The 57,671-nt window shown below is 65.0% G+C and carries 50 protein-coding genes (2 of these 50 cut by a window edge); 27 read left to right on the top strand and 23 right to left on the bottom strand.

Annotated features, from left to right (window positions below):
- The 3 genes from R3P93_RS10950 to R3P93_RS10940 form a co-directional block, all read left to right on the top strand.
- On the top strand, positions 1-124 hold the end of the coding sequence (locus R3P93_RS10950; RefSeq protein ID WP_317533015.1) for an LLM class F420-dependent oxidoreductase. The gene continues 647 nt to the left of window position 1, outside the view; 124 of the gene's 771 nt are visible here — the last part of the coding sequence; its start codon lies beyond the left edge, outside the window; the stop codon is at positions 122-124.
- Between the two features lie 86 nt (positions 125-210).
- On the top strand, positions 211-2,019 hold the full coding sequence (locus tag R3P93_RS10945) for an ABC transporter substrate-binding protein/permease (RefSeq protein WP_094687327.1): 1,809 nt from the start codon (positions 211-213) through the stop codon (positions 2,017-2,019).
- 1 nt (position 2,020) lies between these two features.
- A complete protein-coding gene (locus R3P93_RS10940; protein ID WP_094638378.1) occupies positions 2,021-2,749 on the top strand; it encodes an amino acid ABC transporter ATP-binding protein in 729 nt (242 codons plus the stop codon).
- Positions 2,750-2,759: 10 nt separating this feature from the next.
- On the opposite strand, the gene R3P93_RS10935 is transcribed toward R3P93_RS10940, so the two are convergent.
- From R3P93_RS10935 to R3P93_RS10920, 4 genes are read right to left on the bottom strand one after another with little or no spacing between them, the layout of a single operon-like run.
- Positions 2,760-4,406 (bottom strand): ABC transporter, encoded by a 1,647-nt coding sequence (locus R3P93_RS10935; protein WP_317533014.1) that lies wholly within the window; start codon positions 4,404-4,406, stop codon positions 2,760-2,762.
- Positions 4,403-5,908: a glycosyltransferase gene (locus tag R3P93_RS10930; RefSeq protein WP_317533013.1), complete on the bottom strand. Its 1,506-nt coding sequence runs from the start codon at positions 5,906-5,908 to the stop codon at positions 4,403-4,405. The genes R3P93_RS10935 and R3P93_RS10930 overlap by 4 nt, the downstream gene beginning before the upstream one ends.
- Positions 5,905-7,431: a hypothetical protein gene (locus R3P93_RS10925; RefSeq protein WP_317533012.1), complete on the bottom strand. Its 1,527-nt coding sequence runs from the start codon at positions 7,429-7,431 to the stop codon at positions 5,905-5,907. Before R3P93_RS10925 ends, R3P93_RS10930 begins: the two co-directional genes overlap by 4 nt.
- Before the next feature lie 10 nt (positions 7,432-7,441).
- A complete protein-coding gene (locus tag R3P93_RS10920; protein WP_317533011.1) occupies positions 7,442-9,424 on the bottom strand; it encodes a hypothetical protein in 1,983 nt (660 codons plus the stop codon).
- A gap of 332 nt (positions 9,425-9,756) precedes the next feature.
- On the opposite strand from R3P93_RS10920, the gene R3P93_RS10915 reads away from it, so the two are divergent.
- Both R3P93_RS10915 and R3P93_RS10910 read left to right on the top strand, forming a co-directional pair.
- Complete coding sequence (locus tag R3P93_RS10915; protein WP_394855288.1) at positions 9,757-10,824, top strand: beta-mannosidase; 1,068 nt, start codon at positions 9,757-9,759, stop codon at positions 10,822-10,824.
- A 72-nt stretch (positions 10,825-10,896) separates the two neighbouring features.
- Positions 10,897-12,954, top strand: coding sequence for a PhoX family protein (locus R3P93_RS10910; protein WP_094638382.1), 2,058 nt, complete (start codon positions 10,897-10,899; stop codon positions 12,952-12,954).
- A 91-nt stretch (positions 12,955-13,045) separates the two neighbouring features.
- Here R3P93_RS10910 and R3P93_RS10905 read toward each other — a convergent pair whose 3' ends face one another.
- Both R3P93_RS10905 and R3P93_RS10900 read right to left on the bottom strand, forming a co-directional pair.
- Positions 13,046-13,768: an alpha/beta hydrolase family protein gene (locus tag R3P93_RS10905; protein ID WP_094687330.1), complete on the bottom strand. Its 723-nt coding sequence runs from the start codon at positions 13,766-13,768 to the stop codon at positions 13,046-13,048.
- 8 nt (positions 13,769-13,776) lie between these two features.
- Positions 13,777-14,373 carry a TetR family transcriptional regulator gene (locus tag R3P93_RS10900; RefSeq protein WP_317533009.1) on the bottom strand — a complete coding sequence of 199 codons (597 nt, stop codon included), beginning with the start codon at positions 14,371-14,373 and terminating at the stop codon, positions 13,777-13,779.
- An 87-nt stretch (positions 14,374-14,460) separates the two neighbouring features.
- Here R3P93_RS10900 and R3P93_RS10895 point away from each other — a divergent pair, with 87 nt between their 5' ends.
- Positions 14,461-15,219 (top strand): SDR family NAD(P)-dependent oxidoreductase, encoded by a 759-nt coding sequence (locus tag R3P93_RS10895; RefSeq protein WP_094687331.1) that lies wholly within the window; start codon positions 14,461-14,463, stop codon positions 15,217-15,219.
- Between the two features lie 31 nt (positions 15,220-15,250).
- On the opposite strand, the gene R3P93_RS10890 is transcribed toward R3P93_RS10895, so the two are convergent.
- Entirely contained in the window at positions 15,251-15,961 is a 711-nt protein-coding gene (locus R3P93_RS10890) for a glycoside hydrolase family 25 protein (RefSeq protein WP_094687332.1), read from the bottom strand.
- 199 nt (positions 15,962-16,160) lie between these two features.
- Here R3P93_RS10890 and R3P93_RS10885 point away from each other — a divergent pair, with 199 nt between their 5' ends.
- Positions 16,161-16,847 (top strand): thioesterase domain-containing protein, encoded by a 687-nt coding sequence (locus tag R3P93_RS10885; RefSeq protein WP_068047600.1) that lies wholly within the window; start codon positions 16,161-16,163, stop codon positions 16,845-16,847.
- A gap of 7 nt (positions 16,848-16,854) precedes the next feature.
- On the opposite strand, the gene ggh is transcribed toward R3P93_RS10885, so the two are convergent.
- Entirely contained in the window at positions 16,855-18,192 is a 1,338-nt protein-coding gene (ggh, locus tag R3P93_RS10880) for a glucosylglycerate hydrolase (protein ID WP_094638385.1), read from the bottom strand.
- A gap of 106 nt (positions 18,193-18,298) precedes the next feature.
- Between ggh and R3P93_RS10875 the strand changes: the two genes are divergently transcribed.
- Both R3P93_RS10875 and R3P93_RS10870 read left to right on the top strand, forming a co-directional pair.
- Positions 18,299-18,814: a DinB family protein gene (locus R3P93_RS10875; RefSeq protein WP_094638386.1), complete on the top strand. Its 516-nt coding sequence runs from the start codon at positions 18,299-18,301 to the stop codon at positions 18,812-18,814.
- A 13-nt stretch (positions 18,815-18,827) separates the two neighbouring features.
- Positions 18,828-19,499, top strand: coding sequence for an SDR family oxidoreductase (locus R3P93_RS10870; protein WP_094669290.1), 672 nt, complete (start codon positions 18,828-18,830; stop codon positions 19,497-19,499).
- Positions 19,500-19,672: 173 nt separating this feature from the next.
- On the opposite strand, the gene R3P93_RS10865 is transcribed toward R3P93_RS10870, so the two are convergent.
- Positions 19,673-20,047, bottom strand: coding sequence for a LuxR C-terminal-related transcriptional regulator (locus tag R3P93_RS10865; RefSeq protein ID WP_094638547.1), 375 nt, complete (start codon positions 20,045-20,047; stop codon positions 19,673-19,675).
- 284 nt (positions 20,048-20,331) lie between these two features.
- Between R3P93_RS10865 and R3P93_RS10860 the strand changes: the two genes are divergently transcribed.
- Together R3P93_RS10860 and R3P93_RS10855 are read left to right on the top strand one after the other, a co-directional pair.
- Positions 20,332-21,519 (top strand): TetR/AcrR family transcriptional regulator, encoded by a 1,188-nt coding sequence (locus R3P93_RS10860; RefSeq protein WP_317533008.1) that lies wholly within the window; start codon positions 20,332-20,334, stop codon positions 21,517-21,519.
- 66 nt (positions 21,520-21,585) lie between these two features.
- Positions 21,586-22,011: a pyridoxamine 5'-phosphate oxidase family protein gene (locus tag R3P93_RS10855; protein ID WP_317533007.1), complete on the top strand. Its 426-nt coding sequence runs from the start codon at positions 21,586-21,588 to the stop codon at positions 22,009-22,011.
- 20 nt (positions 22,012-22,031) lie between these two features.
- Here R3P93_RS10855 and R3P93_RS10850 read toward each other — a convergent pair whose 3' ends face one another.
- Together R3P93_RS10850 and leuS are read right to left on the bottom strand one after the other, a co-directional pair.
- Positions 22,032-23,306, bottom strand: coding sequence for a lipase family protein (locus R3P93_RS10850; protein WP_317533006.1), 1,275 nt, complete (start codon positions 23,304-23,306; stop codon positions 22,032-22,034).
- Positions 23,307-23,386: 80 nt separating this feature from the next.
- Positions 23,387-26,209 carry a leucine--tRNA ligase gene (gene leuS / locus R3P93_RS10845; RefSeq protein ID WP_317533005.1) on the bottom strand — a complete coding sequence of 941 codons (2,823 nt, stop codon included), beginning with the start codon at positions 26,207-26,209 and terminating at the stop codon, positions 23,387-23,389.
- Between the two features lie 68 nt (positions 26,210-26,277).
- Here leuS and R3P93_RS10840 point away from each other — a divergent pair, with 68 nt between their 5' ends.
- From R3P93_RS10840 to R3P93_RS10825, 4 genes are read left to right on the top strand one after another with little or no spacing between them, the layout of a single operon-like run.
- A complete protein-coding gene (locus R3P93_RS10840) occupies positions 26,278-26,682 on the top strand; it encodes an SdpI family protein (protein WP_068047655.1) in 405 nt (134 codons plus the stop codon).
- A 4-nt stretch (positions 26,683-26,686) separates the two neighbouring features.
- The gene (locus R3P93_RS10835) at positions 26,687-27,667 is read left to right on the top strand and encodes a DUF1648 domain-containing protein (protein WP_317533004.1); all 981 of its coding nucleotides are present in this window, start codon (positions 26,687-26,689) and stop codon (positions 27,665-27,667) included.
- A gap of 9 nt (positions 27,668-27,676) precedes the next feature.
- A complete protein-coding gene (locus tag R3P93_RS10830) occupies positions 27,677-28,678 on the top strand; it encodes a bile acid:sodium symporter family protein (protein WP_068047630.1) in 1,002 nt (333 codons plus the stop codon).
- A 36-nt stretch (positions 28,679-28,714) separates the two neighbouring features.
- Positions 28,715-30,076, top strand: a complete 1,362-nt coding sequence (locus R3P93_RS10825) for a glutamate decarboxylase (RefSeq protein ID WP_317533003.1) — start codon at positions 28,715-28,717, stop codon at positions 30,074-30,076.
- Between the two features lie 69 nt (positions 30,077-30,145).
- On the opposite strand, the gene R3P93_RS10820 is transcribed toward R3P93_RS10825, so the two are convergent.
- Positions 30,146-30,763 carry a YqgE/AlgH family protein gene (locus tag R3P93_RS10820; protein ID WP_068047637.1) on the bottom strand — a complete coding sequence of 206 codons (618 nt, stop codon included), beginning with the start codon at positions 30,761-30,763 and terminating at the stop codon, positions 30,146-30,148.
- A gap of 48 nt (positions 30,764-30,811) precedes the next feature.
- Complete coding sequence (locus tag R3P93_RS10815; RefSeq protein WP_317533002.1) at positions 30,812-31,504, bottom strand: TetR/AcrR family transcriptional regulator; 693 nt, start codon at positions 31,502-31,504, stop codon at positions 30,812-30,814.
- Positions 31,505-31,622: 118 nt separating this feature from the next.
- On the opposite strand from R3P93_RS10815, the gene R3P93_RS10810 reads away from it, so the two are divergent.
- The 3 genes from R3P93_RS10810 to R3P93_RS10800 are packed head-to-tail and all read left to right on the top strand — an operon-like array spanning position 31,623 to position 35,425.
- Positions 31,623-32,555 (top strand): NAD-dependent epimerase/dehydratase family protein, encoded by a 933-nt coding sequence (locus tag R3P93_RS10810; protein WP_317533001.1) that lies wholly within the window; start codon positions 31,623-31,625, stop codon positions 32,553-32,555.
- A 24-nt stretch (positions 32,556-32,579) separates the two neighbouring features.
- A complete protein-coding gene (locus R3P93_RS10805; RefSeq protein WP_317533000.1) occupies positions 32,580-33,866 on the top strand; it encodes an MFS transporter in 1,287 nt (428 codons plus the stop codon).
- Between the two features lie 59 nt (positions 33,867-33,925).
- Positions 33,926-35,425 (top strand): DUF4185 domain-containing protein, encoded by a 1,500-nt coding sequence (locus tag R3P93_RS10800; RefSeq protein WP_317532999.1) that lies wholly within the window; start codon positions 33,926-33,928, stop codon positions 35,423-35,425.
- Between the two features lie 53 nt (positions 35,426-35,478).
- Here the strand turns inward: R3P93_RS10800 and R3P93_RS10795 are convergent, their stop codons facing one another.
- Complete coding sequence (locus tag R3P93_RS10795) at positions 35,479-36,945, bottom strand: CCA tRNA nucleotidyltransferase (protein WP_317532998.1); 1,467 nt, start codon at positions 36,943-36,945, stop codon at positions 35,479-35,481.
- A gap of 103 nt (positions 36,946-37,048) precedes the next feature.
- Between R3P93_RS10795 and R3P93_RS10790 the strand changes: the two genes are divergently transcribed.
- The 8 genes from R3P93_RS10790 (at position 37,049) to R3P93_RS10755 (ending at position 48,489) form a co-directional block, all read left to right on the top strand.
- A complete protein-coding gene (locus R3P93_RS10790) occupies positions 37,049-37,609 on the top strand; it encodes an NUDIX hydrolase (RefSeq protein ID WP_068047657.1) in 561 nt (186 codons plus the stop codon).
- Positions 37,606-40,017, top strand: a complete 2,412-nt coding sequence (locus R3P93_RS10785; protein WP_317532997.1) for a glycoprotein — start codon at positions 37,606-37,608, stop codon at positions 40,015-40,017. The genes R3P93_RS10790 and R3P93_RS10785 overlap by 4 nt, the downstream gene beginning before the upstream one ends.
- Positions 40,014-44,207 (top strand): murein biosynthesis integral membrane protein MurJ, encoded by a 4,194-nt coding sequence (locus tag R3P93_RS10780; protein WP_317532996.1) that lies wholly within the window; start codon positions 40,014-40,016, stop codon positions 44,205-44,207. The genes R3P93_RS10785 and R3P93_RS10780 overlap by 4 nt, the downstream gene beginning before the upstream one ends.
- Before the next feature lie 99 nt (positions 44,208-44,306).
- Positions 44,307-44,888 (top strand): RNA polymerase sigma factor SigM, encoded by a 582-nt coding sequence (gene sigM / locus R3P93_RS10775; RefSeq protein ID WP_094687344.1) that lies wholly within the window; start codon positions 44,307-44,309, stop codon positions 44,886-44,888.
- Between the two features lie 59 nt (positions 44,889-44,947).
- Positions 44,948-45,676, top strand: coding sequence for a hypothetical protein (locus R3P93_RS10770; protein ID WP_317532995.1), 729 nt, complete (start codon positions 44,948-44,950; stop codon positions 45,674-45,676).
- 126 nt (positions 45,677-45,802) lie between these two features.
- Positions 45,803-46,792, top strand: coding sequence for a thioredoxin-disulfide reductase (trxB, locus tag R3P93_RS10765; protein WP_094638551.1), 990 nt, complete (start codon positions 45,803-45,805; stop codon positions 46,790-46,792).
- Positions 46,793-46,826: 34 nt separating this feature from the next.
- Complete coding sequence (trxA, locus tag R3P93_RS10760; RefSeq protein ID WP_068047667.1) at positions 46,827-47,159, top strand: thioredoxin; 333 nt, start codon at positions 46,827-46,829, stop codon at positions 47,157-47,159.
- 136 nt (positions 47,160-47,295) lie between these two features.
- A complete protein-coding gene (locus tag R3P93_RS10755; protein WP_068047669.1) occupies positions 47,296-48,489 on the top strand; it encodes an N-acetylmuramoyl-L-alanine amidase in 1,194 nt (397 codons plus the stop codon).
- A gap of 34 nt (positions 48,490-48,523) precedes the next feature.
- On the opposite strand, the gene R3P93_RS10750 is transcribed toward R3P93_RS10755, so the two are convergent.
- The 9 genes from R3P93_RS10750 to rpmH form a co-directional block, all read right to left on the bottom strand.
- Positions 48,524-49,204, bottom strand: coding sequence for a GNAT family N-acetyltransferase (locus tag R3P93_RS10750; protein ID WP_269596181.1), 681 nt, complete (start codon positions 49,202-49,204; stop codon positions 48,524-48,526).
- A gap of 234 nt (positions 49,205-49,438) precedes the next feature.
- Positions 49,439-50,515: a ParB/RepB/Spo0J family partition protein gene (locus tag R3P93_RS10745; protein WP_317532994.1), complete on the bottom strand. Its 1,077-nt coding sequence runs from the start codon at positions 50,513-50,515 to the stop codon at positions 49,439-49,441.
- A 4-nt stretch (positions 50,516-50,519) separates the two neighbouring features.
- Positions 50,520-51,530: a ParA family protein gene (locus R3P93_RS10740; protein WP_094669609.1), complete on the bottom strand. Its 1,011-nt coding sequence runs from the start codon at positions 51,528-51,530 to the stop codon at positions 50,520-50,522.
- A gap of 81 nt (positions 51,531-51,611) precedes the next feature.
- Complete coding sequence (gene rsmG / locus R3P93_RS10735; RefSeq protein ID WP_317532993.1) at positions 51,612-52,289, bottom strand: 16S rRNA (guanine(527)-N(7))-methyltransferase RsmG; 678 nt, start codon at positions 52,287-52,289, stop codon at positions 51,612-51,614.
- Positions 52,290-53,992: 1,703 nt separating this feature from the next.
- Positions 53,993-54,667 carry a Jag family protein gene (locus R3P93_RS10730; RefSeq protein WP_317532992.1) on the bottom strand — a complete coding sequence of 225 codons (675 nt, stop codon included), beginning with the start codon at positions 54,665-54,667 and terminating at the stop codon, positions 53,993-53,995.
- A 25-nt stretch (positions 54,668-54,692) separates the two neighbouring features.
- On the bottom strand, positions 54,693-55,784 hold the full coding sequence (gene yidC / locus R3P93_RS10725; RefSeq protein WP_317532991.1) for a membrane protein insertase YidC: 1,092 nt from the start codon (positions 55,782-55,784) through the stop codon (positions 54,693-54,695).
- Positions 55,785-55,788: 4 nt separating this feature from the next.
- On the bottom strand, positions 55,789-56,118 hold the full coding sequence (gene yidD, locus R3P93_RS10720) for a membrane protein insertion efficiency factor YidD (protein WP_094638404.1): 330 nt from the start codon (positions 56,116-56,118) through the stop codon (positions 55,789-55,791).
- Positions 56,115-56,495, bottom strand: a complete 381-nt coding sequence (rnpA, locus tag R3P93_RS10715; protein ID WP_068047699.1) for a ribonuclease P protein component — start codon at positions 56,493-56,495, stop codon at positions 56,115-56,117. Before rnpA ends, yidD begins: the two co-directional genes overlap by 4 nt.
- Before the next feature lie 30 nt (positions 56,496-56,525).
- Entirely contained in the window at positions 56,526-56,669 is a 144-nt protein-coding gene (rpmH, locus tag R3P93_RS10710) for a 50S ribosomal protein L34 (protein WP_026347786.1), read from the bottom strand.
- A gap of 621 nt (positions 56,670-57,290) precedes the next feature.
- Here rpmH and dnaA point away from each other — a divergent pair.
- Positions 57,291-57,671, top strand: partial view of a chromosomal replication initiator protein DnaA gene (gene dnaA / locus R3P93_RS10705; protein ID WP_068047705.1) — the beginning only. Its footprint extends 1,152 nt past the window's final position; the window shows 381 of its 1,533 coding nt (coding positions 1-381); the start codon lies at positions 57,291-57,293; its stop codon lies off the right edge, out of view.

The raw sequence follows: 57,671 nt of genomic DNA, 5'->3' as shown, positions 1-57,671 counted from the left end.
AGCGGACACCGCCCAGGACTTCGTCGACGCCGGAGCCACCCTGTTCACCGTCGGCGCCAACGGACCCGAGTACGACCTGGCCGAGCTGGGCCAGGCCATCGAGTGGCGGGACGCGCTCGAGTAGTCACACGTCACTCCAGTTCGCTGAGCGAAACCCTTGCGCGTGGCGCGTTTGGGTGAGTGGGCCCTGGTCCGCTTAGGGTTTTGTACATGGTTGCCGTACGCGCCTCACGCGCGCTCGTGGTTCTCGTTCTCGGACTGTTGATGGCCCTCACGCTCGCCGCGTGTGGCACGTCGAATTCCGATGATCAGGCGGCGGCAGGTCCGACCGACCTGTGCGCCCCTCCCGGAGTCGACAGTGCGTCGTCCACCCCGACGAACTTCGACGCTGCCGCAGCGGCCGCGACGGAGGACAGATACACGACGGACAATGTCACGCCCCTGGACCGGATCGACACCGCATCCCTCGGATTGGCGACGCCGGGAGTGCTCACCGTCGGAACCCTGTCCGACGCCCCGCCGAGCATCTGCCTGGACTCGGCCGGCCAGTACACCGGCTACGACAACGAACTGCTGAAGGCCGTCGCCGAGAAGCTCGGTCTGCAGATCAACTTCTCGGGCACCGAGTTCTCGGGTCTGCTCGCGCAGGTTGCGGGCCGCCGCTTCGACGTCGGGTCGTCCTCGATCACGACGACGGACGAGCGACGCAACACCGTCGGGTTCACCAACGGATACGACTTCGGCTACTTCTCCCTCGTGGCCACCACCGGTGGCCCGATCACCAGGTTCGAGGACCTGAACGCGGGCAGCAGGATCGGCGTCGTGCAGGGCACCGTGCAGGACGACTACGTGGTGAACACGCTCGGACTCGATCCGGTGAAGTTCCCGGATTACAACACCGCCTACGCGAACCTGCGGACCGGGCAGATCGACGCCTGGGTGGCCCCGTCCCAGCAGGCGGAGGGCTTGGTCAAGCCGGAAGACGGCACCGCGATCACGCAGAACACGTTCTCGCTGAACAACTTCGTCGGCTGGGCCGTCGCTCGCGACAATCAGCCGCTGATCGACGCGTTGAACTCCGGTCTCGACGCGGTGATCGCCGACGGCACCTGGGCCACGCTGTACTCCGACTGGGTTCCACGCGAATTGCCCGACGGCTTCAAGCCGGGCAGCAAGGCCGCCCCCGAACCCGAGCTACCCGACTTCGCTGCCATCGCAGCACAGAACGATGCGGACGCTCCCGAAGCCGTTGCCGTCCAACCCAAATCCACTCTGGCGCAGCTGGGGGACACGTTCTTCGACTGGTCGCTGTACAAGTCCGCCATCCCCGACCTGTTCAAGGTGGGCCTGCCGAACACGCTCATTCTGGCGTTGGCGTCGGGCATCATCGGTACGGTCCTGGGCATGTTGCTGGCCCTGGCCGGGCTGTCTCGCACCCGATGGCTGCGCTGGCCAGCGCGTGTCTACACCGATATCTTCCGCGGATTGCCCGCCGTGGTCATCATTCTGATCATCGGACTCGGAATCGGACCGGTGGTGCAGGGAGTGACCGGCGGCAATCCGTACTGGCTCGGCGCCGCGGCACTGTCACTACTGGCCGCCGCGTACATCGGTGAAATTTTCCGGTCCGGCATACAGAGCGTCGAGGCCGGTCAGATGGAAGCTGCGCGGGCACTGGGCTTCAGCCGTCGCCGGTCGATGAACTTGGTCGTCGTCCCACAGGGTGTCCGACGCGTCCTGCCGGCGCTGATGAACCAGTTCATCTCACTGATCAAGGACTCGTCGCTGATCTACTTCCTCGGACTGCTCGCCACTCAACGCGAGCTGTTCGCCGTCGGTCGAGATCTCAACGCACAGACCGGAAATCTGTCCCCGCTCGTCGCCGCCGGATTGTTCTACCTGGTGCTGACCGTGCCGCTCACCCATCTCGTGAACTACATCGACAAGCGATTGCGCACCGGCAAGGCCGAGCAGACGCTGGACCCGGTCGAGCAGGCCGTCGTCGTGGAAAGAGGCTGACATGACTTCTGTTTCGCTCGTAGGCAAGGACATTCACCTGTCCTTCGGTACCAACAAGGTGCTGCGCGGGGTGAGCATCGACGTTCCGGCGGGCACGACGACCACGGTCATCGGACCGTCGGGCTCGGGTAAGTCGACGCTGCTGCGTGCTCTCAATCGACTGCACGAGCCCGAGCAGGGAGACATCCTGCTCGACGGCAAGTCGGTGCTGAAGGACAACCCCGACGAGCTGCGTCAGCGCATCGGCATGGTGTTCCAGCAGTTCAACCTGTTTCCGCACAAGACCGTTGCGGACAACATCGCTCTGGGCCCGCGCAAGCTGCTCGGCCTGTCCAAGGAGGCGGCTCGTGCGGCGGCGATCGATCAGCTCGAGCTGGTGGGACTGACCGACAAGGCGGATTCGCGTCCGGGCAACCTCTCCGGTGGCCAGCAGCAGCGCGTCGCCATCGCCCGGGCCCTCGCCATGAAGCCAGAGGTGATGTTCTTCGACGAGGCCACCTCCGCTCTGGACCCCGAGTTGGTGAAAGGTGTGCTGGCGCTGATGGCCGACCTCGCGAAGGGCGGAATGACGATGGTGGTGGTGACCCACGAAATGGGCTTCGCGCGATCGGTGTCCAACAGGGTGCTGTTCATGGACCACGGCAGCGCCGTCGAAACCGGAACGCCGGAGCAGTTGTTCGACGATCCGCACACCGATCGACTGAAAACGTTTCTGTCGCAGGTGCTGTAGCGAGCATCGGTCAACCCGGTACCCGGTACAGACGCCAATCCGGTTGATCTGCACCGTCGTTCGGAACTTCGAGGACGAGTGGATACAGGTCGGCTCCGTTGTCGTAGATCGTCGGATATCGCCGGTTGACCGCATCGGACACTCCGCGGCCCTCGTTGGGCACCGTCAGCAGATACTGCACGCCCGCCGATGCCGGGTCGTTGAGGATCTCGGTGAAGTCCAGGTCGGACGGAACCACGAACCGCTTCGGGTGTTCCGACGCTGCCACGACGGCGAACCCGTAGACGGTGTCGAGGAGGATCGACCCCTCCGGGAGGTTCTGGCCGTCGAGGTACGACGCCAGTCGGCGTTCGGTGGAGAAGGAATCGATGACTCGACGGGCCGCCATCGCCTGGGGATCGTCGGCCCGGGGATTTTCGTCGAGGAGACTGCCGAGGGCGTACTGCTGACTCGACAACCCCGGCTGCACCATCGCCCACCCAGTTACCGGAAGAGCCAGCGCACAGACCGTCATTGCCACCGCCGCGGCGGCAGGACGCAGCGGCGCGAGCACGGGGCGGTGCCGTCGATAGGCCCCTGCGCGCCGGGTCGGCCGATCTCCGGTGGCCGGAAACAGTTGCACCACAACGACTGCCGCCAACGGAACGGCACAGATGAAGAACCGCAGGAAGCCGAACGTCGAGCCGGTGATGTAGCTCGCGGCCTGAAATCCGAGCACCCCACCGAAAAGCAATGGTGCCACCAGGAATTCGAGGTCTCGGCGACGCAGCGCCAGCACCACGGCCAGCGGTAGCGTCACCAGCAACGCCGGTCCCAGCACGACGACGGCACCGAGCGAGAACAGGCCGGTGCCGATCAGGTCACCGCTGGGCCCGCCGGACTGCGTCAGAATCGCGGCGTTTCCATAGCTCGAGGACAGCTGGGCGAGCGCCTCACCGGTGATCAGCCAGCTCGTGCTGATCCACACCAGAAACACTGCCGTGCCGGGCCCTGCAACGAGCACTGCGTCCAGAATTGCTCTGCGGCGCATGCTTTTCCAATACGGCTGGCCCCGACGAAGAGCCGTCACGACCGCCACCAGTACCGCGGCCAGAGCTATCGGAACGACGCCCTCGTAGCGAGCGAGGAAGGCGAGAGCCAATGCGACGCCTGCCAACAGGAGATCGTGAACGTCGTCGGTGTTCATCCATCGAATCAACCGTCGTACAGCCCAGCAGAGGAAGAACAGGAAGCCTGCCTCGCTCATGCCGTTGGCTCCGTAGAAGACGATCATCGGGTTGATCGCGAAGACGACGGTGAGCAGGAGGCTGTATCGGCCGGGCAGTCCGCGGTCTCGGCAGATCCCGTGGATCATCACCACTGCACCGGCCATGAACATCCCCGACACCGCGATGCCCGAGATGTTCCACCGGGTGATCGCCGGCCACCACGATGCGAAGGCGACCATGGGCAACTGTGCGAGGGCCGTCAACGGCGTGAAGATGAAGCCGATGGCCGACACGTGTGGATCGCGGCTGAGCAGCACCGCCTGCGCGGCCGAGGTTCGCGACAATGCGTCGCCGAGGAGATAGCCGAAACGCATGCTCAGAGTCAGCCCCACCGCCAGGTAGCCCGCCAGCGCGCTGCCGAACACGATCCGGGGAGTGCGCCGATTCACGTGTTCTGCTCTTCGCCCGACGGTTCCGCAGCGGGCCCGGACAGGCCGTGGAACGTCTTCTCCCAGTACGACGGATTGCGAACCAGCTGCCAACACCCCTTGATGGCGGCCACGCTCATCATCACCCAGTACAGGGGCATCGTCAGGCTGGGAACGAGCAGGTACGCGTTGTCGCTCTCTCGGCTCGCGATCAGATACATGTACACCGTGGCGATGTTGCCCACCACCAGAGACAGCAACGAGAAATAGTAGATGTACGGCGGAAAGAGCTCGGCCACCAATGCCGGCTGGCCGAGAATCCATGCCGCCGTGGTGAACCAGAAGACCATGTTGATGCACGCGGTGATCGGTGTTCCCGCGAGCAACAACGTGAAGCGGTAGGTGCCGACCGGCCCGAGGGCACGAACCGTCGCGACCGGTCTGCGCATGTGCACCAGCCACGTCTGCAGATAGCCCTTGTACCAACGGGAGCGCTGGCGGACCCAGTTGATCGGATCGCTGTTGGCCTCTTCGAGGGTGGTGGAGTCCAGCACCGCCGTCGAGTAGCCCGAGGCCGCGATGCGCACACCGAGGTCGGCGTCTTCGGTGACGTTGAAGCCGTCCCAGGCCCCCACCTCGTCGATGACATCGCGGCGCAGATGATTGGAGGTTCCGCCGAGGGGAATCGGCGAGGTGCTGGCCATCAGACCCGGCAGCAGGTACCCGAACCACAGGGCGTAGTCCGCGGTGAACCACCCGGTCAGCAGATTCTGAGAACCGTTGTGGAAAGCCAACTTCGCCTGCACGCACGCCACGGTGTCGGGCAGCCGCTCGAAGGCAGCGACGACGCGACGCAGCTGCAGTCTCTCGGGCAGATCCTCGGCATCGAAAATCGTCACGATGGTCCCGGTGGCGAAATGCAATCCGTAGTTGCAGGCTTTCGGCTTGGTGCGAGGGTCGCCTGCGGGCACCAGGACCACGTCCACCGAATCGGTGACGCCGCTGCGCGCGGCCGCCTCGATGGTGACCTCGTCGTCCTCCTCGAGCAGCAACAGAACCTGCAGCTTGTCGGCTGGATAGTCGAGGCCGGTCATCGCCGCGATGAGGTCACCCACCACCTCCGGCTCGTCGTACGCGGGAACCAGAATGGTGTAGTACGGCAACCGATCATCGGGAACTGCCCTGGCCTCCTCATCGGTCACCGTGACGATCGCCGACGCGTCCAGACCACGGGAGAACAGCAGGAGGCGGTCGATCATCGCCAGCAGATACCCGATGGTGCAGAAGACCGTGACCGCGAGCAGCGTCCCGACCGGGGCGAGCACTCCACAGGCGAGGAGCAGCAGCGCAGCCCCGATCGCCGTGTACTTCTGCCAGGGAACGAAGGCAATTGCTGCCGACGCCAACGGATTTCGACCGGCCAACCCGTTGATCGCGTCGTCGAGCGCAGCTGCTCGGAACTCTTCGGTTTCCGTTCCGACGCGCGGTGGAGTCGGTCGTTTCCCCATGGGAGTCGTGGTCATCGCGGCGCACCGTTCGCCAGGGCCCACTGCTGGCGAACGAGCCCGGTGCCGAAGGTCGTCAACAGCTCACGGTCCTTGTATTCCGGATCGTCGTCGATGGCGATGGCGTTGCCCCGCAGTAAGGTGCCGACCGCCGTACCGAGGTTCGATGCCATCGACGGCATCGGTTGCGGGAACTCGGCATCGAGGTCGTGATTGTCGACGCTGATGACGGTCACACGTTGGAACACGTCGCCTCGCTGCCAATGAAACACGAGCTTGGTCCAGGTGAGCAGCAACGCGTCGCTGACCGAGGTGTAGAGCGCACCCGTCACCCCGCGTCCGAGATCGATCGTCAGGGGTTGGCTCGTGCGCGTGTTGGTCAATCGATACAGGGTGCTCTCCGGATAGACGGCCAGACTGGCCCGATTGGTGGTCGACAGTACGTCGACCACCACGGTCCGTGGCCTCGACCGCAGGTCCCAGGCGGAATTGCCCTCGTCGGCGCGCATCGTCTGCCGAGTCAGAGTGGCACGAGTTCCGAAGAACGCACGGACCCAATCGAACTCCTGCAGGTCGATCTCGCTGAAACCGACCGGCGGAGCCAAGGGAACCGATGCCGCACCAGGTGGTCCCGCCACCGACGCCAATTCCGGACGGCTGGGTAGGGGGATGAGGGCGAGGATGACTGCGGCCCCGATCGCGACGATTTTCGAGCTCGGCGACCACTTCGCCGTCGGGACGGCGAGGCGGCGAGGCCGACGCTCGTCGAATCGGCCGCGACGAGCAGCGAGATAGAAGGCGCTTCCGGTGACTGCTGCCGCGCCGACGGTCGGGACGAGCTGCAGCCAGACGATGTCGATCTGTGGCCACACCGTCAACATCGCTGCCGCAACTGCGAATCCGGACAGTGCGGTACACCCGAACCCGAGCCATCCGCGACGCCTGGTTCGGCCGACGGCGATGGCACCGGCGATTCCCGCCAAGAGCACCATCACCGCCGCGTATGCGAGACGGCCTCCGCCCAAACCGATGGCGACCGATCGGTAGCCCAGCGGACTCAACGCGAGCAGCAACAGCCAGACAGACCAGAACCGACCCACCGGCCGCAGTCCGAACAGCAGTATCGCGCCACCGAAGAAGAACGCAAGCGCCGCAAGAACATCCAGGTGCGCCAGCTCGTACTGGTCGGCGTAGCGCGGCAGCCACAGCGCCTTGATGGCGATGGACACCAGCAAGCCGATACCGCCGACGATGTTGTCGGTCTGCCGATCGTGAATGGGCAGCTCGTCGGCCCGACGCCGCGCTACCCCTTGCGCCGCAACGACAGCGAGGAGCGGCAACACGAAAATGTACGCGGTGATGGCACCGTCGGACGCCTCCTGCGCCAGCCGCACCCAGGTGGGAAAGAATGCGAGAACGACACAGGCGAGGAGAACCACCCAGCGCACGACCAGGACGTCGAGCGGACGCCGTGCTCGCCAGCGAGGCGGCGCGGTCGGCGTCGGCTCCGCGCCGGTGTTCGGTGCGGTCTCCACTGTCATGTCGAGTCGCTCATGTCGAGTCGCTGTGCCGGCTCGGCTCGGTCGTCGAGCGGCGCGCTCGAAGCGCGAGCACGAGTGCGCCCACGCCTGCGACTGCCAGTACCGCAAGACCGACTCCAACGACGAGCACCGTCGTTCGGTCGCTTGTGTCCTCGGACGCCGCTACGGTGTCGTCCGCGCCGGACAGTGCCGCGCTCGACAGTGAGATCGGTTCGATGTTCTGCGCGGCGAACACGATGTCGCCGTCGAGCGCGAACCACCGAGCCGGGTCGTCGTCGAGCCAGGACAACATGGCGTCGAATCGGTCCGGTGCCGAGTTCCAGGATCCGACGAGGACGGCGTTGTCCTGCATCGACGTCACCTGCACCGTCGCGAAGGGCTGGTCGGTGTCGACCGTCAGTTCGGTGGCACCGCCGGCGGAATCCGGCTCGGCGATCCGGAATGTCGTCTCGTCGATCGACGACAGCGGAAGCGTCACTGTCTCCGGCAATTCCGAGGTCGGGGCGATCACGAGTGCGGGAGCACTACCGTCGAGCGCCTGCTCCATCGACACGACCTCCGGCACGAGGGGCAGACTCGACAGACGCTGCAGTCCGGTCGCCATCGTGACCGCTCGGACCACTCCCACGAAGGACTCGTCGGCCAGCGCGATCTCGAACTGCGGCATCAGCGCCTGCGGCATCGATCGCAGTCCCAGCGGGGCCGGTGTCGTGGAATCCGACGACCGCACCAGAGTCGAACCGTCCACGGTCACACTCGTATCGGCGGCCGCGGAACAACCACCGCCACCTGCGGTCGACGGATGGTCGACGGAAATATCGAGCGTCTCGACGCGGGACAGTGCCGAATCGGGAATGTCGATCCAGCGATCGAGCCGACCGGTGTCGTCGGCCTCCCACACCGCGAGCGGTGACCCGTTCACCGTGGCCCGCACCGATCCTGCGCCCGGTGTGTAGCTGCCGATCAGGTGCACGGACAGGTTCGATGCAGACCGGCCGAGCCGCGTCTGATCGATCGTGATCGACGCGGTCGCCGTGGCACCGCCCGAACCGGTCACCGTGCCGATGCCGAGGTCATCGAGCGTGATCGATTCGGGCGGAAGTTGCGCTGTTGCCGACGATGGTCCTGCCGAAGCAGCCGTGGAGACTGCGATGTCGGAGAGATCACTGGTGATGAGGCGGGCCTGATCGGTCAGATCCGATCCGGTACCGGTGAGGTACATCCGTGGTGGAGCCTGCTCGACGGGGTAGATCAATTCCACACCGGCGTCGGAGTTCTTCGCCAGGACGACCGACCTCTCGAACGGGCCGTCAGGAGCAGCGCCCTGAAGCTCGCTATCCGGCCGCACGGCCACCCGGACCGGCTGCGCCCCGTAGTGGTGGATCACCGAGGTTGCCACAATCGTTGCGGCGGTGATGGTTTCGCGATCCGCGTCCGATGGGACGAACAGCGTCAGCGTTCTCAGCACCACCGGCAGAAAGTCCGCAATGGTCCCGGGCACCGCCGGTTGACCCTGGTAGTCCACGGTTGCGTCGATCAATCGCACGGCATCGGAGTCAGGTTCGGGGCAGTAGCGATCGTCGGGAATGAGGGACGGGATCAGATCGAGTGCGATCACTCCGTCGACCGTCGGAGCCGCAGCCAGTGGAATGGACACCGGAGTGGTCGGTGCGGCGTTGTCGAGCGTGATGCGGGTGATCGGTCGGCCATCCGATTCGACGTCGACCCAACCCCGGTCGAGCCAGGCAGGCACCGTCAACACAGCATTCAGTGTCGAGGGCACCGAGCCGGCGGGGGACGGCACGGTCAGTCTGGTGGGCTGTCCGGTCGAGTCGACGGTGGTGGACCTACCCAGTCCCAATTCAGCGAAGGTGAAACGGTCCACATAATCCTGTCGCTCTCCGTCGATCGGTTGCGCCGATACGACCGCGGCCGTAAGCAGAAACGTAGTTGCGACGAGAGCTGCCGTCGATGCAACGTATGCGATTCGCATTGGGGGATTTCCAGCTTTCGCATAATGAAACGGAAACCCGAACTGTACTGCGTATTCCCGATCTTCGGTACATCGGAAAGTCGTACATTTACCCATCTGGATCGAAATTCGGCCAGAAACATACTGGGAGACACGAAAGTTCGACTCAATGAGCGGCTCGGCCCGGTGGAATCGAATTCCGACGCAACGGAGCTCGTCGAATTGTACGAATACGGTGATATTGCCGTCCAGGGGCCGTCGAATTCACAATTCGGAAATTCGTGCAGCAGACATCTAGCATTACGCCGATGCGGATCGTTTCGATGTTTTCACGGTGCGCAGTGGGCGCAGCAATGGTGCTGTCCCTCGCGCTGAGCACCGGTGTGCCCGACGCGGCAGCAGCCCCCGAGTCCGGTGCCCGCGTCACGGCAAGCGCCGACGGTCTCGCACTCGACGGAAATCCTTGGTGGCCGACCGGATTCAATGCCTATCAGCTTGCGACCGATTGGTCGGTCAACGCAGGCTGTGGAGCGATGGTGGACCTGAACGGCTACTTCGGTGCCCTGCCTTCACATTCCCTCACGCGGTTCAACGCGTTCCAAGCGCTGACGATCAACCGATTCACCGGCGCACTCGACTTTCGCCCGATGGACGCGGTCTTCGCGGCGGCCGAGGCGCACGGGCAACTGGTCGTCCCGGTTCTCTCGCCACAGGACGGGGCCTGCGAAGGAAACGCCTTCAAGGGCAGACAGTGGTACGTCGACGGATGGACGACGCCCCCTGCCGTCCCCGACGCGAATGCGGTGACGAGTTTCGAGCAGTGGATGCTCACTGCTGTGAACCGGTGGAAGGATTCGCCCGCACTGGCAGCCTGGGAATTGGTCGGTGAGCCGGAAACCAGCTCGTGCACCGACGCGGCGTGCTCGTGGACCACCCGAACCTGCACCGCAGACGCCGCCCAGGTTCTGCGCTCCTTCTTCGACACCGCGGGGCAACAGCTCCGCACTGTCGATCCCCGCACCCTGATCACCGCCGGTCTCACCGGCGGCGGACAGTGCGGTAGCCAGGGTGACGAGTACGAGTACCTCGCCCAGTCGCCCTTCGTCGATGTGCTGCAGTACCACGACTACGGATACGACGGTGTGCCGTTGCCCGGAGATCAGTGGAACGGGCTGCAGCGGCGGATCACCCAGAGCGCTGCGGTGGGCAAACCCCTCCTGGTCGGGGAGATCGGCCAACTCGCCGGTTCCTGTGGCGATATCGGCTCTCGCGCAACGAGTATCGCCACCAGGATCGACGGCCAAAGCGCCGCAGGCACAGCCGGAGCCCTGCTGTGGGCCTTCGTACCCGACCCGCGGCCGGACGAGTGCACCTACGACATCGGACCCGGCGATCCGTTGTGGCAGACGATCGGACGTTAGGGCATCCTCGTTGTCCGCGACTTCACCTGAACGTTCCTTTACTTTCGCTTTTGGGTGACAGCGTGCCGTGACATGAAGCCACTACCCTTGTTCGCGGTTCACGACGGAAGCTCCAAGCGGTCAGCATTGACGTGCAAGTACAAGTGCGGGGATGCGTGTTTCCACGAGGTTCCCAACACGTCGAAGGGTCAGTACTTCGGCGACATCGTCAAGACCGCCATGTCGCGGCGCGGTGTGATCAAGGGCGGTGCCATGGCGGTACTCGCCGTGGGTGCCGGTAGCGCTCTCGCGGCGTGCTCGACCGACGAGCCCGCCACCACCGGAGGCGCAACCTCGAGCACGTCGGGTACCGATACCCCGCCCGTCGACGGCGTGGATTTCGTTGCGGTGGAACCGAACACCGAGGACGCAGTCGTGATACCCGAGGGCCACGAGCAGGCCGTCGTCATTCGCTGGGGCGATCCGGTGCTCGACGGCGCTCCGGCGTTCGACTTCGACAACCAGACCGGTGCGGCGCAGGCCATGCAGTTCGGCTTCAACAACGACTTCGCCGGCCTACTGCCGGTGGAGGGCACGCCCAACGCATTCCTGCTGGTGGTCAATCACGAGTACACCACCGAGCCGGCGATGTTCAAGGGCTACGACGAGGAGAACCCGACGCGTGAGCAGTTCGACGTAGCGCTCGCCGCGCACGGTCTGACGGTGGTTCAGGTTCAGGGCGAGGGCAACTCGGGCAAGCTCACCCCTGCGATGGGCCGGTACAACCGCCGTATCACCGGCACCACGGAGTTCGTCGTCACCGGCCCCGCCGCGGGCAGCGACTTCCTCAAGACGAGCGTCGACCCGACGGGCACCCGCGTGCTCGGTACGTTCAACAACTGTGCAGGCGGCCTGACGCCGTGGGGCACGGTGCTCTCCGGTGAGGAGAACTTCAACCAGTACTTCGGCAACGCGGAGTCGGTCACCGAGACCGTCGCCGCCGAGCGGCTCGCCCGCTACGGCATCGAGGGTGCCGCCAGCGATCGCAAGTGGGAGACCTTCGACAAGCGCTTCGATCTTGCCCAGGAGCCCAACGAGGCCAACCGATTCGGGTACATCGTCGAGGTGAACCCGTGGGATCCGCAGTCGGCTCCGATCAAGCACACCGCGCTGGGACGCTTCAAGCACGAGGCCGCCACCATCTACGTCACCGACGACGGCACCGTCGTCGCCTACAGCGGCGACGACGAGCGCTTCGACTACATGTACAAGTTCGTCTCGAGCCGCAAGATGATGCCCGGCACCGGCGCGGCCGCTATGCGCAACAACCTGACGCTGCTGGACGCGGGCACGCTGTACGTCGCCACGCTCACCGGCGACTCCCCGGACGAGATCGACGGCTCCGGCACCCTTCCCGCCAGCGGTGAATTCAAGGGCACCGGAACGTGGGTGCCGCTGCTGCGCACGAACGAGGACGGCCGCGGCGAATCCCTCGTCGACGGCATGACCGCCGAGGAGGTGGCGGTGTTCACCCGCCTGGCCGGCGACAAGGTGGGCGCGACCAAGATGGACCGCCCGGAGGACTTCGAGCCCAACCCGGTGACCGGCAAGGTCTACGTTGCGTTGACGAACAACGCCAACCGAGGCACCGAGGGCAAAGCCGGGGCAGACGAGGCCAACCCCCGCAACACCAACAAGAACGGCCAGGTGCTCGAGCTCGAGGACGACCACGCGGGCACGTCGTTCACCTGGAACCTGCTGCTGGTGTGCGGTGACCCGAACGAGGCCGACACGTACTTCGGCGGCTTCGACAAGAGTCAGGTCAGCCCCATCTCGTGCCCCGACAACCTCGCGTTCGACTCGAAGGGCAACCTGTGGGTCTCCACCGACGGAAACGCTCTCGACTCCAACGACGGCCTGTTCGCCGTGGTGCTCGACGGCCCACGCCGTGGTGAGACCCGCCAGTTCCTGACGGTTCCCGCGGGCGGCGAGACCTGCGGTCCCATCGTCTCCGACGAGCGGGTCGTGGTGTGCGTGCAGCACCCGGGCGAAAGCGACGATGCCACCGCCGACGCACCGATCTCGCATTGGCCCGACGGCGGCGACACTCAGCCTCGGCCGTCCGTCGTCGCAGTGTGGAAGTCGGCGTAGCCATAGCTGTTTCGCATCGATCGGAACGCGCCCGTGGTCGAAGACAGTCGACTGCGGGCGCTTCGGTTGTGTCAGGCGTCCTCGGGGGCGCTCAGTCGGCAGCCGTATCTGCCATCAGCCGTGCGACGACCCAGGCCATCGCACGGCTGACGGCATCACGCGATTCGCCGGTGTGATCGAGCATGTCGAATCCGTGTTGTCCGTCGGGTACGTCGGGTACGTCGATGATGTCTAGGTTCGTAGCGTGGGCAGCCTCGACGAAAGCGTTCACCCCCGAGACGAATTCGGGGCGATCGCGGCCCACACGTGTGAGCAGAATCGGCAGTGCTCCCGAATCCGATACGGCGAGAGTGGAATCGAATCGCGGCTCGACCCCCCATTCAGGGAGGGTCTGCAGCACCGGGTATGTCGATGCGAGACAGGTCAACCACGCCGGAGGGTGTTTCAACCAGTCGGCAGCGAGCAGCCCGCTCTCGGAAAAGAACCACAGCGCAACTCGATTGGGATCCACTCCGGGGAGTTGTCGAACCTGGTCGACTCCGATGGCGATCTCATCGGCAGCCGCAGCACACTCGGCCAGCGAGGACATGTGATGTTCGAGTACGACACCGACGACACCTGCTGCCGCAGCGATGGATCCGTATCCCACGAAAACCGGTTGATCTCGGGGTCGCCATTCGACGCCCGGCGGACGCGGACCACCGTGGACGAAGACAACAGCGGGCCGAGGAGCGTCTTCGCCGGGTGCCGTGTCGGGTGCCCGATATACGTCGAACGATGGTGCGCTGGAATCGGTCGAGTGCCCAGGCGTCACGCTTCACCTCACGACCCGGGTTGTGCGGCGATTCGCCTCGCTGCCTCCACGACAAAGCGTCGACGTGCCGCCCGTGCCTGCTGGTCGTTGGGTCCAGCACCGGTGATCATTTCGGCGAGCTGCGGGGCGGTCTGCCACCAGGCGGCCAGCGCGATCAGCGTGAACACCAAGTGCGCAGGATCGATCTCCGAATCGATGAGGCCGTGTCGCTGGGCGTCGGCGAAACGCGCCACCTTCTCTCGGTAGTGCGTCGTGCGCACCTCCGCGTGAGCCGGCGGGCCAGGCTGGAGACCCTCCCACTGCAGCAGGCGGCCCAGTTCGGGATGAGATGCGTGATAGTCGAACGTCGCTCCGGCGAATTCGCCGATGTCGTCCAAGTCGACCCCTGTGAGTTCGACGCCGGTCGCAAGGCGCTCCAACTCGGTTGCCAGGACGAGGTCCCAGAGAGCCTTCTTGTCGCCGAAGTAGCTGTAGAGCCTCTCCTTGTTGACGCCTGATCGAGTTGCGATGGATGCGACGGTCGTGCCCTCGAACCCGTGAGCTGCGAATTCCACCAGCGCGGCATCACGGAGTCGACGCCGTGTCCCGTCCGTGTCCCAGGCCATCCGCCGAGATTACCAACTTCTGAGTTGGAATTTCCCCGCGCTCGAGAGGTAGTATTCCAACTACATCGTTGGAGTTGGAGAGTAAACATGAACGTCGTCGACAGTCTTCCCGCAGAAATCCGATCGCCCGCGCCGAACTCGGTGGCTCTGGTGACGGGAGGGAACAGTGGCATCGGTCTCGAGACGGCGCGGCAGCTACTGGCTCTCGGCGTGAACGTATGGATCGGAGCGCGGGATCTCGACAAGGGGCAACGCGCAGCCGCAGAACTGGGCTCGGGCGCGCGCGTCGTGCAGCTCGATGTCACGGACCCGTCTTCGGTCGCCGCAGCCGTGCAGCAGGTCGGCGAACTGGACATACTCGTGAACAACGCCGGGGTGAACCCAGGCAACGACGACGTCGTCGGCACCACGCTCGAGCAGTTGCGTACTGCGTACGAGACCAACGTCTTCGGTCTCATCTCCGTCACTCAGGGATTTCTCCCTGCGTTGCACAGGTCCGCGCACCCACGCATCGTCAACGTGTCCAGCGGAACCGGATCCCTGACCTGGAACAGCAGCCCGAACCCACAGTTCGACTGGGAACGAGTGAAGGGCGGCGGCGTGGCCTACCGAAGCTCGAAGACAGCCGTCAACGCCGTCACGCTGCTGACCGCTCAGACCCTCGGCGAGAAGGTCAAGGTCAACGCCCTGGCACCCGGGCTGCGCCACACCAACCTCGTCGCGGGCATGTCGGCGGGCGGAGACCCGGCCGAGGCGGCTACGGGAGTGGTCCGTCTCGCCCTCCTCGCCGACGACGGCCCCACGGGAGCCCTGTGGTCGTGGGACGGTACGCGCGTGCCCTGGTGACGGAGTGCGCAGCCGTGCAGTTTCAGGAACGTCACCAGCGAGCGAGTACTCGCAGTGATTCCGGTGTGCCCGAATAGTGGTTGATGTCGGTACGCCCGTCGATTCCGGGAATCGTGCCACGGTCGGTGAACTGCCAGAAAAGCCAGTCGGTCCAGCCGCCGGGCAGCGGCCCCAGCTCGTCGTCGTAGTCGGCGATCCACAGCGGATAGTTGTTGAACTCGTGGGTGTCGGCCATCGCCGTCCGCCAGAAGTTGGGATAGGTGTAGATGATCGGCTGACGTCCGGTCAGCGTCTGGACGGTATCGAGGTACCGGTGCGTCCAATCGATCACCTCGGCCGGCGACCTGCCCTTGGCATCTTCGAGGTCGAGCACCGGCGGCAGATCGCCCGGTCCGTTGATGCCCAACACCAGTGCCGAGTAGTACGCGGCCTGCAGCTCGGGTGACAACGTCACATCGGCGTAGTGGTACGCCCCGCGCGCCACGTTCGCCGTGCGCATGACGATGGAATCCTCGACGAAGTACGGGTTGACGTAATCCAGCCCCTCGGTGGCCTTGACCATCGCGAAGCCGTGGCCCGCAGCCTTGACGGCATGCCAGTCGATCGCGGTGCCGTCGATGTGTTGCCACGACGAGACGTCCGGACCCTGCGGAACAGCGGACGCGATGCCGGGCGCAGCGCAGGCGATGACGCCGACGGAGAACAATCCGAACAGGGCACGCAGCGTGCGGGAGAAGACCACCCGGGTGAGGTTAGGGGCCCGGACCTGGGCACTCAATGGTGAACAGTCACTAATGCGTTCTGTCCACAGACGTGATTGAGTCGTCGGTGATGAGACGTGGGTAACACTCACGCTGCCGATGGCGACATACCCAGAGTCGGCACGAACAAACAAGTCCAATGGAAACACGAACTACATCTCTTGGCTCGGAGGCGCACCCATGACTGTCGTGAACGATCTCTCGCATCTGGCTCTCACGGAGCTCGACCCGTCCGACTACGCGGTGCCGACAATCGCACCGATCCGAACCACCGGACACCTCGACCCCGTGTTCTGCATCCACCCCTTGGTGGGTCTGGTCGATTGCTACGCGGGCCTGACCGCTCACGTGGACGACGACCGCCCCATCTACGGCGTCCAGGTACCCGCGTCCGGTGAGCGCGCGGAATCCCTCGCGGCACTGGCGGCGCAGTACGCCGACGACATCGTTCGCATCCAGACCGACGGCGCCGTCCACCTCCTCGGCATGTCGTTCGGTGGAGTTCTCGCTCACGCCATCGCCGTCGAACTGCAGAATCGGGGCGTCACGGTCGGCGCACTGACGCTGCTCGACAGCGACCCTGTCCGGGCCCGCGCCGAGGGTGCCGATCTCCTCGCCGCCATGGGTGACGAGATCGATCGCAGCCATGTCGAAGAATTGCTCGCCGTCGCCTCGCACAACGACGAACTCGTTCAGCGCCACCTACCCGGCATATACTTCGGCGACATCCTGGCCGTCTCGTCCCTGGGGACCGACTCCGGTTCCGCATGGCATCCCTTCGTCTGCGGCACCGTCGCCAAGTACCTCGTGCCCGACGCCACCTCGTTCGACGTCGTCGGCCCGTTGGTCGACAGCTACCTCAGCTGATCTCGCGCTACCCCAGCCAGTCCAGTACGGCCGCGGCCGTCCACGATTGCTGCATGCTGCCGAGCGGCTTGCCGGTGAACGGTTCGTAGTACTCGGCGAAGCTGCCGTCGCTGGCCTGGCGCAAGCCTTCGTCGCGCAACGACAGTGACCGCTCGGACCACCCACGACGCGCGAATGCCCACGAGAACAGCCACGTCATCACCGGCCACACCGGCCCGCGCCAGTACTCACGGGCACGGAAATCCTTGGAGACCGGGGACGTCGACGGCGGGACGGCGTACCGCAGATCAGGGTGACCGCAGAATCTCGTGCCCTCGAAGATCCGAAGCAGATTGCGCTCCTGCTCGCGGGGCAGGCCGCCACACAGCAACGGCGCGAACATCGCGATGGTCTCGGTGCCGATCCACTGGCCGGTCCGCAGATCGAAGTCACGGGCCCCGCCGGAGCGCGCGTCCGTCGTCGCAATCACTCCCTTGCGAAACTTCTCCGCCCACGACCGCAACTCCCGAACATCGGAGTGAGGACGCGAGTGGTCCTCGCCGATGGTCGCGAGTACATCGCATGCCACCGCGAAGATGGCGCTGACGAACACATCCTCGACGGCGAAGCTCATCTTCGTCTTCAATGCGTCGTCGTCGTACCCGACCTGCTTCATCTCTTCCACCAGCCAGATGTAGCGGTCGTACTCGAGATTGCTTGGCCGCTGGGAAGCGTCGCTGATGACCGCCTTGTCCTCCCGGAAGTACGGATCCATTTCTCCGGGAACCACATTCGCGTAGGCCGAATCCCACCGCGGCGAGTTGTCCATCCCCGACTCCCAGCCGTGGAAAACCGCGATTCTTCCGTTGTCGTCGACGTCACGGGCCTGGGCGAGCCACCTGTGCCACCGCACCAGATCACCCCAGCGGCGATCGAGAAACTCCTCGGCGACGGCACGCGTCGTGCGTCCGTGGCGCTTGGAGTGGTCCAGGATGCGCTGCACGGCGATCGCGTGGACCGGCGGTTGGGTGATGCCCGAGGTTTGCGGGCTCATCGGTGCGTGTGAGGCGAGCGTGCCGGTGGCCCATCGCGCCGGCCCGGGGAAGTAGCCGTCGACACCGTTGGCGAACACGATGTGCGGGATCATCCCGTTCTTCCACTGTGCGGAGAGCAAGGTATCCATCTCCACCACGGCCCGCTCCACGCTCAGCGGAGCCAGTCCGACGGAGACGAACGCCGCATCCCAGCTCCACATGTGCGGATACAGCCGCGGAGCCGCACTGGTCATGGTGCCCAGGTCGTTGCCCCTGAGCAGATATGCCGCGCGCGCTGCCAGCTGCGTGGAAGTGAAACCTCGATCGCCCATGCAGACAGTTTGCGTGCACAGGCGACATTCCGCTCGTTTGAAATTGCGGACCGAACCTGTCCTCGATCGCTCCTACTGTGAACATCACCAACCACCAGGAGGAACAATGACCACCGAGAACACCGACATCGTGAAGATGCTCGACGAACAACGCGCCAATTTTCACATCACCGTCCGCGGAATCACCGAGGAGCAGGCGCGCACCCGCACCACCACGAGCGAGTTGACCCTCGGCGGGCTGCTGCATCACGTGATCAGCAACGAACGGCACTGGATGAAGGTGATCGCCGACCTGGACGAGAACGCGGAATTCGACATGGCCAGCGCCGGCGGCGAATACGTCATGGCCGAGAACGAAACCGTCGCGGGGTTGATCGCCGAATGGGACGAGGTGGCGGCCTCCACCTCGGCTGCGCTCGAGACGTTGGACCTCGACCTGTCGGTCCCGGTGCCGACGGCACCCTGGGCACCCGAACGCATCTGGCAGAGCGCACGATTCACGGTGCTGCACATTCTGCGCGAGATCTCCCAGCACGCGGGACACGCGGACATCATTCGTGAAGAACTCGACGGAGCGAACACCACCCGGACCTGGGCAGCCGAAGCCGGTATGAGCTTTTGAGTAACCTGCTTTCATGACTCGCACTGCGTTGGTGACCGGAGCAAGCCGTGGCCTCGGGGCCCATATCGCCCGACTTCTCGCGCCGGATCACCACGTATTGCTCGGCGGACGATCGACCGAATCTCTCGAACCGATCGCGTCGGAACTGGCCGGAGCTACCCCATGGCCGGTGGAACTGACCGACCCCGACGCGGTTGCGGCGGCCGCGTCGGGCATCGATTCTCTGGATGTGTTGGTGCACAACGCCGGAGTCGCGGCGCTGGGGACGGTCGAGGAGTCGACGGCCGATGATTGGCGTCGGCAGTACGAGGTGAACGTCATCGCCGTCGTCGAGCTGACTCGATTGCTCCTTCCGGCGCTGCGAAAGGCGAACGGCCATGTGGTGCTGATCAATTCGGGTGCGGGTATTCGCGCGAACCCCGGGTGGGGCGGCTACGCGGCGAGCAAGTTCGCGCTCCGGGCCTTCGGAGATGCACTACGGCAGGAAGAACCGTCGCTACGCGTGACCTCGCTGCATCCCGGACGCATCGACACCGAAATGCAGCAGGAGATCGTCGCGCACGAGGGTGGGGAGTACGACGGCTCGAAGTTCCTGCAGCCCAGTACCGTTGCCCGTGCGGTACGCAATGCCATCGATACGCCTGCCGACGCACATCCCACAGAAGTGGTGCTGCGCACCAGGTGAGCGAAAGTCCCCTCGGTCGTTGCGCAGGCTCCACTCCGGCCTCGTAGTGGGGGTCGAGTTTCCGCTCACAACAGAGGGTTCGGCGTGAGTCTGGTAGTTCGTTGGCCAGACGACTTGCGTGGGCCCCTCGGCTACGCACGTTGCCTGCAATCAACCCCGCCGACCTTCGTCGCTCAGAGGTCGTCGAGTTTCACTATGCCGTCTTGCAGGGCCCTGGCGACGAGTGCCGCCTTGGTCGGTGCTGCCCGACCGACGCGGGAGTATTTGTCTCGAATTCGTGTCAGGTGGGTGTTGACGGTTCCCAGGGCGATGTGGAGGCGCGCACCGACTTCGACTTTGGAGTCGCAGTCCAACCAGACTTTCAGGACTGCAACTTCACGCTCGGTCAGTCCGGGTGACGCGTACGTCGGCGCTGGTCGTCGGCCCTGGACTCGCCCCGATGCAAGAGTGGAACGGGTGACGGGCGGCCTCGGGCCGAGGGGGTTGCGCACTGTCCCGGGCACTGCGACGCGCGTCTGGACTTGGGGTCGACGATCGATCAACACCATCGGGTCCTCCTCGAAATACCGGCCTTGAGGCCGATGAGTATCGGACCACGGACCGCGAACCCCCTGCAACACAAACCAATTCGAGAACAACATCGATTCGAGTGTTACGACTACACAGACATGTAGTTAGAACTAAACACTGCGAGCTCGGTCACTGGATTGCTATGGTTCGTGATCCATTCAGGTGCTGTGAAGTCCAGTGAAGGCGGTTGACGTTGAACCCTAGGCCCGTCCCGCGTGAACAATTTCTCCACGCCGGATACCGGCTCCTGAACGACGTGGACATGACCCACCTCGCCCGCTCGCTGTCCATCTCGGCGGTGGTCGACGGTGCCGGGCTGTCACATCAAACGTTCCACAACACCTACCCAGGCAACTCTCGCAGTGGAGGTTCCGGCGGCAAAGAAGCGTTCGTGGCGGATCTTCTCGACAACCTCACCGTGAATTACATCGGCACGACGCCCATCGACCCGCCTGCCGGGCTGCGAGACGCGACCGCGCCGGTGTCCGCCCTGTTCGAGGACCTGACCTCCGGCCTGATGCGTCGGCGCCTGGTCGCCACCCTGCTCGCCAGCGACCACGACGGGGCGCGCAAAGCCGTCACCCCCGAATTCGAGCGACTCGATGCCGACCTGCGCACCATGGTGGGTCGGGCCATCCAAGCTCAGGGCGGGTCCGTGCGTCGGCCACTGACGTTGACGTCCCTGTCCACTGCCCTGGGCGCACTTCTCGACGGCTACGCTCTTCGCGAGATGCTCACGCCCGGTTCCGTTGCCACGAGCGAGGTAGCCGAGGCAGTCACCTCGATCCTGCGTTGGGCCGTCGACCCAGTGCATTCCGATCGGAACTCGACCGAACCCGACCCCGTCGACGTGCTCGACGATGCCGCGTCCCTCCGCCCCGATCTGGAGGCCGACGTCATCGCGGCCACGGAAGCGCTCTTCCTCGACAACGGATACTTCCTGGTGACGCTCGCCGACATCGCCGCAGCAGCAAAGATTCGAGTCGAGGATCTCCGACGCCTGTTTCCCAGCAAGGTAGACATCATCGTCGCCGCACTGAAACCCGAGTTCGATCGCGTCCTACGACTGCGCCGAGCCGACGAACGCCTCGGCATCGAGCCCGCAATCGCTCTGCAGCGCACGTTGATTGCGGTGGGCGAGTTCGTGATCGACAACCGCGCGATGAGTACAGGGATGCTCCTGGCGCTCAGCTTCGAGCAGTTCCAACAGCCGAGCACGATCACGACCGTGATGGAGAACCTGTACCTACCTGCCGCCGTCGTCCCGATCCTCGAACGCGGACGCGAAACCGGCGTGTTCAGCGACGAGGCACCGACGATCGAGGCGGCAGTCATGCTGACCAACAACGTCCTGTTTCGATGCTTGACGCGGCCGAACGAATCGGCAATCGACGTTGCCGACGGCGTTCTCCGACTACTCATGCCCGGCATCTCCACCAGGACGCCCTGACGTCACCCGGCCCGAGGGTTCGTCTCAGGTCTAGAACTTGGTCTGCGAAAGTCCTACGGTTGTTTCATGGCACTGTCGAAGGCAGAACGCGAAGAATTTCTGGCCGAGTCTCACATCGCCGCGCTGTCCGTCGCCGCGGGACCTGATCGAGGTCCACTGACCGTTCCCATCTGGTACGACTACACACCTGGTGGCCAGGCCTGGGTCCTCACCGGGAAGACGTCGAAGAAAGCCGAATTGATCAGAGCCGCAGGGCGATTCACGCTCATGATCGAGCAGTCGAATCCGAGGATCAGGTACGTCTCGGTCGACGGACCGGTTGCGCGGGAAGAGCCGAGTACTCCGGACCTCCTGCGCGCCATGGCTGCACGCTACCTACCCCCGGAGAAGGTCGACGGCTACCTCGAGATGGCGAACAGCGAACACGAAGAGAACGTGGTGTTCTACCTGCAACCGGAGCATTGGCTGTCGGCCGATCTGGGCGCGATCTGACAGAACCACCCGGGTTCGTACTACGGAGCTGGTGCCAGGCTGTTTCCGGGCGGGATGGTTCCGCAGTTGCTGCGGGTTGGCCCACCGGCAAATCGCTCGGTCAGGAATTGCAAACTCTGGGCCTCGAAAGCCGGGAAGGCTTCGCTGTGCGTCAAGCCGTCGTACTGCGCGTACTGCACATCGACGCCCCTGCCGCAGTATTCGTACGCCAGTCCCTGTACATCCCCGGTGATCATGACGGAATCTCCGATCGGATCGGCTTGCCCGACAGCCAGGAACATCGGCGTTCGCGGAGTGCCCTGGCTACCCATGATGTTGTCGTCGATCGCCGCCACCACCTCGGGTACGTCGAGCATGGAGGTGTACGGAGCCTTGACCATCGACGTGTCGGTGAGCGTCGGGTAGTCGTCGGCGAATTGGGCGATGCACTCCTGATCGACCTGATCGATCACCTGGCGGCCGTAGTCGGAGATGAAATCGTCCAGGTCGAGACCGTAGGCGCGTTCGTAGGCGACGATCAGAGCCGGGATGACGCCCGCCCACTCCTTGCTTCCGCTGACGTACGGCAGGTTGTGAGCCAGGTCGACGGGCAGCCCGCCGGCCGCCGCTCCGACGAGGTTCAGCTCGGGCGCGTACTCGGGGGCAATCTCGGCACCCCACTGCGTCGGGACGGATCCTCCGGAGTATCCGACCATGCCGACGGGAGTGTTCGACGGAAGCTGTAGGAACGACTGAGCCGCACGAATCCCGTCCAACGCTGCGTAGCCCGACTGCCGCCCGATCGTCCACTCGAGCTCCTCGCCCTCGTAATCCGGCACGACGACGGTGTAGCCGGCTGCGAGGTAGCCGGCAATGACCACCTGTTCCGCGCCGGCAATAGGACTCGTGGACCCGCCGCTGAGGGTGTACGAGGGGTTGCACTGGGACCCGAGGGCGTCGTATGCCATGTGGTACGACACGATTCGCGTCGGGCCGGGGATCAGGGGCCGCAGCACCGTGGCGACCGTGACGACGGATTCGCCCTGCTGGTCGGTAGTTCTGTACAGAACCTGGCTACCGGTGACCGGCGTCGGCTGGTTCGGCGTTCGGAACGTCATCGGCCTCGACCGAAGCACCGTTCCCGGGGAGACGTCCAGCCCGCCGTCCCAATCGTAGAACGGATCGTTGGCCGGAATCGGTGAGCCGGGCCCCGGATCTGCTTGTGCAACAGGGACACTCACGAGTGTGACGGATCCCAGAACCAGGACGACGGAGGCCACCAGCCTCACCACGAATCCTTTACCGACCTGTGACATGGAACAAATTAAAGCCCCGAGCTCGAAGTTATGGACGGAAATCGCCAGATTTTCATCCACAACTTCGAGTTCGGCGGGGGCTACTTCAGGACGATGTTCACCATTCGACCCGGGATCACGATGATCTTGGTCGGGGCCTTGCCGTCGAGCAGGGCGACGATCTTCTCGTCGGCCAGTGCCGTCTTCTCGACGTCGTCCTTGGTCGCATCGGCGGGGACGGTGATGCGGCTGCGTACCTTGCCGTTGACCTGAATGGGGTAGTCGACGGTATCGGCGACGAGCCACTTCTTCTCCACGCGCGGGAAGGGACCGTGTGCCAGCGACTTCTCGTGGCCGAGCTTGCTCCACAGTTCCTCGGACAGGTGCGGAGCCAGCGGAGCGAGCATCAGGATCAGCGGCTCGACGACCCCACGCGGAGCACCGTCGGGGTACGCCTTGGTGATGTGGTTGGTCAGCTCGATGAGCTTGGCACCGGCCGTATTGTCGCGCAGCGCAGCGTAATCCGCGTGCACACCATCGATCACACGGTTGAGCACGCGCAGTGTGTCCTCGGTGGGCTTGTCGTCGGTGACGCGGACCTCGCCGGTCACCTCGTCGAGTACCAGTCGCCACACCCGCTGCAGGAACCGCTGCGCGCCGACGACGTCCTTGGTCGCCCACGGCCGCGACGTGTCCAACGGACCCATCGACATCTCGTAGAAGCGCAGGGTGTCGGCACCGTACTCGGCGAAGATCTCGTCGGGGGAGACCGAGTTCTTCAGAGACTTACCCATTTTGCCGTACTCACGGTTGACGGGCTGGTCCTGATGGAAGTAGCCGCCGTCCCGTTCGACGACCTCGGCCGCGGGTACGTAGACGCCGCGGGCATCGGTGTAGGCGAAGGCCTGGATGTAGCCCTGGTTGTACAGGCGACGGTACGGCTCGCTCGAGCTGACATGGCCGAGATCGAACAACACCTTGTGCCAGAAGCGCGAGTACAGCAGGTGCAGCACCGCATGCTCGACGCCACCGACGTAGAGATCGACTCCGCCGGGATCGTTGGGTCCGTGGATCTCCGGACGCGGTCCGACCCAGTACTTCTCGTTCTCCGGGTCCGCGAAGGCCTCGGAGTTGGTGGGGTCGATGTAGCGCAGCTGGTACCAGGAACTACCGGCCCACTGCGGCATGACGTTGGTGTCGCGGGTGTAGGTCTGCAGCCCGTCGCCCAGATCGAGTTCGACGTTCACCCATTCGGCCGCCTTGGCCAGCGGCGGGGACGGCTCGGAGCCGGCGTCGTCCGGATCGAAGGAGACCGGTGCGTAGTTCTCGACCTCCGGAAGTTCGACCGGCAGAGCAGAATCCGGCAATCCGTGCGGGTTGCCCTCGGAGTCCCAGACGATCGGGAACGGCTCGCCCCAGTAGCGCTGGCGAGCGAACAGCCAGTCGCGCAGCTTGTACTGAATGGTGCCGCGGCCGGTGCCGTCGGCTTCCAACCGCGCGATGACGGCGGCCTTGGCCTCGTCCACCGGCAGGCCGTCCAGGAAGTCGGAGTTCACCAGTGCGCCGTCGCCGACGTACGCGGCCTCGGTGACGTCTCCGCCTGAAATGACCTCGCGCACAGGCAGACCGAATGCCGTGGCGAACTCCCAGTCGCGGGCATCGTGTCCGGGTACGGCCATGATCGCGCCGGTGCCGTAGCCCGTCAGCACGTAGTCCGCGATGAACACCGGGACCTGCTCACCGTTGACCGGGTTGCTCACGTAGGCGCCGATGAAGACGCCGGTCTTCTCCTTGTTCTCCTGCCGCTCCAGATCCGACTTGGCGGCGATCGACGCGCGGTATGCCGCAACGGCTTCCGCGGGGGTGGCGGCTCCGCCGGTCCACTTGTCGGACACGTCGGAAGGCCACTCGGGAGCAACCAACCCGTCGACCAGTTCGTGCTCGGGGGCGAGCACCACGTAGGTGGCACCGAACAGCGTGTCCGGACGGGTGGTGAACACCTCGATGTTCGAGAACGAGACCTGTGCACCGCGGGATCGCCCGATCCAGTTGCGCTGCATGGTCTTGACCTTCTCGGGCCAATCCAGGTACTCGAGGTCGTCGACCAGGCGGTCGGAGTAGGCGGTGATTCGCATCATCCACTGCCGCAGGTTCTTTCGGAACACCGGGAAGTTGCCGCGATCGCTGCGTCCGTCGGCGGTGACCTCCTCGTTGGCGAGCACCGTACCCAGACCGGGGCACCAGTTGACCATCGAGTTGGACTCGTACACCAGACGGAACCCGTCGATCACCTCACGGCGCTCACCGACGGTCAGCGATTCCCAGGAGCGGCCGTCGTCCAAAGACCGCTCACCCGAGGCGAACGCCGCCTCCAGTTCCGAGATGGGCCTGGCCTTACCGAGGTCCGCGTCGAACCACGAGTTGAAGATCTGCAGGAAGATCCACTGTGTCCAGTGGTAGAAGTCGACGTCCGTCGTCGCCAAGGACCGTCGGCGATCGTGCCCGAGACCCAGCCGACGCAACTGGCGTCGCATGTTGGTGATGTTGTTCTCGGTGGTGCTGCGCGGGTGCGTGCCCGTCTGCACGGCGTACTGCTCGGCCGGCAGACCGAACGCGTCGTAGCCCAGCGCATGCAGCACGTTGCGACCCTGCATGCGGTGATACCGCGCGAACACGTCGGTGGCGATGTAGCCGAGGGGGTGGCCGACGTGCAGGCCACTGCCCGACGGATACGGGAACATGTCCTGAACGAACAGCTTGTCCTTCGGGACGTCTCCGGCGAGGGTTCCGACCGGGTTGGGAGCGTCGAAAGTGCCCTGTGTCTCCCACAGGTCCTGCCACTGCTCCTCGATGTGCCCGGCGAGATCGGCTGTGTAGCGGTACTCGGGGGCGGACTCGGTGGGTGCTTCAACGGAATCGGTCACACCTACCAGCCTAAAGTGTGATGCGGCCCGCCTGGTACCAGGACCTCGCTGCGCCGTATCCTGGCCAGGTGGTCATCGTCTCGGTTGTGTTGTTCGTGCTCGCGCTCGTCGTCGGCGCTGTCGCTGCCATGTCGCTGCTGGGTCGGCTCCCACGCAACCGCTTCGCCGGTGTCCGCACCGCCGAGGCCATGCGTGACGACGAGACGTTCACCCTCGCCAATCGCGTCGCCGGTCCCACGACAGCCGCATCGGCGCTGGTACTGGCCATCGGCGCAGTGGCCGCCCTCGCACTGAACGGCATCGCCGCCGTCGTCGGCGTCGTCGTTGCCCTCGTGGCCGCGCTGTTCATCGCCGCAGCCGGCGGGTCCATCGGGGCCCGCGCAGCAGCGGCCGTTCCGCCACCCGCCGAGGCGGACGGATGCGGAAGCTCGTGCATCTCGTGCAGCCTCAAGGACGCCTGCCAGCCGAGCTGAGCGGATGAAGGCGAAGGCACTACGCACGTTCGACCCGGCCGGGGTCGTGTTCGGCGTTGCCGTCCCCCTTGTCGTCGCCGCACTCGGACTCGTCCTGGCCTACCTGTGGCAAGGCCGTCTGCCCGAGCAGGTCGCCACTCACTTCAGCGGCACCGAACCGGACGACTTCTCCAATCCACTCTCCAACGCCTGGACCCTCGCGATCGTGATCGTGCTGGTCGGCGGTGGGTGCAGTGCCGTCGCGTCGTTGACTCGGGTGCTGCTGATCATGCGTCGAACCATGCTGGTCATCGGGCTGACCGTCGTCGGAACGATCGGTGTTCTGCAGATCGCGACCCTCGTCCGAGAACTGGACATGGCGTCCGAACGGAGCGTGACCATCCCCGGCTGGGCTATCGCGGTGGGAACCGTCGTCGGATTCGCGGCCGGGTTGTTCGGTGCGTCCAGGCTGCGTGACTACCGCGAACGCGTCGACGCCACATCACCGCCGCACGCAGATCTTCCGCGCTGCAGCCCGGAGTTGCCGCTGGTGGTCCGCGTCGGAGCCAGCCGGGTCGCCGGCATCACCGTCGTGGCAGTCTCTCTGGCCGGAGCCGCTCTGACGTGCTGGCTGTCCGGCTCACTGTGGCCGATCTTCCTGTTCGCCCCACTGACGATTCTGATTCTGTCCCTGCTGCGCTTCACCGTGCACATCGACAGCGACGGCCTCTTCGTCTCGAGCCTGGGCATGGCGGCATTCGACTACGACATCGACGAGATCACCGGTGCCTCGGTTCGGGCGGTCGATCCCTCGAAGGAGTTCGGGGGCTGGGGACTTCGGGCCAAGGGACGCGGGAACTACGCCGTCGCCACCGACGCCGGTCCCGCGGCCTTCGTCACCTTCGCCAACGGGGATCGGCTCACCATCGGATCCGTGCACGCCGAGAAGATCGCGGGAACGCTCAACACCCTGACCGCCCGCACTCGCAACGCTACGGTGGATTAAGTTAGCCAAGTGAAGTTGTTGCGGGATACCGTGCTGGATCCCTTCCTGTTGGGCATCTTCGCGGTCGCAGCGCTGGCAAGCCTGTTCCCGGCCACCGGCACAGCGGAGGACGTCCTGGGCTGGGTGACGCGCATCGCCATTGCCCTGCTGTTCCTCATCTACGGCGCTCGACTCTCGCCGCGCGACGCCTGGAACGGCGTCAAGCACTGGCGGCTGCACTCGGTGATCCTGGCGTGCACGTATCTGCTGTTCCCGGCACTCGGGCTGGCCCTGCGGATTCTCGTCCCCGGCGTGATCAGCGACGACCTCTACACCGGAATGCTGTTCCTCTGCCTGGTCCCGTCGACCGTGCAGTCCTCGATCGCCTTCACCTCCATCGCCCGCGGCAACATCGCCGGTGCCGTGGTGAGCGCCTCGTTCTCCAACATCATCGGAGTGTTCGTCACCCCGCTGCTCGTGATCGCCCTGATGACCACGACCGGTTCCGTAACCATCGACCCCAGCTCGGTACTCGATATCGCCCTGCAACTACTGCTTCCGTTCGCCGTCGGGCAGCTGATGCGACCCTGGGTGACAGGCTGGCTCACCCGGCACAGCGCGCCGACGAAGCTCGTCGACCGTGGTTCGATCCTGCTGGTCGTGTTCGCCGCGTTCAGCGAATCCATGAACCAGAACGTGTGGTCCTCGGTGCCGGTGTGGCGCATCGGCATCGTCGTCGCAGTGTGCGCTGCGCTGCTCGCCGTGGTGCTGGCGATCACCTGGTACGGAGGCAAGTGGCTGGGCTTCGCTTTCGAGGATCGGGTGGTGCTGCTGTTCTGCGGATCCAAGAAGAGCCTGGCCAGCGGGCTGCCGATGGCCGCAGTGCTGTTCGTCGGCCAACCCGTCGGACTGATCGTGCTGCCGCTGTTGATCTTCCATCAGATTCAGCTGATGGTGTGCACCGTGATCGCCCAGCATCTCGCGCGACGACCGCAATCGGAACAGAGCCCGGTGGGCAGCGTCGCGGACTAGATTGGGTGTCACTCGAGCCGATCACGGGAGAAGACGATGACCAGGAAAATCCATGCCGACGGTATCGTTTCTGCGGCCTACACCGGCCGCCTCGCCACCAATCCCGTACCCGCACTGAGACTTCCCGAGGAACAGCTCGATCCCGACGCCGCCTACCGCTTCATTCACGACGAACTGATGCTCGACGGCAGCTCGCGCCTCAATCTGGCGACGTTCGTCACCACCTGGATGGATCCACAGGCCGAGAAACTCATGGCCGAGACGTTCGACAAGAACATGATCGACAAGGACGAGTACCCGTCCACCGCCGCCATCGAGGAACGCTGCGTCAACATCGTCGCGGACCTGTTCCACGCCCCCGGACTCGACCGGGAGGACCCGTCGTCGGCCACCGGGGTCTCGACCATCGGCTCCAGCGAGGCAGTCATGCTGGCCGGATTGGCACTCAAGTGGCGCTGGCGAGCGAGGGGAGCTGGTACCGGCACTCCGAACCTGGTGCTCGGCAGCAATGTTCAGGTGGTGTGGGAGAAGTTCTGCCGCTACTTCGACGTGGAGCCCAAGTACCTGCCCGTCGAGCGCGGACGCTACGTCATCACCCCGGAACAGGTTCGAGATGCAGTGGACGAGAACACCATCGGCGTCGTCGCGATCCTCGGCACCACGTTCACCGGGGAACTCGAGCCGGTGCAGGAGATCTGCGCCGCCCTCGACGCGATCGTTGCCGGTGGCGGGCCGGACGTACCGGTCCATGTCGACGCGGCCAGTGGCGGATTCGTCGTACCGTTCCTGTACCCGGAACTCGAATGGGATTTCCGATTGCCTCGGGTCAAGTCCATCAACGCCAGCGGCCACAAGTACGGACTGACCTATCCAGGAATCGGATTCGCCGTCTGGCGAACCAAGGAAGACCTGCCCGAGGACCTCGTGTTCCGAGTCAACTACCTCGGCGGCGACATGCCCACCTTCACGCTGAACTTCTCCCGGCCGGGCAACCAGGTGATCGGGCAGTACTACAACTTCCTACGCCTCGGCAGATCCGGCTACACAGACATCATGAAAGCGCTGCGCGACACCGCAGTTCACGTCAGCCGACACCTCGCGAAACACCCCGACATCGAAGTGATCACCGACGGCTCGGCCATCCCGGTCCTGTCGTTCATGCTGAAGGATCACTGCGAGTTCACCGTCTTCGACGTCTCCCACGAACTACGCGCCCGCGGCTGGCAGGTGCCGGCATACACGATGCCCGACAACGCAACCGACGTCGCCGTGCTCAGAGTCGTAGTGCGAGAGGGTTTCAGCGCGGACCTGGGCCGAATGCTGTGCATCGCCATCGACGAGGTGCTCGCCGGCTTGAAGTCAGGTGGACACTCGAGCGCGCAGGCCTTCGCTCACTGAGCGCTGCGCGCATGTGAGCGAAAACTCGACCCCTGCTACGAGGTTTCGCTCACGTGCGGCGCAGCCGCTCTAGTTGCGGTCGACGTCGATCGGATGAGATGCCAGCAGCGCCAACGGCATCGGCTGCCTCCGCAGTACGTGTGCCCACAGGTCGATCCGCGGCGGACCGATCACGTCGGATGCCAAGGCCGACAACACGATCCAGTCGTCGCGGTCGAGTTCACCTTCGAGTTGCCCGAACGTCCAGCCCGAGTATCCGGCGAAGATGCGCACGCCCTCGACGAGTGGGGCGATATCAGCAGGATCGGAATCGAGATCGACCATCACCACTCGTCCGTCGACGCGGCGCAGACCGGGAACACCGTCGATCGACACACCGGTCCGCAGCGTCGCCAGGCACAGGGCGGAGTCCCGCTTGACGGGGCCACCGACGTACAGCGCCTGCGGTTTGGCTGCCAGCTCGGACCAGTTGGGCAGCACGTTCTGCACCGCGGTCTCGCTGGGACGATTGATCACGACACCGAGGCTGCCCGCATCGTTGTGTTCGATGATGTAGATGACGGTGCGCCGAAACGTGGGCTCGACGAGTTCGATGGACGACACCAACAGACTGCCGGGACGGACATCGCGCAAGGCCGATGCCGTCTGGTCCTCGGGTTCCTCCGCATGCGCTGCCACGCTAGTCATTGTGGCACCGCCCACCGCCGGATGTGGCGCAAGCGATACGGCCAGTCCTCATGGGTCGAGTCCGGCGAAGTTCGCCAGGAGTCCCAACTGGTACTCGAACAACGCGTCCCTGCTGGAGAACGTCGAGGCCCCGTACTGATCGAACACATCGAAGCTGATGGCCCCGAACAGCGACGCCCACACCATGACGCCCAGTGCGATCAGCCCGTCGGGCAGATCCATCTCCATCTGCGCACGGATGTCTTCGAAGCTGCCGTGCAGTGACGCCAGCTCGGGCGGGTCGGTCTCGACGTCCGGTCGACGTGTCTGCCACGCCGAGTGGAGGACGGCCACCAGGGTGGTGATCACCCTGGTGCCCGGCCCGGTGGTCTGCTCCGCAGGGGCGTGATATCCGGGCACCGGGCTGCCGAACAGCAACGCGTAGCGCGCCGGCTCCCGCAGTCCCCACTGCCGCACCGTCCGGCCGAGAGCCAAGAACTTCTCCTTGGGTCCGTCGGCCGCGTCCACCGCTGCGTCGACGGTGTCTCCGAGCTCGGTGTATCCGTCGACGACGAGCAGCGTCAGCAGCTCGTCGCGGCTGGCGACGTATCGGTAGACGGCCGAGGAGACGACACCGAGGTCCCGCGCGACAGCGCGTAACGACAGGGCCGCGGCACCGTCGGCAGCCAGGTGTTCGCGGCCGATGCGCGTGATATCGGCCAGGGTCTGGGCGCGGGCTCGGGTGCGGGGAGTGCTCGCCATGGCTGCCACTGTAACTGCTGCTCTTTTCAGAGAGCAGTGCTCTTGCTTTATCTCCGCCGTGGGTGCACACTCTTCATAACAGAGAGCACCGCTCTCGTTTTCCTCGAATGGAGCGATCATGACTGAACTTCACGTCGTCACCGGAGCCGGACCCGTCGGCTGGACGGTCGCCGAACAGCTTGCTGCGCAGGGGCATTCGGTACGGGTCCTCACCCGATCCGGCAGCGGACCCGAGCACCCGATGATCGAATGCCGCGCAGTCGACATCGAATCCGACCATCTCCGTCGACACCTCGACGGAGCCACCGCCGTCTACCACTGCACCCACGTCGCCTACGAGAAGACGGTGTGGCGGAACAAACTCGTCGCCATGGAGAACCGCGTGCTCGACGCGGCCGCGGGCACCGTCGTCGCGTTTCCCGAAAGTCTGTACGCCTACGGCCGGGTCGACGGACCGATACGCGAGGACTCACCCCGCGAGGCGACGTTCCGAAAATTGGGAGTGCGGACCGAACTTCTGGCCGCGCGTGATGCGCACGCAACCCCAACCGTGAGCGTCGCGGCGTCGGACTTCTACGGGCCTCGGGTGATCACCTCGCACATGGGTGAGCGGGTCATCTCGCCGCTTCTCGCCGGAAAGCCGGTCCGCGTCCTCGCCTCCGCCGACCTTCCTCACTCGTTCACCTACGTCCCGGATCTGGCAGCCGCCATGCTCACGGCCGCGGCGTCCCCGTCGATGTGGAACACCGTCCTGCATGCCCCCACCGCGCCCGCGGTCTCGCAGCGCACGATGATCGAGATGCTCTCGGCTGCTGCAGATCTGCCGACTCCGAAGGTCGGTGCCATTCCGGCCTGGGCACTGCGACTGCTGGGCGCGGTACCCGGTCCGATGAAGGAGCTCGGCGACACCCTCTACCAGTTCCGCTATCCCTACCTTCTCGACTCGAGCCGCAGCGAGGCGATCCTCGGGCTACAGCCCACCCCACTCGCCGACGGCACGGCCGCAACGATGGCGTGGTGGACAGCCTCGACGCCCGCCGTCTCCGCATGACGGGCGGGGGCTAAAGTCCCGTCGGTGAGCGACGCTTCCTTCCGTACCCGACTGCGTGAGTCTCCGGGGGTCGGCAAGCTGACGACCATTCGGTTCGCCGGTCAGTTCGGCGACGGGTTGTTCCAGGCCGCGCTCAGTGGTGCCATTCTCTTCAACCCCGAGCGCGCGACCAATCCGGCCGAGATCGCGGCCGGATTCGCGGTGCTGCTGGTCCCGTATTCCTTGGTGGGTCCGTTCGCCGGAGCGCTTCTCGACCGCTGGGATCGCCGATCGGTCCTGCTGTGGGCCAACATCGTTCGTATGGTGCTGATCGTCGCCACCGCAATCCTGCTGTGCGCCGGGGAGGACGCCACACCGTTGTTGCTGTTGGCTTTGGCCACCGTAGGGCTCAGTCGGTTCGTGCTCGCGGGAGCGTCGGCATCACTGCCGCACGTGGTTCGGCAATCGTGGCTGGTACCGATGAACTCGGTGCTGGCCACCGTCGGATCCGGTTTCGCAGCGGCAGGTGCGGGCCTCGCCGTAGCGGTGATCGGCGTGATCGGTGCCGGGGATTTCGGCTCGGGTGTCGCCGTGGGTCTCTCGGCCACCGGGTCGGTCGTCGGGGCGCTCGCCGCCGCGCGGTTCCGACCACGATCCCTCGGCCCGGGCATCGAGAGCCGCACCGACAGTCCACTGAAAGACGTTGCTGAAGGGCTGAAATCGGGTGCGCAGGCCGTCTGGCGGTCCGCCGGTGTCACGACCGCGATGCTCGGCATCGGCGCGCACCGCATCGTGTTCGGCATCAACACTCTGATCATGGTGTTGGTTCTCCGCGAAACGACGAGCAGCACCCTGCCCGGCGGCCTTGCCGGCTTCGGCATCGCCGTCGGTGCCTCGGCGGTCGGCATGTTCCTCGCCGCCCTGATCACCCCCTTCGCCGTTCCCCGGTTCGGACGCACCCGCACGATCGCTGCCGCACTTGTGCTCGCCATCGTGGCGCAGCTCGGTGCCGTCTCGGGCCTGACGCAGACCAGCCTGCTGCTCGGAGCCTTCCTCCTGGGTATCGCCGGGCAGACCGTCAAACTCAGTGGCGACGCTGCCATGCAGATCGAGATCGACGACGCCCATCGCGGACGCGTCTTCGCGTTGCAGGACACCGTGTTCAACGTCGCCTTCGTCGCCGCCCTCGCTGCTGCGGCCTTCGCCGTCGGCCCCGACACGACCGATCTGAGCCAGGACCCCACCGCGCACATCCTGGTGTTCGTCGGGGCAGGTATCTACGCCCTCGGCCTGGCCGCAGCGGTGGTGAACACCGGGCGCACACGCCGCTGACGTGGTGTATCTTTCCGTATCGGACCGATGGGTTTCGTCGGAGAACACGGGGGCACCGCATGCACGGCCGCTTGACGTCACTCGGCTGCATACTCGCGGTTGCCGCAGGTACGGCCGTTCTCGCTGCGCCACCGGCGTTCGCGGCGCCGCCTCCGCCGGTGAACTCCTGTGGCGAAACAGGATTCGACCCCAAGGACTACCCACCCGAGCCCATCGGACCGGGCAATCCACCACAGCTGCCGCCGTTGCCGGATCGTGTGGTGATCCCCGTGCCCTATCCGTCGATCGAACTCGTACCGGTTCCCGATCCGGCCCCGAACAACACCCGCGTACAGGCCGAACCGCTGACCGACCCGTGTGCGGACCCGTGCCCCGATCTCACCGACGACACCGATTCACCGACGCCGGCAACGGGCTCGGCAGACCATCTGCCGTTCCCGCGCATCGAGATCGACCCGCAACCCGAGACCATTCCGATCCCGATTCCCGGCCCCGCTGCCCCGGGAACGCCGCCGCCCGCGCCCGCCGTCAACCCAGCGGAGCCAGGACCCACGACGGTCCCGCCAGGAGCACCCGCCGTCGGAACCGTCGAGGTCGTCTCCCAGCTGACCGGACCGGGATCGGAGAACCGCACCGACAAGCGCTGGCAGGTGAACGGAACCGACCTCGGCATCATGTGGGAGAGCAAGCCCGGTGAGGTCGCCGTCGCCTTCGGCGATTCCTTCGGCAAGGGGTGGGAGTTCGGCGTCGTGGGCGGCGACGACTGGCGTTCCAACGCACTCGGCCACAGCACCGACACCGACCTGTCCGACGGCATGACCCTGGACTCCATGGTGCAGGATTCCCGTTGTCACGCAGCCGAACTGCTGCCGTCGCGCAAGATAAAGAACTGGGAGACGACGGTCATCCCCACGTCCGGTTTCGCCATCGACGACCGGCAGTACATGTCGTACATGTCCATCAGGCGCTGGAGCACGATTCCCGGCATGTGGTGGACCAACTACGGCGGCATCGCCTACTCGGACGACAACGGTTCCACCTGGGTCAAAGACGAGCATGCCAAGTGGGACAACCTCTTCGGCTTCTCCAAGTTCCAGGTGTCGACGATGGTTCCGGCGGGGGAGTACGTCTACATGTTCGGCACCGTCAACGGACGCGCCGGACAGGTCGGGCTCGCCCGCGTCCCGAAGGCCGAGGTGTTGAACAAGACCGCCTACCAGTACTGGGTGAACGGCACCTGGGCTCCCGTCGGATCGAACGAGGCCACCCCCATCGCCGACGGTACGGCCGGGGAACTGTCGGTCCATCACGACGAGGCCCGAGGCCTCTGGCGGATGACGTATCTCGATCCGCTGCGCGGCGATATCGTTCTGCGCGAATCGAATTCACCGCAAGGGCAGTGGACCGCGCCGACCACCTTGATCGACACCGCCGAGTACCCCAAGACCTACGGCGGCTTCGTTCACCCGTGGTCGACGGCGAACGAGCTGTACTTCACCGTCTCGGAATGGGACAGCTACAACGTCTATCTGGTCAAGGCCGAGCTTCGCTCGTCGTGAGCGGAAACTCGTAGCAGGCTACGAGGTTCTACTCACATGCGGCGCAGCCGCTCCTACTGCGTGGGCCACCACTCGAGCAGCGCGGCCTCGGCGTCCTCGCGGGAGAGCGGTCCCCGGTCGAGACGCAGTTCTTTCAGGAACTTCCACGCCTTGCCCACGTCGGGTCCGGCCGGGATGTTCAGCAACTCCATGATCGCGTTGCCGTCGAGATCGGGCCGCACCCGCGCCAGGTCCTCCTGCTCGGCGATACGGGCGATGCGTTCTTCGAGATCGTCGTAGGTGGCCTGCAGCGCGGCGGCTCGACGCTTGTTCCTGGTGGTCGAGTCGGCCCGAACCAGCTTGTGCAGCTTGGGCAGTAGCTCACCGGCATCGGTGGCGTAGCGCCGCACGGCGGAGTCGGTCCACTGGCCCTTGCCGTAGCCGTGGAAACGCAGATGCAGGAACACCAGATGCGAGACGTCCTCGATCATCTTCTTGGAATACTTCAAGGCGCGCATGCGCTTTCGCACCAACTTGGCACCGACGACCTCGTGGTGATGGAAGCTGACTCCGCCGCCCGGCTCGTTTCGCTTGGTATCGGGCTTGCCGATGTCGTGCAGCAATGCGGCCCAACGCAATACGAGGTCCGGATCGCCGTCCTCGAGATCGATGGCCTGCTTCAGCACAGTCAGCGAGTGGGTGTACACGTCCTTGTGCTGGTGATGCTCGTCGATCTCGAGCTTCATGTTGGGCACCTCGGGGATGATCCGCTGCGCCAGGCCCGTCTCGCACATCACGTCGATGCCGTCGATCGGGTGCTCGCCCAGGATCAGCTTGTCCAGCTCCACCTGGATTCGCTCGGCGGTGATGCGGTCGATCTGCTCCGCCATGTCCTCGATGGCCCGGTGCACCCGTGGCATCAGAGTGAACCCCAGCTGAGAGACGAACCGCGCGGCCCGCAGCATGCGCAGGGGATCGTCTCCGAACGAGACCTCCGGTGCCGAGGGAGTATCGAGAACGCCCTCGAGCAGCGCGTCCATGCCGCCGAGCGGATCGACGAATTCCTGGGCACCGTCCGCTCCGAGACGTACTGCCATGGCGTTGACGGTGAAATCGCGTCGAGCGAGATCTTCTTCGAGGCTGTTGCCGTACTGCACCTCGGGATTGCGGGAGACCTGATCGTAGGAGTCGGTGCGATAGGTGGTGATCTCGATCGTCTGGCCGTCCTTGGCCGCGCTGATGGTCCCGAACGCGATGCCGGTGTCCCACTGATGGTCCGCCCAGCCCGACAGCAACGCCTGAACGTCCTCGGGCCTGGCGTCGGTGGTGAAATCCAGATCGGTTCCGAGTCGACCGAGAACTGCATCGCGCACCGAGCCACCGACGAGGAAGAGCTGGTGCCCCGCCGCGGCGAACAGTGCGCCCAGCGGAGTCAACACCGGAGCGAGTTCGCGCAGCGTCACAGCAGCTCCCGCCAGCAACCTCTCCCGGCGGGCATCGGTCTGCTCGGCGGAAACGGAGGACAGGGACTGATCGGCCACGGTGGGAGAGCCTACTTGCGCCGAGCCGATCGATTGTTCCGGCCTTCACCCCCCGCGGTGCGGCACGGTAGAAGAGTGCGCACAGGCAACTAGTATGGATCGGGTGTCTGCTGCCGAACGTGCGAACAGGAGCCGCCGCAACCCGCGGCGGCGTCAGGCACGCGCCGACACCGAAGCACCCAAGCTGCGGACCGTCCGCGAGACCTCGGCAGGCGGCCTGGTGGTCGACGGCCTCGACGGGCCGCCGGCCAAGCGCTGCGCCGCCCTCATCGGCCGCACCGACCGCCGCGGACGCCTCCTCTGGTCCCTGCCCAAGGGTCACATCGAACAGGGCGAAACCGCCGAGCAGACGGCCATGCGCGAGGTCGCCGAAGAAACCGGCATCCGCGGTACCGTCCTGGCCTCGCTGGGCAGCATCGACTACTGGTTCGTCACCGAGGGCCGACGCGTCCACAAGACCGTCCACCACTACCTGCTCCGATTCCTGGGCGGCGAACTGTCGGACGAGGACCTCGAGGTGACCGAGGTCGCCTGGGTCCCGCTGACCGAACTGCCCTCTCGACTCGCCTACGCCGACGAACGCAAGCTCGCCGCCATCGCCACCCGTCTGATCGAGGACATGAGCAGCGGCAACTCGGGCGCACCCATCCCCGGCGGGAAGTGATCGTGCGGGCCCGGAAGGTCGCTGCCGCCGCATTGACCACGTTCGTTCTTGCGGTGGCTCCGTCGGTCGGCTCCGCAGCACTGGTCCCCGCGCAGCTTCCGAACGCCGCGGCCCAACCCGACTCCTCCGTCGGCGATGCGTCCGGCACCACCAGCGCCGTTCCGGACACTCCGATGACGCAGGACGGCAACCCCTTCCTGACGCTGAGCATCGAGACCGTCGCCCCCTCCACTGTCACCACCAGCAGCGACCCGTTCGTCACCGTTCGCGCCACGGTGACGAACACCGGGGACCGCCGCGTCGACGACGTCAGTGTCCGGATGCAGGCCGCTGCCGCCGTCGACACCACCGCGGGCCTGCGGACCTCCCTGACTCTCGACCAGGACCGATTCGAGCGGGTGGGCGATTTCGTCACGGTCGCCGACTCACTGGAGAAGGACGAGAGCCGCCAGTTCGACATGTCGATGCAGCTGCGCAGCACCACCGAACCTTCACTGGGAATCGAGGCGCCAGGCGTCTACCCGCTGCTGCTCAACGTCAACGGCACCCCCGAGTACGGCGGAACCGCACGACTCGACGACGCTCGCTTCCTGCTCCCGGTCGTCGGACTGCCCCGAAACCCGGGTGAGATGGACCCGACCGCACCGGGCGCGCTGCCGCTGCCCCCGAACACCCGCAACCCCGTCGCGATGACGGTCCTGTGGCCGCTCGCCGACATCCCTCGCCTCGCTGCCGGAATTCCCGGATCCGTCGACGAGCGTGTGCGACTGATCGACGACGAGCTCGCCGGCGAACTCGCCACCGGCGGGCGACTCGACACCCTCCTCAAGGCCGTCGAGTTCGCGACGCAACCCGGCCTCGATCCCGACGGCAGACTGGCGTCGAGCCTGTGTATCGGCCTGGACCCCGACCTGCTCGTCACCGTCTCGAACATGACCCGCGGCTACCTCGTCGTCGACAACCCGGCCGATCCCGCCAGCACGACGCGTGAGGGCACCGGAAGCGCAGCCGCAGGCCAGTGGCTGTCCCGACTCGAGACGGTCGCGTCGAGCACCTGCGTGACGGCGATGCCGTTCGCCCAGACGGATCTGGGGGCAGTGGCCGACATCGGCGATCCCACGTTGCTGAGCAGTGCGGTCAGCGCCCCGGCAGACATCGTCGACGGCATCCTCGGCATCACCTCGACGCGCGGTTTCACCTGGAGCACCACCGGTGGCGTGGACGCGGACACCGCCGATGCCCTGCGCACGGCAGGAACCGGCACCGTACTGGTCGCCGACAACAGCATCAGCCCGCCGACATCGGCCCCGACATCGCTGCTGGTCTCGTCCGAGACCCAACCGTCGGACACCCAGCAGACCGAGACGCTGGCCGCCACCCACTACGACGCCGCCACCGCAGCGGCGCTGGCCGGCGTCGGAGACACCCCGTCCACCCCCGCCCTGACCCCCACCGAGCAGCGCTTCGACCTCGCCACCGACTCTCGTACCGCACGCCTGCAGGACGCGCTCGGAGCCGTCAACTTCCATGCGCTCGTCGGCACCGATCGGCCCGGGCGCACCGTCACCGTCGCGCCCCCGCAGTACTGGACCGCGGGGGGCGACGAACCGTCGGCCATTCTGTCGACGGTGTCCTCGCTGCTGCGTTCGGGGTTGGCCACGCCGCGCCCACTGGCCGAGTTGCTCGCCGAGCCCACGTCCGGACCTCCGGTGACCGGCATCGATGCAGCCACCGAACTCGATACCGGCACCATCGGCCTGGTGCAATCGCAGAGCGCCCGGGTCGACACTCTGATGCAATCACTCGTCGAGGACCCGCAGTCGGCGCTGACCCCGCGCCTGTACACCGCCCCGCTGCGCGAGGACATGCTCCGAGCGCTGTCGACGGCCGGTCGTGCCAGTGCCGCCAGTGACGACACCGGCGTGATGGCGCGTGACCGACTCGCCGCCATCCGCATCGGATTGGACACCATCTACGGGTCGGTGACCGTGCTGGCCCCTGGCGGCGTCTACACCCTCGCCTCGGAACAGAGTCCGCTGCTTCTCGTCGCCCGCAACGACCTTCCGGTCCCGGTCAACGTGCTGCTCAGGGTCGATGCGCCGCCGGAGATGACGATCAGCGACGTCGGCGTCACCCAACTTCCGGCCCGTGGATCACGGACCATCACCGTGCCGGCCGAAGTGGACGACACGCGCAATCTGTCGGTCGACTTCTCCGTCACGACGCTCGACGGGTCCCGGCTCGGTGAGGTCTCGACGGTGTCCGTGCGATCGAACGCATACGGCCAGGCACTGGCGATAATTACCGCCTGCGCCGGTGCTCTCCTACTGTTACTTGCAGGTCGACGCCTCTGGCACCGATTCAGAGGTCAACCCGACCCGGCCGACGAAGGGTACGAGAGACCATGACAGGCAACGTCCCGTACGACGGCGACCTGCCGCGGTCACGCATGCCCGCATCGCAGGTGTTCCGACGCACGACGCCACCGCGGTCCGCCCCCTGGGAGCGGCAGTCGCGGCCGGAGCTGCGCTCCTACCCGGCACCGCCGTCGCTCGACGGTCAGCCGGCCGCCGACGACACCGTCACGCAGATGATCCCGCGATTCCGGGACGAGGACTACCCCTATCCTTCGTCGAGCACAGCACCGTCCGGAACGGTTCCGCCGACGAGAGTTCCGCCGGGCGGGTCCGACCCGGCACCGCAGCCCGAGCCGCGGCCGCAGAAGTCACTGCTGGCCGCGTCGGGTTCGATCGCGGTGGCGACCCTGGTCAGCCGCATCACCGGATTCGCCAAGCAGGTCGCCATGACGGCCACCCTCGGCGCGGCGCTGGCCAGTGCGTTCACCGTCTCGACGATCCTGCCGAACATGATCTCCGAGCTCGTCCTCGGCGCAGTGCTCGGAGCCATCGTCGTGCCGGTGTTGGTCCGAGCCGAGCAGGAGGACGCCGACGGCGGGCGGGCATTCGTGCGACGCCTCTTCACCATCGCAGTGGCGCTGCTCGGAACCGTGGCGCTCGCGGCGACGATCGCAGCCCCGCTGCTGGCGAGGCTGATGCTCGACGGCGATCCGAAGGTCAACGAGGACCTGACCATCGCGTTCACCTATCTGGTGCTGCCCGCGCTGATGTTCTACGGACTGTCCGGCCTGCTCACGGCCGTGCTCAACACCCGGCAGAACTTCAAGCCCGGCGCCTGGGCACCGGTGTTCAACAACCTGATCGTGCTCGCGGTGTTCGCCCTGTACCCCTTCGTCCCGGGCGAGATCACCGCGAACACCATCGAGATGAGCAACCCCAAAATCCTCGTTCTCGGCCTCGGTGTGACCGCGGGTGTCGTCACCCAGGTTCTCGCTCTGATCCCGGCTTTGCGCCGCGAACGCATCGACCTGCGCCCGCTCTGGGGATTCGACGAGCGACTCAAGAAGTTCGGCGCGATGGCCGCCGCGATCGTGCTCTACGTCGTCATCAGCCAGATCGGGCTGATCGTCGCCACCAGGATCGCGTCGGGCACCGACGATGCGAGCAACGTGATCTACTCGCAGGCCTGGATCGTGCTGCAGCTGCCCTACGGCATCCTCGGCGTGACGGTACTGACGGCCATCATGCCCAGACTCAGCCGCAACGCCGCCAACGGTGACACTCCGTCCGTCGTCGACGATCTGTCGGTCGCGACCCGCCTGACGATGGTCGCGCTGGTGCCGATCGTGGTGTTCCTGACCTTCGCGGGTCCGTCGGTGGGCGAGGCGCTGTACGGCTTCGGCCGGTTCGCCGAGGTCGCACCCAGACTCGGCGAGGCCGTCAGCTGGTCGGCGTTCTCCCTCATCCCGTACGCCCTTGTGCTGATCCACCTGCGTGTCTTCTACGCCCGTGAGAAGGCCTGGACGCCGACGTGGATCATCCTCGGTATCACTGCCGTCAAGATCGGCCTGTCGTTGCTCGCCCCGATCGTCGCGTCCTCGCCGGAGCAGGTGGTGCTGCTCCTCGGCGCAGCGACCGGTCTGGGCTACACCGTCGGCGCGATCATCGGCGGATACCTGCTGCACAAGAGCCTGGGCAGTCTGCGGATGGCCAACGTCGGCAAGACGGTCTGGCTGGTGCTCATCGCCTCACTGGCCGGCGGCGCGGCCATGCTCGCGATCGACCGGATCCTCGGGCTCGACGCCATGATGAACGGCTGGGTAGGCAACTTCGCCCGCGTGGCGATCGACGCCGTCATCATGCTCGGCATCACGTTCTCGATCCTCTGGTTCGGCAAGATTCCCGAAGTTCTGGCGGTCACCGTGGCCCTGAGCCGCCTCGTCCGCAGGTTCCGCGGCGGATCCGACACGCGGGACGCAGATCTGGCCGCTGCAGAAACCGGCGTTATTCCGGTTATTCGAAGCGAGCCCACATGGGACACTGCGCGGGATCGGCTCCCGTACCCTGGTCATCGGCACCCGGGGGCACAAGCTCATGAGGGTCGACCGTTCGCAGATCAACACGGGGCATATTCGCCTGAAGGAGTGACAGTGACCGACGACGAAGTTGCTGGGGGGCCGGCACAATCTCCAGCAAGCGAAGCCGACCGAACGAGCGGCGGCGTCGAGGTCGACACCCAGGACCGCACCGAGCCCGTGAAGGCCGAGGCTTCTTCCTCCAAGACTCCGAAGCCCGCCGAGACGCCGGCGAAGACCGCGTCCGAATCGAAGACTGCAGCCGAGTCGAAGGCACCTGCTCCCGAGCAGGACGTCGAGAAGTCCGCCGACGAGCCAACGGCCGTCGAGCCCGCTGTCGACAAGCCCGTTGCCGCCAAGTCTGCTCCGAAGCCGGCCGACAAGACCGTCTCCATCTCCAAGGCTGCTCTCGCGGCGCGTCCGACCGACAAGACCATCTCGATCTCCAAGGCCGATCTGCCGGTCGAGACCGACGACGAGAAGTCCACACAGGACTCGAAGCCCGCGGCGGATGCGGATTCCGAGAAGACCGCAGCAGTACCGGCCACACCCGGTAACGACGACTCGTCTTCCACGGACGACGTCGACACTGCAGCGGCTGCGGCGAGCGCTCCCGGGCGCACGCTCCGCGGCCCGACGCTCATTCCCGGTGCCTCCGTTGCCGGTGGACGGTACCGACTGCTGGCACCGCACGGCGGCGCGCGCGGCCTCAAGTTCTGGCAGGCCCACGACGTCAAGCTCGATCGCGAGGTCGCGCTGACGTTCGTCGACGCCGACCAGCAATCCACCGCCTCGACCGACGACCGCACTCAGGGACCGCAGGCGATCCTCTCGCGCACGCTGCGTCTGGGTCGGATCAATTCGCCCGGCCTCGCACGCGTGCTCGACGTGGTGCGTGGCAGCTCCGGCGGCATCGTCGTCGCGGAGTGGACGCCCGGCCGGTCACTGCGCGAGATGGCCGACACCGTGCCTGCACCCACCGGCGCGGCACGCGCGATCAAGGTCCTCGCCGCAGCGGCCGAGGCCGCGCACCGCAGCGGAGGTGCGCTGTCGATCGATCATCCCGATCGCGTGCGCATCAGCTCCAGCGGCAATGCCGTCCTCGCCTTCCCCGCAACACTGGCCGACGCCGACCCCAGTTCGGACGTCCGCGGACTCGGCGCGATGCTCTACGCCCTGATCACCGCAAAGTGGCCCCTGTCCGACACCACCGGCGGCGCCGTCGTACCCGGCGACGCAGCTCCAGCACGCAGCGTCGGCGGTATGCGTCCGGCCGACCGCGACGACAAGGGTGCCCCGCTCGAGCCGAGGCAGGTTCGTCCGGATGTTCCGTTCGAGATCTCCGCCGTCGCAGTGCGGGCGCTGGAACAGAACAGCGGAATCCGTACCGCTGCCACCGTGCAGCACGTCCTGGACCAAGCAGCTGTGGTCAACGACAAGACGGATCTGATGCCGGCTCTGCGACTGGGCCAACGCGCACCGGGCGCCAGTGGGCACTCGCTCGCCGACCCCGAGGAGATCGCCGCCGAGAAGGCGAAGTCGATGCGCACCAACATCGCCATCGCGGTACTCGGCGCCTTGACGGTCGTCGTGCTCGCGTTCGCGGGCTTCTGGCTGTTCACCTCGATCGCAGGCGACAACACCGAAACTCCGCTCGACACCCAGGACTTCGGACTCACGACTCCGGCCGAGGCACCGCCCGCAGCCGATTCCGCGGCCCCCCCGGCTCCAGCCGGTGGCCCGGTAGCGATGGACGACGTCAGCGTCTTCTCACCCCAGGGTTCCGCCGACAACCCGAGCACCGCGTCCAACGTGATCGACAACGACCCCAGCACCGCATGGACGACCGACTCGTACTTCCAGCAGTTCCCGGCTCTCAAGAACGGCGTCGGCCTGCTCGTGTCCATCCCGTCCTCGACGCTGCAGAACGCATGGATCGAATCGACGTCTCCGGGAACCGTCGTCGAGATCCGGTCGGCCCCGAACGACTCACCCAGCCTGAGCGACACCACGCTGCTCGGTGAGGCCACGTTGCAGAACGGCCGAACCGACATCGCCCTCGACGACGCGGAGCCGACCGGGAACGTCCTCGTCTGGATCACCAGTCTCGGCGAACAGGGTGGCCGCATCGCCACCTCGATCTCCGGGATCGGTTTCGACACCTAATTCGGGCATTCGGTAATCAATACCGGCTCGTTTCGTACTTCACGGTATTCATGGCCTAGGCTCCCCCCAATGCGTTAACACGGGGGGAGCCGTTTTCGTATGACCGAACGTTTCGATTCGGCGCCAGGGGAGCGCACGGATGCGGAGCTTCTGGCTGCTCATGCGGCCGGAGAGCCGAACGCCTTCGCCACGCTGATCTACCGACACCACGAACACCTGTGGCTGACGGCTCGGCGCACAAGCTACACGCCCGAGGACGCCTCCGATGCTCTGCAGGAGGCGTTGCTCTCCGCTCATCGCACGGCCGGGTCGTTCCGCGCCGACGCCGCGGTCCGAAGCTGGTTGCACAAGATAGTCGTCAATGCCTGCCTCGACCGCATCCGCAGGAACAAGGCACGCCCGTCGGTTCCGTTGAGCGAGAACGAAAGTCACGAGCCCGTATCTCCCAGAGATCGGATTTCCGAGACGGAGACGAGCATTCTCGTTCGACAGGCTCTGATGACGTTGCCACCCGACCAACGTGCAGCCGTCGTCATCGTGGACATGGAGGGGTATTCGGTGGCCGACGCTGCCGACCTGCTCGGCGTTCCCACCGGTACCGTGAAGAGTCGATGCGCCCGCGGTCGACTCAAGCTCTCGACGCAACTCGCGTACTTGAAAGATGCAGGGAACCGAATCTGACCCCCTCGCGTCTATACCGTGTGAGAGAGAAAGCAGACTCGGCGAAGGGAGGCAGGATCGTGCCGTCGAGCACCGACGCTCTACAAGCCCCGTTCTCGCCGGAGCTACTCGCCGATCTGCATGCCGATGCACTTCCCGAGGACGTCAGTCGGCGACTGTGGCCACTGGTTCGCCTCGACGAGGATTCGATGCGCATCCTCGCCGGTCTCGACGCCGTCTCGGCTCGACTGCACGAGTTGGGCGAGGACCCCACCGGGACGTTGTCGATTCCGCCCGACGTCGCCCAACAGATCGATCGCACCCTGCACACGGTCGAGCAATCGACGTCCCCGGTGGACGTCGTCGTTCCGCTCCGTCCGCGCAGACGTCGTATGGTTCTCGGAACCGCCGCTGCCGCAGCGCTTCTGACGGCCGGATCGGTTGCTGTCGCGGCGGCCGTGTTCACTCCGGACGAGCCCGAATCGATCGTTGCCGACCCCACGCAGGCTCCGGATTCGTCTCTGGTGCTCGATTCCGCCGACCTCGACTCCGGTTTCGCGTTCGGCATCATCGGCAAGCGGGATCCCGGAGCATTGGCCGATCCGGCCGACCTCGCTGCCTGTCTGCAGTCCAACGACGTGGATCCGGCCACCACCGTTCTCGGATCGAGTCGAGTGCGCGTCGACGGCCGAGACGGAACGCTGCTCGTCCTCGCCGGAGAACAGCCCTCACAGTTCATCGCCCTTGCGGTGGGCAACGACTGCAGCACTGCAAACCCGGACGTGCTGACGCGTCGCGATATCGGCTGACAGATCTCTCACCGGGGAACAACTGCCTCTAGGGTGGTGTTGACCAGATGTACGTCGACCGGCGTGTGCGCTGAACACTCGGTTGTCGACTGCACGTATACGCCGCACATGATCGGAAGGTCTGCATTGAGTACCCCCAAGGTTCACGATCTCATCATCGTCGGCTCGGGACCGGCCGGTTACACCGCCGGCGTCTACGCCGCACGGGCGGAGCTGGAGCCGATCCTGTTCGAGGGAACACAGTTCGGCGGTGCGCTGATGACCACCACCGAGGTCGAGAATTTTCCCGGGTTCCGCGAGGGCATCATGGGCCCCGATCTGATGGAACAGATGCGCGAGCAAGCGGCGCGATTCGGCGCCGACATCCGGACCGAGGACGTCGAGGAGCTCGATCTGACGGGCCCGATCAAGACGGTGTCCGCCGGCGGCGAGACCTACCGGGCTCGGGCGATCATCCTCGCCATGGGCGCAGCAGCTCGCTATCTGTCCATCCCGGGTGAGGAGAAGTTGCTCGGACGCGGCGTCAGCGCCTGCGCCACCTGTGACGGCTTCTTCTTCCGTGATCAGGACATCGCCGTCATCGGTGGTGGCGACTCGGCCATGGAGGAAGCAACCTTCCTCACTCGCTTCGCACGCAGCGTCACGATCGTGCACCGCCGCAGCGAGTTCCGCGCGTCGCGCATCATGCTCGAGCGCGCCAAGAACAACGACAAGATTCGTTTCCTCACCGACACCAAGGTGCTCGAGGTCCTCGGTGACACCAGCGTCACCGGGCTTTCGCTCGAGCACGCCGAAACCGGCGAGAAGACCACTCTGGACGTGACCGGAATGTTCGTCGCAATCGGCCACGATCCCCGCAACGAGCTGGTCAAGGGCCAGGTCGAGCTCGACGATGCCGGCTACGTCAAGGTCGCGTCGCCCACGTCGGCCACGTCCGTCGAGGGCGTCTTCGCTGCCGGAGACCTCGTCGACCACGTATACCAGCAGGCCATCACCGCTGCGGGTACGGGCTGCACCGCGTCGATCGACGCCGAGCGGTGGTTGGCCGAGCAGGGCGACATCACCAGCAACACGCTCGAACACGCCGACCAGCCGGTCGACGCCGTCAACGCCTGACAGGCACCGAACTTCCACATCGAGGAGATAGAAAATGTCCGACGACAAAAGCACTGTCACCATCACCGACGCGTCGTTCGCCGACGACGTCCTGACCAGTGAGAAGCCCGTCCTGGTCGACTTCTGGGCCACCTGGTGCGGCCCGTGCAAGATGGTCGCCCCGGTTCTCGAGGAGATCGCGGCCGAGCACAAGGACAAGCTCACCATCGCCAAGCTCGACATCGACGCCAACCCGCAGGCCGCTCGCGACTTCAAGGTCATGTCGATTCCGACGATGATCCTGTTCCAGGGTGGCAAGCCGGTCAAGCAAATTGTCGGCGCAAAGGGCAAGGCCGCGCTGCTCAAGGACCTCGAAGGCGTTATCTGACTCACCTGCACACAGTGTGGATTGCAGCGGAAGCCAGTCTTTCTGCGACAATCATCTGATGTGCCGATGCTTCGGCATCGGCACATCAGCCGCAAGGTGTGAGTGCCGTCGGAACGATCGAGAGGCTTTGTCGAGGATGCAGGAACTCAGTCACGGCGATTCCGGACCCGCCGTCGCCGAGGTCCGCGGCACTCTGTCGGCTCTCGGCTTTCTCCACGAAGCGGTGGTTCCCCCCGGTCCCATGGACGACGGCCACTGGACGGCTCCCGGCTCCGTCTTCGACGGTGCCCTCGGAGGTGCCGTCCGCGCATTCCAACAACACCGCGGTCTGTTGGTCGACGGCGTCGTAGGCCCGGCCACATATCGCGCACTCAAAGAAGCGTCGTACCGCCTCGGCGCTCGAACCCTCATCTACCAGCTGTCCGCTCCGCTGTACGGCGACGACGTCGCCTCGTTGCAGACGAGACTCCAGGACCTCGGTTTCTACAGCGAGCGCGTCGACGGCTTCTTCGGTCCCCGCACGCACGAGGGACTGTCCTCGTTCCAGCGCGAGATCGGCCTCTCCCCGGACGGCATCTGCGGACCGGCAACTCTGCGCTCTCTCGACCTTCTCGGCACGCGCGTCACCGGTGGATCCCCGCACGCCATGAGCGAGGAAGAACTCGTCCGTAAATCGGGACCGCAGTTGACCGGCAAGCGCATCGTCATCGATCCCGATCTCGGCGGAGCAGACACAGGTCGCATCGTCGAGGGAACGTTCGGCCGCGTCTCCGAGTCCGAGATCCTGTGGGATATGGCGAGCCGACTCGAGGGCCGCATGGCCGCGACCGGCATGGAGACCTTCCTGTCCCGTGCGCGCGGCACCAACCCCTCGGTCGCCGACCGCGCCGAGACCGCCAACGCCTGGGGTGCCGATCTGATGATCTCGCTGCGCTGCGCATCGAGCACCAGCCCTGTGGCCAACGGCGTCGCCAGCTTCCACTTCGGTAACTCGCACGGCTCCACCTCGATGATCGGTCAAGTACTGACCAGCTACGTACAGCGTGAAATCGTCGCTCGCACACCACTTCTCGACTGTCGCAGCCACGGCCGCACGTGGGATCTGTTGCGTCTGACCAACATGCCGACCATCCAGATCGATCTCGGCTACCTCACCAACGAGTCCGACGTCGAGGTGCTCAGCGATCCGCGCTTCCGCGACATCATCGCCGAAGCGATTCTGATCGCCGTCAAGCGTCTGTACCTACTCGGTCAGGACGATCAGCCGACCGGAACGTTCACCTTCGCCGAGTTGCTCGCCGAGGAACTTGCTGCTTCCGATCGCCCCTGAACCACCGCGCGCGAACGCGTCGGCGGGTGAGGTGTCACCGCGCCCCGACCGTCGACTTCTGCTCGATGTCGACGACGGAGATGCTGGCTGCGATCAGTAGCTGCTCGAGTGCCGATTCGACGTCCTGCTTCCAGCCGTGATCGCGATCGAGCTCGAGCCGCAGTCTCGGAAATCTGTGGTGGGGCGCAATCACTTCGAACCCGACCTTCTCGAGGAAGTCTGCTTCGATCATGCACGTCGACGCCGAACACATCAGCTGTGCCGTGGCGTTCGGAACCACCGGCGCAGCATCGTCGGCGTTGCGTCGAATGCCGAACGCTTCCAGAGCGCGGACTCCACGATTGACGAGATCGCCCACGACGGCCTGGATCAACGTGGCCGAATGCATGTCGGCGTCATCCGGCGAATCGATTCGCAGCTGAGTCAATAGAACTGCATCGTGGCTCACCGGCGACGTCGGGAACGTGCCGGCTCGTGGAACTGCTCGGGGTGGGCAGTAGAGCGCGCAGCCGATGGTCTTGCCGTCGACGGACAGCAACTGTCCGCAGGATCCCCATTCGAGCATGATCGTCGACAGCCATACTTCGTTCTCGAACTCGAGGTCGACCGAGGAACTCTCCGACGCGGGATCGAGTACCCAGAAGCTGCACCGACGCGAATGCGTCGGCAAGTGCTCGAACGAACCGAGCGTCACTCCGGTCACCATCGCCGACACCGCTTACCTCAGCCTTCGTGCACTCGTTCACCGCGAGAATTCTCGATCGGAGCCGATCTGCCCCTCGATCAGGATAGGCGATTGATTCGCTTGACCCGTCGGGTGGAGCCGATCATTCAAATGTGTTGTTTCACAGTACTTTTCGAGCAGATTTCGAGATTTCGGGACCACCTCCGACCGAGCTACGTCACAGTGACGTTTCGACCGCGTATGACTGGTCCTGAAAAATCGTGGCTACTTTTTCTTCTGTGCTTCCATCATCTCGACGATCCTCTGAAGGTCATCGACGGATCCGAATTCGACCACGATCTTGCCTTTTCGCTTGCCGAGGCTGACCGTGACCCGCGTATCGAACGAATCCGAGAGGCGATCGGCGACGTCTTGGAGGCCCGGCATCTGGATGGGCTTGCGCCGGGGCGCCGGTTCCGGGCTCTTCCCGTCCTCTCGGTTGGCGAGGGTGACGGCTTCTTCGGTCGCGCGGACGGAGAGACCTTCGGCGACGATTCGCGCCGCCAATGACTCCTGTGCATCCGACCCCGCGTCCAGAGACAACAGAGCGCGAGCGTGTCCGGCCGACAGAACCCCGGCCGCGACTCGTCGTTGCACGGGAATCGGCAGCTTCAACAGACGAATCATGTTGGTCACGACCGGACGCGACCGACCGATTTTCGCGGCCAGTTCCTCGTGCGTGACGTCGAATTCTTCGAGTAGCTGTTGGTACGCGGCTGCTTCTTCGAGCGGATTGAGCTGGACGCGGTGGATGTTCTCGAGCAAGGCGTCGCGCAACATCGCGTCGTCCGCGGTCTCCCGAACGATCGCCGGGATCGACTCGAGGCCGGCTTCCTGGCTTGCACGCCACCGACGCTCGCCCATGACGAGCTGATATTTTGCATCTCCGGCCCCAGCGGAACCCGACACGAGACGGACGACGATGGGCTGCATGAGCCCGAATTCACGGATCGAGTGGACCAGTTCGGCCAACGATTCGTCGTCGAAGACGTGCCTCGGCTGCTTGGGATTGGCTTCGATTCGATCGGGTGCGATCTCTCGGTAGACGGCACCGACGGGGGAGAGGTCGTCGCCGTTCAGCACCGGCGGGGTCGGTGTGGGTGCTGTCGCGGTCTCCGTGAGTTCATCCGCCGGTGCGGAGCGTTTCGGCTTGGTGGACGTATCCGGGCGGTCCTTGGCGTTGCGATCCGCGCCGATGATCACGTCTGCCGCCGCATTGCCGAGGCGTGGTCCGGCATCAGGTCCGGTGGGGATGAGTGAGGCCAGGCCGCGGCCCAGACCACCCTTACGTGTGGAACTCATCTGTTCACTTCTTCCGTGCTTCGTCGATGCCGGCCGATCGGGCAGCGAGCTCTCGTCCGGCGTCCAGGTAGCTCATCGCTCCTCGTGAACCGGGGTCGTAATCCAGCACCGTCATGCCGTATCCGGGGGCCTCGGATACCTTCACGCTGCGAGGGATCACGGCGCGTAGGACGGCGTCGCCGAAGTGCTTGCGTACTTCTTCCGCGACCTGGTCTGCCAACTTGGTGCGCCCGTCGTACATCGTCAGGATCACGGTGGAGACGTGCAGTTCGGGATTCAGGTGCGACTGCACCAGCTCGATATTGCGGAGGAGCTGACCCACACCTTCGAGCGCGTAGTACTCGCACTGAATGGGGATGAGGACCTCGGTCGCTGCGACGAGTGCATTGACCGTCAGCAGACCGAGCGACGGGGGGCAGTCGATGAGGATGAAGTCGGCGTCGATACCGGAGAGTTCCTCCACCGACAGGGCCGTCTTGAGGCGACCTTCGCGGGCCACCATCGACACCAACTCGATCTCGGCGCCGGCGAGGTCGATGGTCGCCGGGATGCAGAACAACCTGTCGCTGTGCGGACTCTTCTGCACTGCGTCCTTGGCGCTCACTTCACCGATGAGGACCTCGTAGCTCGACGGCACACCCGAGTGATGCTCGACGCCCAACGCCGTGCTGGCGTTGCCCTGAGGGTCCAGATCGACCACCAGAACGGTCAGTCCTTGGAGGGCTAGCGCGGCGGCCAGGTTCACGGCGGTCGTCGTCTTCCCGACGCCACCCTTCTGATTGGCGATCGTCAGCATGCGTCGCTTCGCCGGCTTCGGCAGCGACACCGATCCGGGATGCAGAACCTGGCTGGCTCGATGTGCCGCGGCGCCGATCGGGGTGTCGTTCGGTGAGATCGCGTTGGTGTACTCGAACCCGGAGCTGGCCGCCACCCCCGACTGTTTCCCCGAGTTGCTCGACGCGTTCTTCTTGGACGCTGTTTCACGTGAAACAGCGGGATCGGACCCACCCGACATATGTGCTCCTTAGTGCGGAACTGACTGTGTTCAATACGATCGATCGGATCGAGCGCGGGACGTGTGAGCCCACGATCGAAATCAGTGACGACTCAGTCTCCGCGGCTCACGCACCGCTCTGACGACGATGGTGGGAGTAGGCAACAGACCCACTCCGCACTCCACTACCTCCAGCTTGCCAGCACCCATCCGGGCGAGGGAAGTCCGGTCGCGTTCGATCTCTTCGCCGGCGCTCGACCCCTTCAGAGCCAGCATCCGACCGTGCTCGTGCACCAGAGGGAGCGACCATTTGGCGAGCTTCTCCAATGGCGCGACGGCCCTCGACGTGACCACATCGGCACCGCCGGCTTCCTTCTTGACGCCGGGCTGTTCCGCGCGACCGCGCACGACCAAGATGTTCAAATCGTGTTCCTCGATGAACTCTGCGAGATAGACGGTTCGGCGGAGGAGGGGCTCGACGAGGGTCACCCGCAAGTCAGGCCGCGCGATCGCCAACGGGATACCGGGCAAGCCAGCACCGCTGCCGATATCGACGACGGTCTCGCCCTCGTCGATGAGCTCACCGATCGCCGCGCAGTTGAGGATGTGTCGCTCCCAGAGGCGTGGAACTTCACGCGGTCCGATGAGTCCTCGTTCGACGCCGGCCGTGGCCAACGAGTCGTGGTACCTCCGTGCCAACTCGAGCCGATCACCGAAGATCTGCTCCGCCACGGCCGTCAACTGATTGCTATCCGAGCCTTCTTGTTCCACGTGAAACATCTTCCCGTGCCCAGGCACCGAACGCCAAACGACATCGCTGTAACTCGATCGAATCGACGTCGAACCGCCGAGATCCGGTACCAACGCGACCGAAAGGTGGCCGGCGGCGCAGCGATCCACGACGAGTGGACCCGTCCCGATTCTCGGCGCGGTCAGACCATCCGGATCGACTTCCCGTCTGTTTCGGTCCGAAGATCTGCCGACCCCGCACGGTTCGTCAGACCGCCCGTCCCGCGGCCCCGCCAGTTGGTCCGGCCGCGACTGGGGGGTGTCTCATGCCCCGCGCTGTTTCACGTGAAACTGCTTTGCCATTGCCTCACTATCGTCAGTGCCGCGTGACGACTCGGTGACGTATTCAGCGTCGACGTTCCGGGTTCTCGACAGCAGGCACCGGTCTGAGTGCAGCGACCACACAAGTCAGGGACTTGGTCCAACGTGCGTAGTACCGACCGAACCTGTACCGCGAGCGGCTGACGCCATTCGCAATCGAACACATTCATGCCCCGTCCGGCTGGCGAAGTACGACTGATCGGCTCGTGGATGTTTCACGTGAAACTACGTGCCTGTACCAGTCCACGTTTCTGGAAGGAGTTGATCGACAACCGTCAGCCGGTGGAGATCTGGACGAATACTTGTCGACCACGTATGCCGCTCCGGGCACCTGCGTGCCATGACACACCTAGTCAGGGGAGAGCCGCAGACTCGCCTCCATTCTCGATCGCGTCTCGATCGGCCGGAGCCTCTTTTTGCCGCATCCGAACTTCGCACGTCTTCCGGGTCCGCGGTCGCCTCGATTCTCGACGGGGCTCGACGGTCCCACACATGCGGGCACTGGAAGTGTCGTCGTCCGGACATACGTCGTCATGCCGTCTCGTGTCTTCGAGTCGGCACGAACGAGATTCTCGATCGGCGACCGTCGTAGTGACGTCAGGTCGACCGCCGCGTTGCCCGGATGAAGACAAACACGTCCGGACTTTCGATAGCGCGGTCCCTGAAGCTCGACCCTCGCGGATACATCCACCATCGAGATGACCCCGATCGGGCGTCGTCGATTTTTCGTTCACCGCTACTACCGACCGACGCAAGTTCCATCGGTCGTCCGTCGGATGAAGAGTCACGGACTGCTCGATTGCGTGAACCGTCGAGCGCCGCTCGGTAGCGGCGCCGAATCCGACAAGACCCACTGGAGTCAGATTCGATCCTTCCCTGAGTCGGACCACGTTCGACTCGATCGCACGTGCTCGTCGATAGTTCGAGGCATCCATGATCGCCTGCAATGTTTCACGTGAAACTGCACCGACTCCAGACCGTGTCGATCCGGCACTCAGATCTCGGAACCTAGGGGGTCTCTGGAGATCGTTCTACCCCGACCCTATGGATAGAACGACAGTCCTCGAATCCAGAACTCACACTGGCGTATCGGCAACAAATTCACCCACTTCGGATGCCGCCTGTTTCACGTGAAACAAACGCGACCGACGCGAGCAACAGGCAAGAAAGACACCATCGACTTTGCCGTCACAGTGACGAAAGCGCAGTGCATGACTGATCTCGAGAATCCGGCGAGAAAATCGATCGCACCCGCGCCGACGTCCGCCGTCGTTGAGCAAATTACATCGATGACATTCGACCGAAGGATCTACTACATCCGGATACGACGATGGCCCCCACGGAAGTGGGGGCCATCGACTGGGGACGCTCTGTTACGCCTTGACGACGACTACTCGTCGAGCCGGCTCGACGCCGGTGCTTTCGCTCGCGACGCCGTCGATCTTGGCGACCGCGTCGTGCACGATCTTTCGCTCGAACGGAGTCATCGGGGTCAGCTCCTCGCGCTCACCGGATTCGAGGACACGACGCGCAGCTTCGGCACCGAGGTTGCCGAGTTCGGTCCGCCGATTCGCACGCCAGCCCGCGACGTCGAGCATCAGCTTGCTGCGCTCACCCGTCGACTGCTGGACCGCGAGGCGAGTCAGCTCCTGCAGTGCATCGAGAACCTCACCCTTGCGGCCCACGAGCTTGGCGAGATCGTCGCCACCGTCGATGCTGACGATGGCGCGGTCACCTTCCACATCCAGATCGATGTCGCCGTCGAAGTCCAGGACGTCGAGGAGTTGCTCGAGGTAATCGCCGGCGATCTCGCCTTCCTCGACAAGGTAGTCCTCGTCGTCCTCGTCGTCGTCATCCGAGTCGTCGTCGGTCTTGTTCTCGACGACGCCCGAGTCCTCGGACTTCTCCACCACGGGAGTCTCGTCTGCCTCCACGTCGACTGCACTCACCTGATCGGCCTCGACCACCACGTCACTTGCTCCATCCCCGGATACCGCCCCGGCTGTCTGCACTTCGTCGTTCTGAGCTTCTTCTACGTCCGCTGTCATGTTCGTCCTTCTCTCGACGCGTCGGTCAGCGCCGCTTGCGCTTGGTCGACTTGTTCCGGTTCGCCTGCGGTCTCGGTTTGGCCGGCGATGCGGCACCGGTCGTCGAACCAGCGATACCCTCACCGGTCTCGGCCGTCGCCGAATCACTCGTCGGCGTCATCTTCGAGAGCTTCGGGCGAGCGCCGGGCTTCGGCTTGGTGGTCGACACAGGCTTCACGCCGGGCTTCGGCGCATTCTCGGAACGCTTCTCCACTGCAGCAGCGGCCTTGGCAGCTTCTTCCTTGTCGATCTTGCCGAACACCAGGTGCTGCTGCGCGTAGGTCCAGGTGTTGTTGCTGACCCAGTACAGCAGGATGGCGATGGGAAGCAGGGCACCGAACACCAGCACACCGAGCGGGAACACGTACAGGGCGAGCTTGTTCATGATGGCGGACTGCGGGTTCGCTGCCGCAGCGGCGCTCTGACGGGCCACGGACGCACGCGAGTTCATGTGCGTCATGATCGCCGCGATGATCATCAGAGGAACGGACACCGCGACAATGACCCAGGTGGACGGAATGGTCGCGCCCGGTCCCACGGCGAATGCGTTGAGCTGGTCCTGCGGCATCGTGATCCACGCCGAAATCGGCGCACCGAACAGACGAGCGTCCAAGAAGGACTGCACGTCCGACACGTTGAACGCGTAGTTGGACAGCTCGCGGTTCTCCTCGGGAGTCAATCCGAGCTGACCGAAGCCGGTACCGGTGCGGTTGAACGAGCGCAGCACGTGGAACAGGCCGATGAACACCGGCGCCTGCGCCAGCACCGGCAGGCAGCCCATCAGCGGATTGAAGCCGTGCTCCTTCTGGAGCTTCTGCATTTCGACGGCCATCTTCTGCTTGTCTTTGCCGTACTTCTTCTGCAGAGCCTTGATCTGCGGCTGTAGCTCCTGCATCTGTCGAGTGGTGCGGACCTGCTTGACGAAGGGCTTGTACAGAATCAGGCGGAGGGTGAAGACCAGGAAGACGACGGACAGTGCCCAGGCGAACCCATTGCTGGGATCCTGGAACACAAAGCCGAACACCTTGTGCCACACCCAGAGAATCCAGGCAACCGGGTAGTAAATGAAGTCGAGCACGGCTCTATGTACTCCTCTGTTCTTCCACTCGCGCGAGATCGTGGTGTTCTTCGGTTTCGGTCAGCTCGGTGACGGTCGCGCGCCACCTACCGGGTTCGGGCACCGGGTCCCAGCCTCCAGAGTGCCAGGGAGCACATTTGAGGAGGCGGACGACTGCCAGCAACGAGCCCTTCATCATCCCGTGCACCTGGAGCGCCTCGATGGCGTACTCACTACAGGTGGGGGAGAAGCGACAGGTGGGAGGCCTCATCGGGGACACGTACGTCCGGTACAACCCGATGAAGTAGACGAGTGTTCGAGCAGGAATGGAACGAAGGTTGCCCATGAATGTCATGACGGCGGACCCTTCGGAGCTTCGAGAAGACCGAGCTTCTTCAATCCTGAACGCAGTTGAATCAGTAGATCTGTCGAGGACGCTCTCGCGGCTCCGGGCAGTGCGCGGATCACCACGTCGGTGGTCTCGGGGAGTTCACCGATGACGTCGGTACAGATATGCCGAAGCCGGCGCGCAACTCGATGACGAGTTACGGCCGGCCCGACTGCCTTGCTGACGATCAATCCGAATCGTGGACCACGAACAGTAGATGCGATGTCCTGTTCGTCACGCACGACGGCGTGAACCACAAGATCCGATCTACCCATTCGGCGTCCTCGACGCACCGCTACGGAGAAATCACGTGCTCGGTGTAGTCGATTCGGCTCAGGAAGCATCCCGAGCTCCAAGCTTCGGACGAACAGATATCAGGCTGTGAGTTCTTTACGGCCCTTGCCGCGACGTGCGGAAACGATTGCACGACCCGCACGGGTACGCATACGAAGACGGAAGCCATGAACGCGCGCGCGGCGGCGATTGTTCGGCTGGAACGTCCGCTTGCCCTTGGCCACGGTCAACACTCCTCGAGATTGAAAAGACGCCGTTCGTCGGCGCCTGCTGGAAAGGTACTCAGCGAGTCCGGATGGACTTGCTTGCCTCCCGAGCGAGAAATCCGAGTGAAGACAGACTGTAAGCAGCCAGCAAGCATCGGCCACCTCGCTATTGGGTGACTGTTCGAGAGTACTGATCGAGTCACCGCCGGTCAAACTCGCTCTCGAGCGAACAGTGCCGTCGTTCATACACAGGCAGCGTCCGTTTCCGGCCGCGGACGGTGTGATGTACGTCGAAATCGCCACCGGACGGCCGCTCGCTCCGACGCACGTCCTCCGATTGCACTACAGACAGTTGGCATCGGTGCAGGTCAGACTGGCGTAATTGCCATAGCACGAGCCAGAACGCGTTCTGGGGTCACATCGGTGTCGTTTATCCACACCTGTGGATAATTGTGTGGAAACACAGTTCAGGTGGCATATTCGTACCTTGCGGGGTCCATCCACGGACCCTGGTCTCGGCCGCAGCGACGCACGAACGACGACGCTATCCGACGACGTTGCCGCGCGGGTACGAAACGGCGCGCGGATTCCTGCGTCGAACACCGCCCGAGACCAATGCTCGACGACGGAGGGCCCAACGTGAACGACGATCCGGATGCGCTCGCGCGCATCTGGCCCGAGGTGGTCGCGGAGCTCACATCCGACCGACACAGTGGGTCTCCGCTGACCAAAGGCCAGAAGGCCTGGCTCGCTCTGGTCAAACCGCTGACCTTGACGCAGGGGTTCGCGCTGCTCGCAGTGCCGTCGACTTTCGCGCAGGAAGCGATCGAACGAGATCTTCGCGAACCCATCCTCGGCGCCCTCGGGCGTCATCTGGGACAGGGTGTCGAGGGACTCGGCGTTCGCATCTCCGCTCCCGAGGACGAGAAGATCGACTCCGAGCGATCGACGTATCCCGATGCCGCCAGCTCTCCGACGTACCGGCGCCGCGTCCTGACCAGCAGAGACGACGAGCCGTCG

The sequence above is a fragment of the Rhodococcus cerastii genome (assembly GCF_033042195.1).
Lineage (GTDB): Bacteria > Actinomycetota > Actinomycetes > Mycobacteriales > Mycobacteriaceae > Rhodococcoides.
This window is presented reverse-complemented; position numbering and strand designations above follow the sequence as displayed.

Excerpts from the sequence above, each read along its gene's own strand:
- R3P93_RS10945 (WP_094687327.1), top strand. The coding sequence starts at position 211 with ATGGTTGCCGTACGCGCCTCACGCGCGCTCGTGGTTCTCGTTCTCGGA.
- R3P93_RS10940 (WP_094638378.1), top strand. The coding sequence starts at position 2,021 with ATGACTTCTGTTTCGCTCGTAGGCAAGGACATTCACCTGTCCTTCGGT.
- R3P93_RS10930 (WP_317533013.1), bottom strand. The coding sequence starts at position 5,908 with ATGACCACGACTCCCATGGGGAAACGACCGACTCCACCGCGCGTCGGA.
- R3P93_RS10925 (WP_317533012.1), bottom strand. The coding sequence starts at position 7,431 with ATGACAGTGGAGACCGCACCGAACACCGGCGCGGAGCCGACGCCGACC.
- R3P93_RS10920 (WP_317533011.1), bottom strand. The coding sequence starts at position 9,424 with ATGCGAATCGCATACGTTGCATCGACGGCAGCTCTCGTCGCAACTACG.
- R3P93_RS10915 (WP_394855288.1), top strand. The coding sequence starts at position 9,757 with ATGGTGCTGTCCCTCGCGCTGAGCACCGGTGTGCCCGACGCGGCAGCA.
- R3P93_RS10910 (WP_094638382.1), top strand. The coding sequence starts at position 10,897 with ATGAAGCCACTACCCTTGTTCGCGGTTCACGACGGAAGCTCCAAGCGG.
- R3P93_RS10900 (WP_317533009.1), bottom strand. The coding sequence starts at position 14,373 with ATGGCCTGGGACACGGACGGGACACGGCGTCGACTCCGTGATGCCGCG.
- R3P93_RS10895 (WP_094687331.1), top strand. The coding sequence starts at position 14,461 with ATGAACGTCGTCGACAGTCTTCCCGCAGAAATCCGATCGCCCGCGCCG.
- R3P93_RS10885 (WP_068047600.1), top strand. The coding sequence starts at position 16,161 with ATGACTGTCGTGAACGATCTCTCGCATCTGGCTCTCACGGAGCTCGAC.
- ggh (WP_094638385.1), bottom strand. The coding sequence starts at position 18,192 with ATGGGCGATCGAGGTTTCACTTCCACGCAGCTGGCAGCGCGCGCGGCA.
- R3P93_RS10875 (WP_094638386.1), top strand. The coding sequence starts at position 18,299 with ATGACCACCGAGAACACCGACATCGTGAAGATGCTCGACGAACAACGC.
- R3P93_RS10870 (WP_094669290.1), top strand. The coding sequence starts at position 18,828 with ATGACTCGCACTGCGTTGGTGACCGGAGCAAGCCGTGGCCTCGGGGCC.
- R3P93_RS10865 (WP_094638547.1), bottom strand. The coding sequence starts at position 20,047 with ATGGTGTTGATCGATCGTCGACCCCAAGTCCAGACGCGCGTCGCAGTG.
- R3P93_RS10860 (WP_317533008.1), top strand. The coding sequence starts at position 20,332 with ATGACCCACCTCGCCCGCTCGCTGTCCATCTCGGCGGTGGTCGACGGT.
- R3P93_RS10855 (WP_317533007.1), top strand. The coding sequence starts at position 21,586 with ATGGCACTGTCGAAGGCAGAACGCGAAGAATTTCTGGCCGAGTCTCAC.
- R3P93_RS10850 (WP_317533006.1), bottom strand. The coding sequence starts at position 23,306 with ATGTCACAGGTCGGTAAAGGATTCGTGGTGAGGCTGGTGGCCTCCGTC.
- R3P93_RS10835 (WP_317533004.1), top strand. The coding sequence starts at position 26,687 with ATGAAGGCGAAGGCACTACGCACGTTCGACCCGGCCGGGGTCGTGTTC.
- R3P93_RS10825 (WP_317533003.1), top strand. The coding sequence starts at position 28,715 with ATGACCAGGAAAATCCATGCCGACGGTATCGTTTCTGCGGCCTACACC.
- R3P93_RS10820 (WP_068047637.1), bottom strand. The coding sequence starts at position 30,763 with ATGACTAGCGTGGCAGCGCATGCGGAGGAACCCGAGGACCAGACGGCA.
- R3P93_RS10815 (WP_317533002.1), bottom strand. The coding sequence starts at position 31,504 with ATGGCGAGCACTCCCCGCACCCGAGCCCGCGCCCAGACCCTGGCCGAT.
- R3P93_RS10810 (WP_317533001.1), top strand. The coding sequence starts at position 31,623 with ATGACTGAACTTCACGTCGTCACCGGAGCCGGACCCGTCGGCTGGACG.
- R3P93_RS10800 (WP_317532999.1), top strand. The coding sequence starts at position 33,926 with ATGCACGGCCGCTTGACGTCACTCGGCTGCATACTCGCGGTTGCCGCA.
- R3P93_RS10780 (WP_317532996.1), top strand. The coding sequence starts at position 40,014 with ATGACAGGCAACGTCCCGTACGACGGCGACCTGCCGCGGTCACGCATG.
- sigM (WP_094687344.1), top strand. The coding sequence starts at position 44,307 with ATGACCGAACGTTTCGATTCGGCGCCAGGGGAGCGCACGGATGCGGAG.
- trxA (WP_068047667.1), top strand. The coding sequence starts at position 46,827 with ATGTCCGACGACAAAAGCACTGTCACCATCACCGACGCGTCGTTCGCC.
- R3P93_RS10755 (WP_068047669.1), top strand. The coding sequence starts at position 47,296 with ATGCAGGAACTCAGTCACGGCGATTCCGGACCCGCCGTCGCCGAGGTC.
- R3P93_RS10745 (WP_317532994.1), bottom strand. The coding sequence starts at position 50,515 with ATGAGTTCCACACGTAAGGGTGGTCTGGGCCGCGGCCTGGCCTCACTC.
- R3P93_RS10740 (WP_094669609.1), bottom strand. The coding sequence starts at position 51,530 with ATGTCGGGTGGGTCCGATCCCGCTGTTTCACGTGAAACAGCGTCCAAG.
- rsmG (WP_317532993.1), bottom strand. The coding sequence starts at position 52,289 with ATGTTTCACGTGGAACAAGAAGGCTCGGATAGCAATCAGTTGACGGCC.
- R3P93_RS10730 (WP_317532992.1), bottom strand. The coding sequence starts at position 54,667 with ATGACAGCGGACGTAGAAGAAGCTCAGAACGACGAAGTGCAGACAGCC.
- yidD (WP_094638404.1), bottom strand. The coding sequence starts at position 56,118 with ATGACATTCATGGGCAACCTTCGTTCCATTCCTGCTCGAACACTCGTC.
- rnpA (WP_068047699.1), bottom strand. The coding sequence starts at position 56,495 with ATGCTTCCTGAGCCGAATCGACTACACCGAGCACGTGATTTCTCCGTA.